At 69.8% G+C, this 55465-nt stretch carries 50 protein-coding genes (2 of these 50 cut by a window edge); 23 read left to right on the top strand and 27 right to left on the bottom strand.

Going from position 1 to position 55465, the window contains the following annotated elements:
- On the top strand, positions 1-668 hold the 3' portion of the coding sequence (gene bla, locus DY262_RS08165; RefSeq protein ID WP_116958431.1) for a class A beta-lactamase. The gene continues 211 nt to the left of window position 1, outside the view; 668 of the gene's 879 nt are visible here — the last part of the coding sequence; the start codon falls outside the window, past its left edge; the stop codon is at positions 666-668.
- A gap of 9 nt (positions 669-677) precedes the next feature.
- On the opposite strand, the gene DY262_RS08160 is transcribed toward bla, so the two are convergent.
- The 14 genes from DY262_RS08160 to gspG all read right to left on the bottom strand — a co-directional run bounded on the left by DY262_RS08160 (position 678) and on the right by gspG (position 15228).
- A complete protein-coding gene (locus DY262_RS08160; protein WP_116958430.1) occupies positions 678-2456 on the bottom strand; it encodes an ABC transporter ATP-binding protein/permease in 1779 nt (592 codons plus the stop codon).
- Positions 2453-3361 carry a D-hexose-6-phosphate mutarotase gene (locus DY262_RS08155; protein ID WP_116958429.1) on the bottom strand — a complete coding sequence of 303 codons (909 nt, stop codon included), beginning with the start codon at positions 3359-3361 and terminating at the stop codon, positions 2453-2455. The genes DY262_RS08160 and DY262_RS08155 overlap by 4 nt, the downstream gene beginning before the upstream one ends.
- Before the next feature lie 11 nt (positions 3362-3372).
- The gene (locus DY262_RS08150; protein ID WP_070401022.1) at positions 3373-4269 is read right to left on the bottom strand and encodes a 5'-nucleotidase; all 897 of its coding nucleotides are present in this window, start codon (positions 4267-4269) and stop codon (positions 3373-3375) included.
- Between the two features lie 90 nt (positions 4270-4359).
- Positions 4360-5589 carry a type II secretion system inner membrane protein GspF gene (gene gspF, locus DY262_RS08145; protein WP_116958428.1) on the bottom strand — a complete coding sequence of 410 codons (1230 nt, stop codon included), beginning with the start codon at positions 5587-5589 and terminating at the stop codon, positions 4360-4362.
- Between the two features lie 10 nt (positions 5590-5599).
- Complete coding sequence (gene gspE, locus DY262_RS08140; protein ID WP_116958427.1) at positions 5600-7042, bottom strand: type II secretion system ATPase GspE; 1443 nt, start codon at positions 7040-7042, stop codon at positions 5600-5602.
- 10 nt (positions 7043-7052) lie between these two features.
- Positions 7053-9290: a type II secretion system secretin GspD gene (gene gspD / locus DY262_RS08135; protein WP_116958426.1), complete on the bottom strand. Its 2238-nt coding sequence runs from the start codon at positions 9288-9290 to the stop codon at positions 7053-7055.
- A gap of 23 nt (positions 9291-9313) precedes the next feature.
- Positions 9314-10108 carry a type II secretion system protein N gene (gspN, locus tag DY262_RS08130; RefSeq protein ID WP_116958425.1) on the bottom strand — a complete coding sequence of 265 codons (795 nt, stop codon included), beginning with the start codon at positions 10106-10108 and terminating at the stop codon, positions 9314-9316.
- Between the two features lie 63 nt (positions 10109-10171).
- A complete protein-coding gene (gspM, locus tag DY262_RS08125) occupies positions 10172-10702 on the bottom strand; it encodes a type II secretion system protein GspM (protein ID WP_116958424.1) in 531 nt (176 codons plus the stop codon).
- A 1-nt stretch (position 10703) separates the two neighbouring features.
- On the bottom strand, positions 10704-12002 hold the full coding sequence (gene gspL / locus DY262_RS08120) for a type II secretion system protein GspL (protein ID WP_116958423.1): 1299 nt from the start codon (positions 12000-12002) through the stop codon (positions 10704-10706).
- 135 nt (positions 12003-12137) lie between these two features.
- Positions 12138-13121 (bottom strand): type II secretion system minor pseudopilin GspK, encoded by a 984-nt coding sequence (gene gspK / locus DY262_RS08115; RefSeq protein WP_245980873.1) that lies wholly within the window; start codon positions 13119-13121, stop codon positions 12138-12140.
- A 61-nt stretch (positions 13122-13182) separates the two neighbouring features.
- A complete protein-coding gene (locus DY262_RS08110) occupies positions 13183-13902 on the bottom strand; it encodes a PulJ/GspJ family protein (protein ID WP_181936447.1) in 720 nt (239 codons plus the stop codon).
- On the bottom strand, positions 13902-14270 hold the full coding sequence (gspI, locus tag DY262_RS08105; RefSeq protein WP_116958421.1) for a type II secretion system minor pseudopilin GspI: 369 nt from the start codon (positions 14268-14270) through the stop codon (positions 13902-13904). The genes DY262_RS08110 and gspI overlap by 1 nt, the downstream gene beginning before the upstream one ends.
- A gap of 8 nt (positions 14271-14278) precedes the next feature.
- Positions 14279-14743, bottom strand: coding sequence for a prepilin-type N-terminal cleavage/methylation domain-containing protein (locus tag DY262_RS08100; RefSeq protein WP_116958420.1), 465 nt, complete (start codon positions 14741-14743; stop codon positions 14279-14281).
- Positions 14744-14775: 32 nt separating this feature from the next.
- The gene (gene gspG, locus DY262_RS08095) at positions 14776-15228 is read right to left on the bottom strand and encodes a type II secretion system major pseudopilin GspG (protein WP_116958419.1); all 453 of its coding nucleotides are present in this window, start codon (positions 15226-15228) and stop codon (positions 14776-14778) included.
- 63 nt (positions 15229-15291) lie between these two features.
- On the opposite strand from gspG, the gene DY262_RS08090 reads away from it, so the two are divergent.
- Genes DY262_RS08090 through DY262_RS08080 form a run of 3 tightly spaced genes read left to right on the top strand, consistent with a single transcriptional unit; the run spans position 15292 to position 18395 of the window.
- On the top strand, positions 15292-15807 hold the full coding sequence (locus tag DY262_RS08090) for a type II secretion system protein N (RefSeq protein WP_116958418.1): 516 nt from the start codon (positions 15292-15294) through the stop codon (positions 15805-15807).
- 51 nt (positions 15808-15858) lie between these two features.
- A complete protein-coding gene (locus tag DY262_RS08085) occupies positions 15859-17748 on the top strand; it encodes a DUF294 nucleotidyltransferase-like domain-containing protein (RefSeq protein WP_245980871.1) in 1890 nt (629 codons plus the stop codon).
- Positions 17745-18395: a 3'-5' exonuclease gene (locus DY262_RS08080; protein ID WP_116958416.1), complete on the top strand. Its 651-nt coding sequence runs from the start codon at positions 17745-17747 to the stop codon at positions 18393-18395. The genes DY262_RS08085 and DY262_RS08080 overlap by 4 nt, the downstream gene beginning before the upstream one ends.
- Positions 18396-18404: 9 nt before the next feature.
- Here DY262_RS08080 and DY262_RS08075 read toward each other — a convergent pair whose 3' ends face one another.
- Together DY262_RS08075 and ilvA are read right to left on the bottom strand one after the other, a co-directional pair.
- Complete coding sequence (locus tag DY262_RS08075) at positions 18405-19511, bottom strand: nicotinate-nucleotide--dimethylbenzimidazole phosphoribosyltransferase (protein ID WP_181936446.1); 1107 nt, start codon at positions 19509-19511, stop codon at positions 18405-18407.
- Between the two features lie 7 nt (positions 19512-19518).
- Positions 19519-21084 (bottom strand): threonine ammonia-lyase, biosynthetic, encoded by a 1566-nt coding sequence (gene ilvA, locus DY262_RS08070; protein WP_116958414.1) that lies wholly within the window; start codon positions 21082-21084, stop codon positions 19519-19521.
- Between the two features lie 211 nt (positions 21085-21295).
- On the opposite strand from ilvA, the gene DY262_RS08065 reads away from it, so the two are divergent.
- The gene (locus DY262_RS08065) at positions 21296-21745 is read left to right on the top strand and encodes an OsmC family protein (protein ID WP_116958413.1); all 450 of its coding nucleotides are present in this window, start codon (positions 21296-21298) and stop codon (positions 21743-21745) included.
- 23 nt (positions 21746-21768) lie between these two features.
- On the opposite strand, the gene coq7 is transcribed toward DY262_RS08065, so the two are convergent.
- Positions 21769-22431: a 2-polyprenyl-3-methyl-6-methoxy-1,4-benzoquinone monooxygenase gene (gene coq7 / locus DY262_RS08060; RefSeq protein WP_116958412.1), complete on the bottom strand. Its 663-nt coding sequence runs from the start codon at positions 22429-22431 to the stop codon at positions 21769-21771.
- A 245-nt stretch (positions 22432-22676) separates the two neighbouring features.
- On the opposite strand from coq7, the gene DY262_RS08055 reads away from it, so the two are divergent.
- Complete coding sequence (locus DY262_RS08055) at positions 22677-23675, top strand: porin (protein WP_181936445.1); 999 nt, start codon at positions 22677-22679, stop codon at positions 23673-23675.
- 269 nt (positions 23676-23944) lie between these two features.
- Positions 23945-24991 carry a porin gene (locus DY262_RS08050; protein WP_116958410.1) on the top strand — a complete coding sequence of 349 codons (1047 nt, stop codon included), beginning with the start codon at positions 23945-23947 and terminating at the stop codon, positions 24989-24991.
- Positions 24992-25071: 80 nt separating this feature from the next.
- Here DY262_RS08050 and DY262_RS08045 read toward each other — a convergent pair whose 3' ends face one another.
- Positions 25072-25374 carry a ComEA family DNA-binding protein gene (locus DY262_RS08045; protein WP_116958409.1) on the bottom strand — a complete coding sequence of 101 codons (303 nt, stop codon included), beginning with the start codon at positions 25372-25374 and terminating at the stop codon, positions 25072-25074.
- Positions 25375-25638: 264 nt separating this feature from the next.
- Here DY262_RS08045 and DY262_RS08040 point away from each other — a divergent pair, with 264 nt between their 5' ends.
- From DY262_RS08040 to DY262_RS08010, 7 genes are all read left to right on the top strand, one after another.
- Positions 25639-27228 (top strand): ABC transporter substrate-binding protein, encoded by a 1590-nt coding sequence (locus DY262_RS08040; protein WP_116958408.1) that lies wholly within the window; start codon positions 25639-25641, stop codon positions 27226-27228.
- Between the two features lie 63 nt (positions 27229-27291).
- Positions 27292-28272, top strand: coding sequence for an ABC transporter permease (locus DY262_RS08035; protein WP_116958407.1), 981 nt, complete (start codon positions 27292-27294; stop codon positions 28270-28272).
- Between the two features lie 90 nt (positions 28273-28362).
- A complete protein-coding gene (locus DY262_RS08030) occupies positions 28363-29652 on the top strand; it encodes a M20 aminoacylase family protein (RefSeq protein WP_116958406.1) in 1290 nt (429 codons plus the stop codon).
- Positions 29649-31223, top strand: a complete 1575-nt coding sequence (locus DY262_RS08025) for an ABC transporter substrate-binding protein (RefSeq protein WP_116958405.1) — start codon at positions 29649-29651, stop codon at positions 31221-31223. The genes DY262_RS08030 and DY262_RS08025 overlap by 4 nt, the downstream gene beginning before the upstream one ends.
- 119 nt (positions 31224-31342) lie before the next feature.
- Positions 31343-32254, top strand: coding sequence for an ABC transporter permease (locus tag DY262_RS08020; protein ID WP_116958404.1), 912 nt, complete (start codon positions 31343-31345; stop codon positions 32252-32254).
- 2 nt (positions 32255-32256) lie between these two features.
- Positions 32257-33228, top strand: a complete 972-nt coding sequence (locus DY262_RS08015; protein ID WP_116958403.1) for an ABC transporter ATP-binding protein — start codon at positions 32257-32259, stop codon at positions 33226-33228.
- Positions 33225-34244 carry an ABC transporter ATP-binding protein gene (locus tag DY262_RS08010; RefSeq protein WP_116958402.1) on the top strand — a complete coding sequence of 340 codons (1020 nt, stop codon included), beginning with the start codon at positions 33225-33227 and terminating at the stop codon, positions 34242-34244. Before DY262_RS08015 ends, DY262_RS08010 begins: the two co-directional genes overlap by 4 nt.
- Before the next feature lie 3 nt (positions 34245-34247).
- On the opposite strand, the gene DY262_RS08005 is transcribed toward DY262_RS08010, so the two are convergent.
- On the bottom strand, positions 34248-35096 hold the full coding sequence (locus DY262_RS08005; RefSeq protein ID WP_070399183.1) for a MurR/RpiR family transcriptional regulator: 849 nt from the start codon (positions 35094-35096) through the stop codon (positions 34248-34250).
- 63 nt (positions 35097-35159) lie between these two features.
- Here DY262_RS08005 and tal point away from each other — a divergent pair, with 63 nt between their 5' ends.
- The gene (gene tal / locus DY262_RS08000) at positions 35160-36101 is read left to right on the top strand and encodes a transaldolase (protein WP_116958401.1); all 942 of its coding nucleotides are present in this window, start codon (positions 35160-35162) and stop codon (positions 36099-36101) included.
- 194 nt (positions 36102-36295) lie between these two features.
- Here tal and groL read toward each other — a convergent pair whose 3' ends face one another.
- The 3 genes from groL to DY262_RS07985 all read right to left on the bottom strand — a co-directional run bounded on the left by groL (position 36296) and on the right by DY262_RS07985 (position 39988).
- Positions 36296-37942, bottom strand: a complete 1647-nt coding sequence (gene groL / locus DY262_RS07995) for a chaperonin GroEL (RefSeq protein WP_070399181.1) — start codon at positions 37940-37942, stop codon at positions 36296-36298.
- Between the two features lie 37 nt (positions 37943-37979).
- Complete coding sequence (gene groES, locus DY262_RS07990) at positions 37980-38270, bottom strand: co-chaperone GroES (protein WP_070399180.1); 291 nt, start codon at positions 38268-38270, stop codon at positions 37980-37982.
- Between the two features lie 170 nt (positions 38271-38440).
- Positions 38441-39988 (bottom strand): sensor histidine kinase, encoded by a 1548-nt coding sequence (locus DY262_RS07985; RefSeq protein WP_181936444.1) that lies wholly within the window; start codon positions 39986-39988, stop codon positions 38441-38443.
- 215 nt (positions 39989-40203) lie between these two features.
- On the opposite strand from DY262_RS07985, the gene DY262_RS07980 reads away from it, so the two are divergent.
- Positions 40204-40938, top strand: coding sequence for a Crp/Fnr family transcriptional regulator (locus DY262_RS07980; protein WP_147326192.1), 735 nt, complete (start codon positions 40204-40206; stop codon positions 40936-40938).
- On the opposite strand, the gene DY262_RS07975 is transcribed toward DY262_RS07980, so the two are convergent.
- From DY262_RS07975 to metK, 4 genes are all read right to left on the bottom strand, one after another.
- Positions 40935-42479 (bottom strand): methyl-accepting chemotaxis protein, encoded by a 1545-nt coding sequence (locus DY262_RS07975; RefSeq protein ID WP_116958398.1) that lies wholly within the window; start codon positions 42477-42479, stop codon positions 40935-40937. The two genes, DY262_RS07980 and DY262_RS07975, sit on opposite strands and share 4 nt — an antisense overlap.
- A 150-nt stretch (positions 42480-42629) precedes the next feature.
- A complete protein-coding gene (locus tag DY262_RS07970; RefSeq protein ID WP_116958397.1) occupies positions 42630-43394 on the bottom strand; it encodes an SDR family oxidoreductase in 765 nt (254 codons plus the stop codon).
- Positions 43395-43435: 41 nt separating this feature from the next.
- Entirely contained in the window at positions 43436-45457 is a 2022-nt protein-coding gene (locus DY262_RS07965) for a PAS domain-containing sensor histidine kinase (RefSeq protein WP_116958396.1), read from the bottom strand.
- 221 nt (positions 45458-45678) lie between these two features.
- Positions 45679-46863 (bottom strand): methionine adenosyltransferase, encoded by a 1185-nt coding sequence (gene metK / locus DY262_RS07960; RefSeq protein ID WP_116958395.1) that lies wholly within the window; start codon positions 46861-46863, stop codon positions 45679-45681.
- Positions 46864-47024: 161 nt separating this feature from the next.
- Here metK and DY262_RS07955 point away from each other — a divergent pair, with 161 nt between their 5' ends.
- Positions 47025-47843 carry a lysophospholipid acyltransferase family protein gene (locus DY262_RS07955; protein ID WP_245980893.1) on the top strand — a complete coding sequence of 273 codons (819 nt, stop codon included), beginning with the start codon at positions 47025-47027 and terminating at the stop codon, positions 47841-47843.
- Complete coding sequence (locus DY262_RS07950; RefSeq protein WP_116958393.1) at positions 47843-48772, top strand: LpxL/LpxP family acyltransferase; 930 nt, start codon at positions 47843-47845, stop codon at positions 48770-48772. Before DY262_RS07955 ends, DY262_RS07950 begins: the two co-directional genes overlap by 1 nt.
- 93 nt (positions 48773-48865) lie before the next feature.
- On the opposite strand, the gene yihA is transcribed toward DY262_RS07950, so the two are convergent.
- Positions 48866-49543, bottom strand: a complete 678-nt coding sequence (yihA, locus tag DY262_RS07945) for a ribosome biogenesis GTP-binding protein YihA/YsxC (protein WP_116958392.1) — start codon at positions 49541-49543, stop codon at positions 48866-48868.
- Positions 49544-49653: 110 nt separating this feature from the next.
- Here yihA and DY262_RS07940 point away from each other — a divergent pair, with 110 nt between their 5' ends.
- The 5 genes from DY262_RS07940 to DY262_RS07920 all read left to right on the top strand — a co-directional run.
- Positions 49654-50268, top strand: a complete 615-nt coding sequence (locus DY262_RS07940; protein WP_070399172.1) for a c-type cytochrome — start codon at positions 49654-49656, stop codon at positions 50266-50268.
- 182 nt (positions 50269-50450) lie between these two features.
- A complete protein-coding gene (locus DY262_RS07935) occupies positions 50451-52625 on the top strand; it encodes a cytochrome c biogenesis protein ResB (protein WP_116958391.1) in 2175 nt (724 codons plus the stop codon).
- A 4-nt stretch (positions 52626-52629) separates the two neighbouring features.
- Positions 52630-53997, top strand: a complete 1368-nt coding sequence (gene ccsB / locus DY262_RS07930) for a c-type cytochrome biogenesis protein CcsB (RefSeq protein WP_070399170.1) — start codon at positions 52630-52632, stop codon at positions 53995-53997.
- A 92-nt stretch (positions 53998-54089) separates the two neighbouring features.
- Complete coding sequence (gene msrP / locus DY262_RS07925) at positions 54090-55079, top strand: protein-methionine-sulfoxide reductase catalytic subunit MsrP (protein WP_116958390.1); 990 nt, start codon at positions 54090-54092, stop codon at positions 55077-55079.
- Between the two features lie 4 nt (positions 55080-55083).
- Positions 55084-55465: the 5' portion of a protein-methionine-sulfoxide reductase heme-binding subunit MsrQ gene (locus tag DY262_RS07920; RefSeq protein WP_245980869.1), read on the top strand. It continues 317 nt past the right edge of the window; only the first 382 of its 699 coding nucleotides appear in the window; its start codon is at positions 55084-55086; its stop codon lies beyond the right edge, outside the window.

Raw genomic sequence — 55465 nt, 5'->3', positions numbered from 1 at the left:
TCCTCATGCTCAGCACGTTCAAGACCCTGGCGGCGGCGCTGGTGCTGCGGCGCGCCGACCAGGGCAAGGCGCCGCTGTCCAAGCGCGTGCGCTACCGCCAGCGCGATCTGGTGCAGTGGTCGCCGGTGACGGAGAAGCACGTGGGCGGCCGGGGCCTGAGCCTGGCCCAGCTGTGCGAGGCCACCATCACCACCAGCGACAACACCGCGGCCAACCTGATCCTGCGCGAGGTGGGCGGCCCGGCCGCCCTGACGGCGTTCCTGCGCGGCGTCGGCGACCCGGTGACGCGGCTGGACCGCATGGAACCCGAACTCAACGAGCCCTCGCCCGGGGAGGACCTGGACACCACCACGCCGCGCGCCATGGCGCGCACCCTGCGCACGCTGCTGCTGGGCGAGGCGCTGTCGCCGGCCTCGCGTGAGCAGCTGGCGGCCTGGCTCAAAGCCAACACCACGGGCGACCGCCGGCTGCGCGCGGGTGTGCCACCGAGCTGGGGCATCGGCGAGAAGACCGGCACCGCGGGCGAGAGCGCCAACGACGCCGGCATCGTCTGGCCGCCGGGGCGGGCGCCCTTGCTGGTGAGCGCCTACCTGGCCGACAGCCCGGCGGGCGCGGCGGCGCGCGAGCAGGCCCTGGCCGGCGTGGGCCGGCTGCTGGCGGCCTGGTGAGCTCGCGCTTCAGCCGGTGGCGACGCGGTAGCGCGGACCGTCCGCGGCGCCGGGCTCGAGCACCCAGCGCCGCGCGTGCCAGCCCGCCACGCCGGGCCGGTGCGCGATCGACACCAGGGCACCGTTCTGCGCGCGCACCAGGGCCTGCAGGCGCTCGTAGACCGTGGCCTCGGCGGCCTCGTCGAGCGCGCTGGTGGCTTCGTCGACGAACAGCCAGCGCGGCTTCTTGAGCAGGGCGCGCGCGATGGCCAGGCGCTGCTGCTCGCCGCCCGAGAGCTTCTGGTCCCAGGCGTCGGGGTCGTCGAGCCGCGCCACCAGGTCGGGCAGCAGGGCCTCGCGCAGCGCGGCCTGCAGCTCCTCGTCGCCGTAGCGCGCGGCGGGCTCGGGGTAGGCCAGGGCGTCGCGCAGGCGGCCGTTGGGGAAGTAGGGCCGCTGCGGCAGGAACATGGCGCGCGCGTCGAAGTCGGCCGGCAGGCGCAGGCGGCGTTTCGCCCAGGGCCAGATGCCCGCCAGGCCCCGGAACAGCGTGGACTTGCCGCTGCCCGAGGGCCCCTGGACCAGCACCGAATCGCCGGGCGCGATGCGTGCGCCTTGCACCGCCAGCAGCGCCGCGCCGCCGGGCAGGGCGAGGTCCATGGCGTCGAGCGCGATCGCGTCCTCGGCGTTGGTCTCGCTGGCGGTGGCGGGGTCGCCGGCCTGCAGCGCGGCGAAGCTTTCATCGAAGCTGGTGATGCGGTCGGTGGTGGCGCGCCAGGCGGCGATCTGGTCGTAGTTGTCGACGAACCAGGACAGCGCGCCCTGCACGCGGTCGAAGGCCGAGGCGATCTGCATCAGTTCGCCGAGCTGGATGGCACCGCTGAAGAAACGCGGCGCCGCCACGATGAAGGGGAACACCGTGGCGGCCTGGCCGAAGCCGTTGGTGAACCAGACCAGGCGCTTTTGCGTTCGGATGAGCCGCAGGTAGTTGCCCAGCACGTCGGCGAAGCGCAGGCCGAGCTGGCGGCGCTCCACGCCCTCGCCCTTGTCCAGCGCGATCGACTCGCTGTATTCGCGCACGCGCACCAGGTGGTGGCGGAAGTCGGCCTCGAAGCGCTGCTGTTTGAAGTTGAGCGCGATCTGCGGGCGGCCGATGTAGTGGGCGAGCACGCTGCCGACGACGCAGTAGAGCACCGCCATCCAGACCATGAAACCCGGGATGTCGACGTGCCGGCCCTGGAACGTGAAGCCGAAGCTGCCCGACAGCGTCCACAGGATGCCGATGAAGCTCAGCAGCGTGACCACCGCGTTGAGCAGGCCCATGGACAGGCCCACGGTGTAGCTGGTGAAGAGGTTCATGTCTTCCGCGATGCGCTGGTCGGGGTTGTCGGGCGGCGCGTTGCCCTCGCGCGAGTAGCGCGCCAGCTCCATTTGGTAGAAGCGGTGGTTGGCGAGCCAGCGGTCCATGTAGTGCTTGGTCATCCACTCGCGCCAGCGCATCTGCAGCAACTGCGTGAGGTAGAAGCGGTAGACCGCGATGACGATGAAGCTGAAGGCCAGGTAGGTGAAGCGGCCCAGTTCGCGCCAGAACACCGCGGCGTCCTTGTTCTGCAGCGCGTCGTAGAACACGCGGTTCCACTCGTTGAGCAGCACCAGCATGTAGACCGCGCCCAGGTTGAGCAGCACGATGGCCAGCAGCAGGCCGCGCGCCTTCCATTTGTCCTCCGAATGGAGGTAGTAGGGCATGGACAGCCGCCAGGCCTTGGCGGCGAACTCGCGCAGGGCGCGCCACTTGCTGATCTTCTCGGTCATGGAAAAGCTCCGGCGGCCTGGGCCGCGATCTCGACGGTGAGGCGGTGCCGGCCACCGGGCGGCAGCGCGATGCGCTCGTCGCCCGCGTTGGCGGTTTCGACGCAGACGAAGTGCTGGTGTGCGCCCGGGCCCAGGTCGGCCATGCTGGCGGCCAGCTCGGCGCCCGGGTTCCACACCACGGCGGTGCGGCTGCCTTCGCTGCGCAGCGTCAGGCGCTGGCCACCGGCCGCGCCGAGCAGCTGCAGGCGATCGGGCACCCGCTGGTAGAGGCGGTCAAGCCGGCCGCTGAAGCGCAAGGCGTCCTCGGTGGGGCTGCCGGCCGGGCGCGCGCCGGGCACCTGGTCGATGAAAGCGCAGCCTTCCAGGCCCAGCACCCGCGCCGCGTCGACGCGGTCCACCGCGAAATAGCTGTGCAGGGCCTGGGTGAGGGTGAAGGCGGTGTCGCCGGTGTTGCGCGTGTCGAGGCTCAGGCGCAGTGTGGAACCGAGGTGCATCTCCAGGCGCAGCAGGAAGCGGTGCGGCCAGAGCGCGCGCGTGCGCCCGCTGTCCACCAGCTCGAACAGCAGGCGGGTGCTGCCATCGGCTTCGTCCATGGCGTGGCGCAGCGTCCAGGGGCTCTGCCGCGCGAAGCCGTGGGCGGGGCGGCCCAGGCCGTCGGGATCGGGCCCGAACCAGGGCCAGCACACTGGCACGCCGCCGCGGATGGCCTGACCCGCCTCGAAGCGCGCGCGTGGGCTCAGGAACAGCCAGTCGGGCTGGCCGTGCGGCTGGAAGGACAGGAGTTGCGCGCCCTGCAGCGAGACCGTGGCGCGCGCCAGCCGGTTGCGGACGTGCAGCTCGCTCAGGCCCCCGCGGCCCGCCACCACCTGAGTCGAAAGGGACAGCAGGGGCTGCGCGTGGGGCATGGCGGCTGGGCTCAGGGGTTCGAGATGCCCGAGGCCACGTGGCCCGCCGGCACGTGCTGGGCGGCGGACTCTATGTGGCCGGTCTGGTCGTCGAAGAAGAAGTCGGGTTCGAACTCGCGCAGGAACTCGCCCTTGGGCAGGCCGCCCAGGAACATGGCCTCGTCGACCTCGATGTTCCAGTTCATCAGCGTGCGGATGGCGCGCTCGTGCGCGGGCGCGCTGCGCGCGGTGACCAGCGCGGTGCGGATGCGCATGAGCGGCGTGCCTTCGCTCTGCAGGCGGTGCAGGGCCTCCAGCAGGGGCTTGAAGGGGCCCCCCTCCAGCGGCGTGCCGGCCTTGCTCGATTCGTGCGACTGGAAGGCCGAGAGGCCCTGCGACTGGTAGATGCGCTCGGCCTCGTCGGAGAACAGCACGGCGTCGCCGTCGAAGGCGATGCGCACCTCGGTCGGGTGGGCGTCGCTGGCGCGCACCGAGGTGGGGTAGACCTGCGCGGCGGGCACGCCGGCGTCCAGTGCGGCGCGCACGTCGGCCAGGTGGGCCGATAAGAAGAGGTTGGCGCGCAGCGGGCGCAGGTAGCGCCAGGGCGACTGGCCGCGCGTGAAGCTGCCGCGCTGGATGGGCAGGCCGTAGTGCTGGGCCGAGCGGAACACGCGCATGCCCGAGACGGGGTCGTTGCGCGAGAGGATCACCACCTCCACGCGCTGGGCGTGGGCGTCGTTGAAGGCGAGCAGCTTGTGCACCAGGGAGAAGGCCACGCCGGGCGCGGCGGGGGTGTCGAGCCGCTCCAGTTGCAGCCGCATGTAGGCCTTGTCGTCGCCCTGCTCGAACAGGCGGTTCTCTTCTTCGAAGTCGAACAGGGCGCGCGAGGAAATGGCGACGACGAGCTTGCCGTCGAGGGTGACTGCCATCAGACCACCCGCCGGGCCGCCCCCAGGGCGGTCTGCGCCCCCTTGGGGGACAGCGGATACACGAAGTGAGGCGCGTGGGGGCTCATGGTTTCAGGTGACGAGTTGGTTCAGTTGGATGATCGGCAGCAGCACCGCCAGCACGATGAGCATGACGACCAGGCCCATGCCCACGATGAGCAGGGGCTCCAGCACCGTGGCCAGGGACATGGCGCGGCGCTGCACCTCGGCGCCGAGCTGGTCGGCCGCGCGCTGCAGCATCTGCGGCAGCTGGCCGGTCTGTTCGCCCAGGCGCGCGAACATGCTCAGCAGTGGCGGAAAGCGCTTTTTGCTGGCCAGGGCCGACGCCAGGGGCGCGCCCTCGCGCACGCGCACCAGGGCGTCGAGCGCGTCTTCGCGCAGGGCGCGGTTGTTCAGGGTTTCGGCGGCGGTCTGTAGGGCGCGCAGGATGGGCACGCCCGCGCCCGCCAGCATGGCCAGCGTGCCGGCGAAGCGCGTGGCGTTGAAGCCGCGCGCCAGCCGGCCCAGCACGGGCAGGCGCAGCACGGCGGCGTCCATGCGCAGGCGCAGGCCCTCCTGCCGGTGCGCGAACACCAGCCCGATGAGACCGAGCACGAGCAACAGCAGCACGGCCCAGCCCCATGTGCGCACGAAGGCGCTGATGCCCATCATGATGACCGTGAGCGTGGGCAAGGCGCGCTTGCTGCCCTCGAACACGCCCGCCACCTGCGGCACCACGTAGCTGACCAGGAAAACGACGATGACGATGGCCACCAGGGTCACGATGGCCGGGTACAGGGCCGCGGCGATGAGCTTGTTGCGCAGCGCCTCGCGCGCTTCCAGGTCGTCGGCCAGGCGCTCCAGCACGGTGCCGAGCTGGCCGCTCTGTTCGCCGGCGGCCACCACGGCGCTGTAGCTGGCCGCGTATTCGCGCGGGTACTGCGACAGGGCGCGCGCGAAGGACGAGCCGGCGTTGACTTCGCTGCGCAGCGTGGCCACCAGGTTGCGCAGCTTGTCGTTCTCGGCTTCGTCGGCCAGCGCGCTGAGCGCGCGCTCCAGCGGCATGCCGGCGGCCACCAGGCCCGCGAGCTGGCGCGTCCACACGCCCAGCGCGGTGTTGCTGAACACGCGCCCGCCCCACAGCGTGACGTTGAGTCCCTGGCCGCCACCGGCTTGCGCCGACTGCGCGGCCGGCTCCACGGCCAGCGGCACCAGCGAGCGCGCGCGCAGCAGGCCGCGCGCGGCGCGCGCGGTGTCGGCGTCGATCACGCCCTTGTGCGTTTCGCCGTTGGCGTCAACGGCCTCGAAGGTGTAGGCGGGCATGCAGACGCCCCTATTCGCGGGTGACCGACATCACCTCTTCCACCGAGGTCACGCCCGTCTCGATCAGGCGCTGGCCGTCCTCGCGCATGGTGCGCATGCCGGCCTTCTCGGCGGCGGCGAACAGCCGGCTTTCGGCCGCGCGCTGGTGCACCAGCGCGCGGATCTGGTCGTCGGCCACCATGAGTTCGTAGATGCCGGTGCGGCCCTTGTAGCCACTTTGGCTGCAGTGCTCGCAGCCCACCGGGTGCCAGCGGCCCTGCGCGTCCTGGCGGCGGCAGTGCACGCAGAGCTTGCGCACCAGGCGCTGCGCCAGCACGCCCAGCAGCGAGCTGCTGAGCAGGAAGGGCTCGACACCCATGTCGGTGAGGCGGGTGACGGCGCTCGGCGCGTCGTTGGTGTGCAGCGTGGCCAGCACCAGGTGGCCGGTGAGGGAGGCCTGGATGGCGATCTGCGCGGTCTCGTGGTCGCGGATTTCGCCGATCATGATGACGTCCGGGTCCTGGCGCAGGATGGCGCGCAGGGCCTTGGCGAAACTGAGTTCGATCTTGGGGTTGACCTGGGTCTGGCCGATGCCGGGCAGCTCGTACTCGATCGGGTCCTCGACCGTCATGATGTTTTGGCGCCCGGCATCCAGCCGCTGCAGGCCGGCGTAGAGCGTGGTGGTCTTGCCCGAGCCCGTGGGTCCGGTGACCAGGATGATGCCGTGCGGCTGCTGGATGAGGCGCAGGAAGCGCGCCAGCACGTCGCCCTGCATGCCCACGGATTCGAGGTCGAGCTTGCTCTCGCTCTTGTCGAGCAGGCGCAGCACGGCGCGCTCGCCGTGCGCGCTGGGCAGGGTGGAGACGCGCACGTCCACCGCGCGGGTGCCGATGCGCAGGCTGATGCGGCCGTCCTGGGGCAGGCGTTTTTCGGAGATGTCGAGCTCGGCCATGATCTTCAGGCGCGAGATCAGGGCCGCGTGCAGGGCGCGGTTGGGTTGCACCACCTCGCGCAGCGTGCCGTCGACGCGAAAGCGCACGCTGGAGTGGCGCTCGAAGGGCTCGATGTGGATGTCGCTGGCGCCATCGCGCGCGGCCTGCGTGAGCAGGGCATTGAGCATGCGGATGATGGGCGCGTCGTCGGCGGTTTCCAGCAGGTCCTCGATGGCCGGCAGCTCCTGCATCATGCGGCTGAGGTCGGCATCGCTCTGCACCTCGCTCACCACGGCGGCGGCGCTGGATTCGCCCTGCGAATAGGCCGAGCTGATGCGCTGGCGCAGGCCCTCGGCGTCTTCCCACTGCAGGTCCAGCAGCGGGTGCAGGCGCAGGATCTCGGACAGGGCCGACAGGCGCCTGGACTGGGCCTGCGGATCGGCCGCGGGCGTGCGGCTGCCCACCAGGGTGAGCCGGCCCGCGTCTTCCTCGAGCAGCCACTGGTGCTCACGCGCGAAGGCGTAGGGCAGCGGGTACTTCATGGGCGCGGCCTCACTGCTGGGGGGCAGGGGCGGGGGCGGGCGCCGGGGTGCCCGCCGGCGGCGTGGGCGCGGGGACGGCGTTGGGCGAACCTTCGGGCGCGCCCAGTGGCGTGGGCCGCGGCGCCAGGCGCTCGTAGGGCAGGGCCTGCGGACCCAGCACGGGCGACTCGTTGATCTTGAGCACGCTGCTGCGCTCGGGCTGCAGCCCGCGCTGGATGCTGCGCATCTGCTCGTAGCGGTCGAGCGCGAGGTTGGCGGTGTCGCGCTCGTCGCGCATCACCACGGGGCGCAGGAACACCATCAGGTTGGTTTTCTTGCGGCTGCGGGTTTCGCTGCGGAACAGGCCGCCGAGCACGGGCACGTCGCCCAGGCCGGGCACCTTGTCCTGGTTCTGCGCGTACTCGTCCTGCAGCAGGCCGCCCAGCACCACGATGGCGCCGTCGTTGACGAGCACGGTGCTTTCGATGCTGCGCAGGTTGGTGATGAGGCCGGTGCTGGAATTCACCGAGGACGGCGCCACGCTGGACACCTCCTGGTAGATGGTCAGCTTGATGGTGCCGTTCTCGCTGATCTGGGGCTTCACGCGCAGGGTGATGCCCACGTCCTTGCGTTCGATGGTCTGGAAGGGGTTGACCGAGCCGTTGTTGCCGCCGCCGGTGTTGGTGAACTGCCCGGTGACGAAGGGCACGTTCTGGCCGATGACGATCTTGGCCTCTTCGTTGTCCAGCGTGAGCAGGTTGGGTGTGGACAGGATGTTGCCGGCGCCGTTTTCCTGCAGGAAGCGCGCCAGGAAGCCCAGCACGTAGACGCCGCCGGTGCGGCGCGCCAGGCCGATGTTCAGGCCGGCGGCGGGCGCCGTCTCGCCTTGCGCGAGGTTGAAGATGTTGCGCCCGCCTTCGCCGAAATTGGTGCCGAGCAGGCCGATCACGCGGTCACCCGACTGGCCGGAGGCGCCCTGCCACTGGATGCCGAACTCGGCGGCCTTGTCGTCGTTCACCTCGGCGATCAGGCTTTCCACATACACCTGGGCGCGGCGCGAGTCGAGCTGGTCGATGACCGCGCGCAGCTGGCGGTACAGCGGCTCGGGCGCGGTGATGATGAGCGAGTTGGTCGCCGGGTCGGCCTGGATCATGCCGCCGGTAGAGGGCTGGGCACTGGCCGCCACCGGCGTGCTGGCGGCGCTGTTGGCCCCCATGCCGCTGCTGGCGCCGCCGCCCAGGTTGAGGCCGCCGGTGCTGGCGCGCGACAGGCCGCCGCTGGACGCGCCGCCGCTGCTGCCGCCGCCGAGGGCGCCGCCGCTGCCGCCGCCGTCACCCGCCGCGATGGCCGCGCGCAGCGTGGTGGCCAGGGCCACCGCGTCGGCGTTCTTGAGGTAGACCACGTGGATGTTGCCGCTGGCCACGCTGGCCGAGGGCTGGTCGAGCCGCACCACGAGCGACTTGACCAGGGCCAGGCGCGCCGGGTTGGCCGCGCGCAGCACCAGCGCGTTGCTGCGCGGCTCGGCCACGATGGTGGTGCGGAAGGAGGCATCGCCGGCGGCGGCGGCGCCGGCCGTGGTGCCGCTGGCGGCGGGGTCGATCAGGCGCTGGATCAGCGGCACGATGTCGGCCGCCACCGCGTGCTGCAGCGGAATGATCTCGACGTCGCTCGCGCCGGGCACGTCCAGCGCGGCGACGATGCGGCCGATGCGCTGCAGGTTCTCGGCGTAGTCGGTGATGATCAGGGAGTTGTTGCCCGGGTTGACGTTGATGGTGTTGTTGGGCGGGATCAGCGGGCGCAGCACCGGCACCAGGTTGTTCGCGTTCTCGTGGTTGAGCCGGAAGATCTGTGTGACCACGGTGTTGGACGCCGGCAGCGCCGACGCGGCCCCCGCGTTCACCACGTTGCCCTGCAGCTTGGCGTCGGCCTCGGGCACGATCTTGTAGAGCCCGCCGGTGTCCACCAGCGCGAAGCCCTGCAGGCGCAGCGCGGCGGCGAATTGGTTCAGCGCGGCGGCCGGCGGCACGGGGCGGTCGGTGGAGAGGTTGATGGTGCCGCGCACGCGCGGGTCGACGACGACGCTGCGGCCGGTGATGGTGGCCATGGTGCGGGCCACGGCCTCGATTTCGGCACCCACGAAGTTCAGCGTGACGGGCTCGGTCGGCCGGGTTTGCGCGGTGGCCGTCGGCGCGCCGGGCAGGCTCAGCGCCAGTGCGCAGGCCAGCGCGAGTGCGCTGCGGCGTCCGGCCAGGGGGGGGAGGGCAAACATGATGGCGATCCTACGTCTAAGGTTCACCCGATGGTGATGACCGAACGGGCGCCTTGGCGGCGGCCCACGATGTTGAGCAGGTTGGTCAGGGCCTCTTCGCTGCCGGGCGCGGCCTGGGCGTCGCCCGCGAAGCGCAGGCGCCCGCCCACCCATTGGCCCTGGCCTTGCAGCAGCAGGGCGCCGTTGAGGGTGCTCAGGTCCAGGCGGGCGGTGTCGCCCTCGGCCCCCGCGCGCAGCGTGGCGCGGTAGCTGCCCAGGGGCCGGATGCTGGACAGGCGCGAGGCCATGTCGAGCGCGTCGATGTCCAGCCCGCCGTGCAGCCGCGCGCGGCCGCTGGCCAGGGTCAGCGTGAGGCCCTCGCTGCGCAGCGCCAGCACGCCCTGCAGGCGCAGGGTGTTCCAGGGGGTGCCCAGGCCGGCCAGCAGTTCGGCCGGCCAGCGGCTGTCGAAGCCGGCGACGCTGAGCGAGGTTTCGCTCAGGCCGGGGTGCAGGCGCAGCTGCAGCGGCTGTGGGGTGCAGCAGGGCGCCTGCAGCGCCAGCGCGAACGCCGGGCCGCCTTGCCAGGCGGGGCGCAGGCGCCAGCGCAAACCCCGGGGCAGGGCGCTGCTGGTGCGGCTGCCTTCGCCGCCGGTGAGCAGCAGATCGGCCTGGCCGCTCCAGACGCTGCCGCGCGCGTTGACGAGTTGCACCTGTCCGCCGCTGGCCCGGTCCAGCGCGCTGGCCAGCCAGCGCGCCGGGGCGAACAGCAGCAGCGCCAGCAGCAGGCCCAGCACGGCGGCGGCGAAGGCCAGGCGGCGCACGGTGGCAGAGGCGCTCATGGAAACACCTCCGCGCAGCGCGCTGCGGTGCGAACGCCTTCGGGCGGCCGGGCGGCGTTCATCTCAATTCCCTGCCAGCGGCGGGCCGCTCACCACCAGCGAGCCGCTCCAGGTGGTGCCCGGGCCGTCGCGGTTGAGTTGGGATTCGAGCGGCAGCAGCCGCGCGTTCACACGCACCTGCTGCAGCCAGCCGGCCAGGGCCAGGGCCTCGGCCTGGCGCAGGGTGAGGGTGGCGCGGTCGCCCAGCACGTTGATCTGGCCGGTGCCGCCCAGGGCGCCGGTGGCGGCCTCGAGGGCGCGCAGGGCCTCGTCGCGGCCCGGCGGCTGGCCGGTGGAGGCGGCGCGCAGGCCCTCGGCGGTCTGCGCAAGCTGCTGCATGCGCGCGAGCTGCGCGTCCAGTGCGGCGTGGCGCGCCGGCGCCTCGCGCAGGGTGCGCCAGGCGGGGTGGATGGCGAGCCACCACAGCAGGGCCAGGCCCACGATGAGCGCGGCGGCCAGCACCAGCCGGCGTTCGCGCGCGGCGAGGCCACCGTACCAGCCGGCCAGGGCGGCGCGGGCGTTCGCCGGGGAAGGGGTGTCGGGGTCGGCGGCCATGTCAGGGTTGCGGTGCCTGCAGCACCAGTTCGTTGCCGTCGAATTGCGCGCGCCAGCCGCCGTTCTGTAGGGCCTGCTGCAGTGCGCGCACCCGCTCCTCGCCGGAGCGCCAGCCCGACAGGCGCAGCGCGCCGTTGTCGTAGCCGATGCGGGTGGGCGACAGCGGTTCGCTGCCGGCGGCGCGGTCCACCGCGGCCAGCAGGCTTTCCAGGTCGCCGGCCGAGAGTTGGCCGCTGGCCTGCTGCAGCCGCGCCACCTCGCGCTGCATCTGCGCGGGGGCGTCGAGCACCAGGTTGACCTGGGGGAAGGCCGTGGTGAGGGTGGTGCGCACCGCGTCCTGCTTGTCCCGCAGGCTCTGGCGCTCTTGCCAGGCCGTCAGGTTCAGCCCGAAGAGCTGGGCCGCGACCAGCGCCGCGAGGCCCCAGCGCGCCGCGCGCCACTGCGGGCCGCTGCGGAACTGGCGCCAGGCGCGCCGCCAGCGCTGGCCGCGCCGGGCGCCCGAGGACAGGCTGAGGTCGAACTGGGCCAGGTTCCAGTCGCTCTGGCCGGCGCGCAGCAGCCACCGGGCCGGCGGCACCGGGTCGAAGGGGCGCTGCAAGGCGCGTTCGGCGAGTTCGGCCACCAGCGGGTCGGCCAGCCAGACGTCCAGCGCGTCGGTGGCGCGCAGGTCGTTGGCGTTGGCGCCGGGCAGCAGGGCGTCCAGGGGCAGGGGCTGGTCGCCGCGCAGGGGCACGCAGCTCACGCCCAGCAGGCTGGCGCTGGCCAGCCAGGCCTGGTCGCCGTCGATGTGCGCCCAGTGCAGCTGGCCGGGCGAGTCCATGGCGAAGCTGCGCGTGGCGCCGGTGGCACCGGGCGCGCGGGCGGGCACCAGGGGCCACATCAGCGGCGCGATGCGCGCCACCGGGCGGCCGGCGGATTCGAGCGCGCGCAGCCAGTCGCGCAGGCGGGCGCGGTCGGTGCAGGCCACCCACACGGTCTGGCCGGCGCGGCCGCCGGGCTCCAGGGCGTGGTGCAGGGCGCCCACGTCGCTGAGCACCTGGTCTTCGAGCAGGCCGTCGAGCGCGGCGCGCAGGCGCGGGCCGCTCACGCGCGGCAGGCTCAGGCGCGGCAGGCTCAGGCGGTGCCAGGACAGCGCGCGCGGCGGCAGCGCCAGCACCAGTTCCTCGTTGCGCGGCAGCAGCGACAGGGCCGATTCGCCGTCCTCGACCGGGTTCTGGCCGTCGGTGCTGCGCACCCAGCGCATCAGCGCGGCGGCGGCCGAGGGCGGTGCCAGGTAGTCGACGGGCGTGACGATGAGCACAGGCGGGATTTCAGAAGATGGGACCGGCCATTCTAGAGAGGGACCATGTCAAACCCTCATCCAGGTGCCCTAGGGCGTTGCGTGGCGGCTTCAGTCGCCATCCCCCCGGGGGGGTGACCGGCACCCTGGGGCGCCTCAGCGGCGCGTGAAGCGCTCGCGCCAGACGATGCGCGCGTCCAGGGCCTGGCGCATCACCAGGGAGCGCTCTTCGATGATGGTGTCGTCCAGCCGCAAGCGGCCGCGCACCTCGAAGAAGCTGCTGCGCACGCCGTGGTACTGGTCGCTGAGGACGGCCGGGCCCTGGGGCAGCAGGCGCTGTGCCTCGGCGATGCTGCGAAACGGCGTGCGTTCGCGCGCCGAGACGAGGCGGCGCGCCATGGCCAGATCCAGCCCCGGCAGGGAGGCGGCGATGGCCTCGGCGCTGGCGGTGTTCAGGTTGAGCGTGGTGCGCAGCGGCAGCACGGTGAGGTGGGGCTCCAGCCGCGCCAGGCTGCTGGGCGAGATGCCCAGCCAGGCGAGCTGTGAAAGCTTGGTCGGCAGCAGCGAGGCCGCGTCCGCGGGCAGGGGGTCGCTGAGGGACATCTGGGCGCTGGCCAGCAGCTCCTTGGCGGCGGCTTCGAGCTCGCCGCGGGGCAGGCCGAGCAGTTCGTACAGGCGGCGCAGGCTGTCTAGGTCGGGCTCGGAGAGTTCGTACTTGAGCGGCACGGCACCGTTCTGGACGGTGGTCAGGCGCGCCACGTTGTTGAAGTTCAGGCGCGACTGCAGGTCGGTGATTTCGCCCGAGAGGAAGGCTTCGAGCGTGCTGTCGGCGGTGTTGTCGCGGTCGGCGGCGAGGAAGCTGGACAGCCGGGCCTCCTCCAGGGGCAGCGCCCAGGGCTCGCCCAGGTGGTCGGGGTTGCCATTGGTCTGGTTGCCGCGCCCGTCCTCGCGCAGGATCAGGCGCGCCCAGTCGAGCGCACCGGTCAGGATCCAGGCGGCCTGGGCGCGCTGGCGCTCGGCGCGCTCGACCTCCAGCGCGCGCCATTGCTGCCACAGCGCGCTGGCGGCCAGCGCGGCCACCAGGGTGACGGTGAGCATGGCCAGCAGCAGCGCCGCGCCTCGCTGGTGGGTGCGTGTCACGGCACGGCCCTCCATGCCGCACCCGGCGGGGCGGAGTTCCCTGGGAGCGGCCCGGCCGCGCTCATGGCGAGGGCTCCAGCGTGGGGCGCACCCAGTCGCGCTGCAGCACGCCGTGCAGGGCGGTGCCGGCCGGGGGCAGTTCCAGCAGCAGGCGCACGCCATTGGGCATGTTGAGGTTGGGGCTGAAGGCCATGGTGCGCGGGGGCTGGGCGTCGTCGGCCGACTGGGGGTTGGTCCAGGCCTCGCCGCGGTGGTAGTACAGCTGCCAGCGCAAGGCCGGCACCAGCGCGATGGCGCTGTCGGCCGTGGGGGCGGTGAGCGCGTCGCCGGCGGTGTTGCCGGGCGCGTTCACACGGCCGGTGGCCCAGTCGGCCGCGCGCTGCCAGGCGTGGGCGAGCTCGTTGCGCTGGCGCAGCGGACCCGACTGCCAGCGCGACCAGCGCGGGCCCTCGGGGCCGTTGAGCAGGGCCCAGGCCACCACCCGGACGCCTCGGCTGTCCAGGCCGGACTCCATGGGGTCGCGCCGGGTGAGCCGAAGCACCTGGCCGTTGAAGGCGATGGGCGCGACTTCGCGCGTGTCGACCAGGGCGTCCAGGTCGGCCGTCCACTGGCCCAGGGCGGACTGCAGGCGGCGCAGCTCGTCGCCCCGCGACTGGGTGATGTTCTGCGTGCGCCCCATGCCGTCGATGGCGCGCCAGGCCAGCACGGCAATGATCGAGAGGATGGCCAGGGCCACCAGCAGCTCGATCAGGGTGAAGCCACGCGCGCGCCGCCGGCCCATCAGAAGCGTCCTTGCACGGTGGACAGCGTCAGCAGGCGCACCCCGGGGCCGTCGGCGCCGCGCAGCACGGTGGCGTCGATGCGGCGGAAGTTGGGGTTGGGCGTGGGCAGCACGGACACCCGCACGCGCAAGTCGTGGCCGGCCTGCTGGCAGGCGGATTCGCTGTTGCCTGTGCCGGGCAGCTGGCGCTGCAGGCGCAGGGTGGTGAGGGTGTTCTCGGCGCACAGGGTGGCCAGCCATTGTTCGGTCTGGCGCTCGGCCGTGCGCGTGAGCGCGTTGCTGGCCTGCAAGCCGGTGGTGAGGGCGAGCGCCACCACGCCCAGGGCCACCAGCACCTCGATCAGGGTGAAGCCGCGCGCGCTTTTCATCTCGGGGGTCAGGGCGCGTCCGGGGTGACGCGGAAAGGGCCCAGGCCGTCGGTGGCCAGCACCAGGCGGCGCTCGCCCAGGCCGAGGGCGATGCGCTGCGCCGGGATCAGCGGCTCGGGGCCGAGCACCAGCGAGGTGGCGCCGGGCGGCTGCAGCACCTGGGCGCCGGTGTCGGCGTTCAGCCATTGGTGCGCGCCTTCGGAGGGCGTGGGGCCGTCGCCGGCACGCGCACGTGGCAGTCCGATGAATTCAAAGCCATGGGGCCGCACGCGCCACACCACCGGCAGGCCGCTGGTGAGCGATTGCGCGCGCGCCGATTCGAGCATGGCCGACAGGCGCAGGGCCTCGCGCTCGAGCCGCGTGCCGCTGTCCTCGCGCAGCGCAAAGCTGACGGCCGCCGTGGCCATGGCGATGATGGCCACGACCACCATCAACTCGAGCAGGGTGAAGCCCCGTGGGCGGCCGTGCGGCATGGTGGGGGCGGGCCGTCGGCGGGCCGGCCGGTTTACTGCCAGCTGCCGATGTCGGCGTTGGCGCCTTCACCGCCGGCCTGGCCGTCGGCGCCCAGCGAGAGCACGTCGACTTCGCCGTGCACGCCGGGGTTGAGGTACTGGTACGGCCGTCCCCAGGGGTCGTTGGGCAGCTTGTCGAGGTAGCGGCGCCAGTTGGGCGGAATCGCCCCGACGGTGGGTTTGTTGACCAGCGCCCCCAGGCCTTGCTCGGCGCTGGGGTAGCGCTGGTTGTCCAGGCGGTAGAGCTTGAGCGCCTGCATGAGGTTGTGGGTGTCGGTGCGGGCGGCGGTCACGCGCGCGTCGTCCGTTCGGTCTAGCACGTTGGGCACGATGAGCGCGGCCAGCACGCCGATGATGACCAGCACCACCATCAGCTCGATGAGCGTGAAGCCGCGCCGCAGCGCGCGTCGGGTGGGTGCGTAAGAGGGGAAGAGGGGGCGTGTCAAGGGAGTCTCCGGCACCGGGTCGTCGGGCGCCCCGCGCGGGGGTCGGTCGATCATAATGCGCGCATGAGTCGGGCATCCACCTTCGGGCACTCGGTCTTCCTGGGCGAGGGCGCTGCGGCGCCAGGCGGCGCGCCGCGCCGCGCGCCGGGTGCGCTGGCCGTGCTGCTCTGGCTGGCCACGGGGCTCAGCGTGGGCTACTGGGTGCTGCAGGCCGTGGGCCGCTCGCCGCTCACGCCCGTGGCAGCGCCCGCGGTGGCGGCGCCCGCGCCCGACGCGGCCTCCGTGGCGCGCGTGCTGGGCGCGGTGCAGGCCGTTGCGGTGGACGCCCCGGCCAGCGCGCCCGCCCCGCTGTCCTCGCGCTTCCAGTTGCTGGGCGTCATCAATGCCGGTGGCGCCGATGGCGCCGCGCTGATCGCCATCGATGGGCAGCCACCCAAGCCCTACCGCGTGGGCGCCGAGCTCGACGGCGGCGTGGTGCTCCAGTCGGTGCAGCGCCGCTCGGCGCGGCTCGCACCGGCCGGCGGGGGCCAGCAGGGCTTCGAATTGAGCTTGCCCGCCCCGCCGGGCGACACGCCCTGAGGCCCCGGGCCGCCCGCCATGGCCCCGCGCGGCGGAACACCCACCGACCCCGTGTCCCTGCCGGACGCGCTGCGGCCCTCGGGCAGCCTGCTGGCCAACCTGAGCGACGAGCTGCGGCGTTACCCGCCTTTCGATGAGATGGAGGCGGCGCACGTGGCCGCCTTCGTGGCGGCCTCGCGCCAGGCCTACTACGCACCCGGTGAGCCGGTGGTGGACCCGCAGGACGGACCGGTGCGCGAGCTGTTCTTCATCCGCCGCGGCGCGGTCACCGGCAAGCGCGGGCTGTCCGAGGTCTCCGGCGGCGCCTTTCAGTACGAGGCGGGCGACCTGTTCCCCATCAGCGCCGTGCTGGCGCAGCGCGCGCCCACCACGCTGTACCACGCCACCGAAGACACCTTCGTGCTGGTCATCGGCGCCGAGGACATGCGCGCCCTGGCGGCGCAAAGCCCGCCGTTCGGCGACTTCCTCAACCGGCGCATCCTCAAGTTCCTGGAGCTGTCGCGCGCGGCGCTGCAGGTGGCCTACTCCTCGCAGGCGCTGGCCGAGCAGTCGCTGGAGACGCCCCTGAGCGAGCTGGGCCACAAGGCGCCGGTGAGTTGCGCGCCGCACACGCCGCTGCGCGAGGTGCTGGGCCAGATGCACGAGCGGCGCATCGGCTCCATGCTGGTGGTGGACAGCGCGGGCGCGCCGCTGGGCATCCTCACGCGTTCCGACGTGCTGGGCCGCGTGGTGCTGCCCGGGGTGCCGCTGGACGCGCCGGTGTCGTCGGTGATGGTGCGGCCCGTGCACAGCCTGCCGCACGACGCCAGCGCGCAGGACGCCGCGCTGGCCATGTCCACGCACGGCATCCGCCACGTGCCCATCACGCGCGCGGGGCGGCTGGCGGGCATCGTCTCCGAGCGCGACCTGTTCGCGTTGCAGCGCCTCAGCCTCAAGCAGGTCAGCTCCAGCATCCGCAACGCCACGGGCGTGGACACGCTGCGCGTGGTGGCGCACGACATCCGCCGTTTCGCGCGCACCCTGCTGGGCCAGGGCGTGCAGGCGCGCCAGCTCACGGCGCTGATCAGCCATTTGAACGATGTGCTGGGCGCGCGCTTGATCGAGCTGCTGGCGCAGCGCCATGGCATCGCCCTGGCCGACTGCTGCTGGCTGGCGCTGGGCTCCGAGGGCCGCGGCGAGCAAACCATCGCCACCGACCAGGACAACGCGCTGATCCGTCCCGATGGCAGCGAGGCCGCGCCCTACCTGGCCTTCGCGCGCGAGGTGAACCAGGCGCTGGACGATTGCGGCTACCCGCTGTGCAAGGGTGGCGTGATGGCCAGCAACCCCGAGCTGTGCCTGACGCTGACTCAGTGGCGCGAGCGTTTCGCGAACTGGATCGAGCATGGCTCGCCCCGGGACCTGCTGAACGCCAGCATCTTTTTCGACTTTCGCCCGCTCGCCGGCCACGAGGCCCTGGCCCGCGCGCTGCGCGACGAGGTGCTGGCGCACGCGCGCACCACGCCGCGCTTCCTGAAGCAGCTCGCGCTCAACGGCCTGGGGCGAACGGTGCCGCTGAACTGGCTGGGCAACATCGACACCGAGGCGGTGGAAGGCCACGACACGCTGGACCTCAAGCTGCAGGGCACGGCCATCTTCGTCGACGTGGCGCGCCTGTATGCCTTGGCGCACGGCGTGCCGGCCACCAATACCCGCGAGCGCCTGGAGGCGGTGGGCCCGCTGCTGGGCGTGCCGGCGCACGAGGCCCAGGCCTGGGTCGGCGGCTTTGACTACCTGCAGCTGCTGCGCCTGCACGCGCAGCTGGATGGCACCACGGTGGGCGACAACCCGAACCGCATCGCGGTGGACACGCTCAACGACATCGATCGCCGCATCCTGAAGGAAACGCTGCGCGTGCTGCGCGCCCTGCAGCAGCGGCTCACGCTGGACTACGACCGGTGAGCGCCTGGTGGTCGGCCTGGCTCGGTGGTGGCGACGCTGCGCCCGCGGCGCCCGAGCGCTGGGTGGTGCTGGACGTGGAAACCAGCGGCCTCGACGTGGCGCGCGACCGCCTGCTGGCCATCGCCGCCGTGGGCCTGCGCGTGGACTGGTCGCGCCGCCGCCTCGACGTGTGCCTGGGCGACAGCTTCGAGGTGGTGCTGCGCCAGGAGCGGGCCTCCAGCCGCGACAACATCCTGCTGCATGGCATCGGTGTGCAGAGCCAGCGCGACGGGTGGGATCCGGTCGAGGCGCTGCGGGCCTTCGAAGCCTTCGCCGGTGCGGCGCCGCTGCTGGCCTTCCACAGCGCTTTCGACGAGGCGCTGATCGGCCGGCACGCGCGCCAGCACCTGGGGCGGCGCCCGGCCAATCCCTGGGTGGACATCGAGCACCTCTGCGCCGTGACGCACCCCCAGGTGCGGGCCCGCTCGCTGGACGAGTGGATGGCCCATTTCGGCATCACCTGTCCCCGGCGCCACCAGGCGGCGGCCGACACCCTGGCCGAGTGCGAGCTGTTGCAGCGCATATGGCCGGCGGTGGCGGTCGAGTGCCGGAACTGGCGCGGCGTGAAGCGCCTGGCCGGCCAGCGGCGCTGGCTGGCGTCGGGCTAGCGGGGGCTCTCAGGTCTCCAGCAGCGCCTGCGTGGCCAGCAGCAGCGGCCAGGCCAGCAGCGCGCCGGTGCCCTGGTTGATGTGCAGATCGAGGTCGAGCAGCGGCATGGCCTGCAGGTGGATCAGCATGAGCCGGTGCGCGGTGGCCGGCGAGCGCTGGGCGTAGACCAGGTAGTCGGCCACCGCCGGGCTCAGGCCGCGCGCCACCAGGGCGGCGGCGCCGGCCACGAAGCCGTCGACCAGCACCACGCGCCGCTCGCTGGCCGCCTGCAGCATGGCGCCGGCCATCATGGCGATCTCGAAACCGCCGAAGGCCGCCAATGCGTGGATGGGGGAGATGGCCTGCGCGTGCCGCTGGGCTGCGGCGGTGAGCTTGTCCAGGCGCTGGAAATGCACGGTGTCGTCGAAGGCCGAGCCCGGGCCGTCGTCGCGCGGCAGGGCGTCCGCCATGGGCACGCCGCACAGGCGCGACAGCAGCAGCGCCGCGCTGGCCGGGTTGGCCACGCCCACCTCGCCCAGCGCCAGCACCGTGCCTGGCAGGTGGCGCACCACGTCCATGCCCGCGTGCAGCGCGGCCACGGTCTGGCTCAGCGACATGGCCGGGCCGAGCAGGCAGTTGCGTGTGCCGTAGGCGATCTTGCGCGCCTGCAGCGTGGCCGGCGGGCGGCCGCGCGCCGCCGGCGGCTGGGTGATGGGCGTGGCCATGCCGGCGTCGACCACGGTCAGCTCGAAGCCGTGCTGGCGCGCCAGGGTGTTGACCGGCGCGCGTCCCACGAGCAGTTGGTTGACCAACTCGGCGGTGGCGGACTGCGGCAGGTCGCTCATGCCCTCCACGGCCAGGCCGTGGTCGGCCGCGAACACCACCAGTTGCGGGGCGTCGAACACCAGCAGGTCGAACGGCAACGCGCTGCTGTGCTGGATGCGCGCGAGCTGCCCGGCCAGCCATTGCAGCTGGCCCAGGGCGTTGGCGGGCTGGCCGTCGGGCTGCAGGCGCCGGTGCAGGGCGTGCTCCAGCGTGGTGTCGGCCGTGCTGGCGATGGCGGGCAGCTTCAAGCCCTCGACGGGCGCGAACGGGCGCGGTGCATTGATCGGCGTGAGGGCGGGATCGCGCGCCATGGGGTGCTCAGCTGCGCAGGAACAGCCGGTAGGCGGGGTTGCGGGTTTCCTCGACATAGGGATAGCCCAAGGTGTCGAGGAACTTGGCGAAGGCCTTGTCGTCCTTGGCCGGCACCTGCAGGCCGACCAGGATGCGGCCGTAGTCGGCGCCCTGGTTGCGGTAGTGGAACAGGCTGATGTTCCACCCCGGTCGCATGAGGCTGAGGAACTTGAGCAGGGCGCCCGGGCGCTCCGGGAAGATGAAGCGCATCAGTCGTTCGTCCTGCGCCAGCGCGGAATGGCCGCCCACCAGGTGGCGCAGGTGTTCCTTGGCGAGTTCGTCGTGCGTGAGGTCCAGCGTCTCGAAGCCATGGCGCACCAGCTGCTGGGCGATCTTGGCGGACTCGCCCTTGCCCGCCGTGGTGAGTCCCACGAACACATGCGCCTGGGCGCTGTCGTGCATGCGGTAGTTGAATTCGGTGACATTGCGCGCCGCACCGGGCAGCGAGCCGATGACCTCGCAGAAGCGGCGGAAGCTGCCGCGCTCCTCGGGCATGGTCACGGCGAACAGGGCCTCGCGCTCCTCGCCCACCTCGGCGCGCTCGGCGACGAAACGCAGGCGGTCGAAGTTCATGTTGGCGCCGCACAGGATGGCCGCGTAGGTCTGACCCTTGGTCTTGTGGGTGGCCACGTACTGCTTGATGGCGGCCACCGCCATCGCGCCCGAGGGTTCGACGATGCTGCGGGTGTCGACGAAGATGTCCTTGATGGCGGCGCAGACGGCGTCGGTGTCCACCGCAATGAACTCGTCGACCAGTTCGCGCGCGACGCGGAAGGTTTCTTCGCCCACCAGCTTGACGGCGGTGCCGTCGGCGAACAGGCCGACGTCGGGCAGCGTCACGCGCTCCTTCTCGGCGACCGAGCGCATCATGGCGTCGGAGTCGGTCATCTGCACGCCGATGACCTTGATCTCGGGCCGCACGGCCTTGATGTAGTTGGCCACCCCGCTCACCAGGCCGCCGCCGCCGATGGCGACGAACACCGCGTCGAGCTGGTTCGAGCCCAGGCTCTGGAGCTGGCGCAGGATCTCCATGGCGATCGTGCCCTGGCCGGCAATCACGTCAGGATCGTCGAAGGGATGAACGAAAGTGAGTCCCTGCTTCTTTTGCAGGATGACGGCGTGGTTGTAGGCGTCGGTGTAGCTGTCGCCGTGCAGCACCACCTCGCCGCCGAGGCCGCGCACCGCATCGATCTTGAGCTGCGGCGTGGTCACCGGCATCACCACCACGGCCCGCACGCCCAGCTTGCGCGCGCCCAGCGCCACACCCTGCGCGTGGTTGCCCGCCGACGCGCAAATCACGCCCTTGGACAACTGCTCGGGGCTCAGGTGCGCGATCTTGTTGTAGGCCCCGCGCAGCTTGAAGCTGAAGACGGGCTGCTGGTCCTCGCGCTTGAGCAGCACGGTGTTGTGCAGCCGCCTGGACAGCGCGCGTGCCGGGTCCAGGTTCGACTCCACCGCGACGTCGTACACCCGGGCTGTGAGGATTTTCTTGAGGTAGTCGGCGGGCGTCAGGTGGGCGGCGGGCGTTTTCATCACCGAGCATTATCAGCGGGCGAAAAAAAACCCGGACCAACGTTGCTGGTCCGGGTTTGAATCCACCCGTGGAGGGTAGAGGAGACAACCGAAAATACAATGACGCAAGTATATCGCCGGATTGCTGCGTTGCAACAACCCGACTCAAGTTGCCCTCATTTTTAGAGCAAGGCCCTTAGAAAATGCGGGCTTTGTCACGGAGAACCTTCTCATGGAATGCACCGTCACCTGGACTGGCGCCAGCGGCACCCGATCGGCCATGGGCTTCGTTGCCGAAACCGGCAGCGGCCACGTGCTCGCCATGGACGGTGCCCCCGACGCCAACAAGCCCGAGAACGGCGGCGCCAATCTCGCGCCCCGTCCCATGGAGACGGTGCTGGCGGGGACCGGCGGCTGCACGGCCTACGACGTCGTGCTGATCCTCAAGCGCGGCCGCCACGATGTGCGCGGCTGCTCGGTCAAGCTCACCAGCGAGCGTGCGCCGGTCGACCCCAAGGTGTTCACCAAGATCCACATGCACTTCACCGTCACGGGCAAGGGCGTGCCCGCCAGCGCGGTGGAGCGCGCCATCGCCATGAGCCACGAGAAGTACTGCTCGGCCAGCATCATGCTGGCCAAGACGGCGGAAATCACCACCAGCTTCGATCTGGTCGACGCCTGAGCCTGCGCCCCTTTCGGGGGGCCTCAGATCCGGTGCGCCACGGTCGTCATGACCTTGGCCGCCATCCGCATCATCCCCTTCACGGGCGCCGGCAACTCGGCGGCTCCGGCTTGCTGGGCCTGGCGAGCGTGCCGGGCCTCGTCCAGTTTCATCTGCGCCACGATCGCCCGGGAGGCGTGGTCCTCGGCCGGCAGGCGGTCCAGGTGGCTGGCCAAGTGGGCTTCCACCTGGCGCTCGGTTTCCACCACGAAACCCAGGCTGGGGCCTTGCCCCAGGCGGCCCGCGAGCAGGCCGAGCCCGAAGGCGCCGGCGTACCAGAACGGGTTGAGCCGCGATGGCCGGCTGCCCAGCTCGTCGAGGCGGGCCTTGGTCCAGGCCAGGTGGTCGGTTTCCTCGCGGCCGGCCTCTTCCAGCTGCTGGGCCAGGGCCTCGTTCGACGCCCTGCCACCCGGTCCGGGCCAGCGCGCGGCGAAGGCTTGCGCGGTGTACAGCGCCTGGGCGCACACCTCCCCCACATGGTTGACCCGCATCAGGGCACCGGCGAGGCGCCGGTCCTCGGTGCTCAGCGCACCATCGTCGTGCCGCTCGGGCACGGTGGGGCAGGGCTGGCTGGCCCGCGGGACGGCGAACAGGGTGCGCAGGGCCGAATCGGCGGCAACCACCAGGGCATCGCTGAAAGTACTCATGAAACTCTCACGTTGAATCGGCAGTGGACTGGTGTGGGGAGTATGGCGCCCCGCCATCCGTCTAAGGGTTACCCCTCGGAATCGTGGCAAGGCTGCAACATCGGCACCACCCTGGGGCGGATCGAGGTCGGCAAACATGGCGGTGACCAGCTGTTTCTGATGCAATGCCCGCAGCTTCCTCAATGGAGGTCGGCTCGGGGGCAAAGACTTCCGGCCTCTTAACCCAAACCTTGGAGAATTCCTCGATGAAAAAGACCCTGATCGCTCTGGCTGCCGTCGCAGCCTCCAGCGCAGCACTGGCCCAGTCGTCGGTGACCCTGTTCGGCATCATGGACGTGAACGTCCGCCACACCTCGACCAAAATCGGCGGCGTCAAAACCTCGCTGAGCGAAATGGGTCAAGACGGTACCGCTTCGAGCCGCCTGGGCTTCCGCGGTGTCGAGGACCTCGGCGGTGGCATGAGCGCCAGCTTCTGGCTGGAAGGCGCCCTGAACCCCGACACCGGCACGCCCGCTGGCCTGCAATTCCAGCGCCGCAGCACCGTGAGCCTGTCGGGTGGCTTCGGTGAAGTCCGCCTGGGCCGTGACTATGTGCCGACCTTCTGGAACCACACCGTGTACGACCCGTTCGGCACCAACGGTCTGGGCAGCTCGGTGAACATGTATTCGCCCAACGCTGGTGTCTTCCAGGCGACGACCGTGCGTTCGAACAACATGGTTTCGTACTTCACGCCGAACATGGGCGGCTTCCAGGCCCAGCTCAGCTATGGCTTCAAGGAAGTGACCACCGGCACCAGCGCCAGCGACTACCAAGGCCTGCGCCTGACGTACGCCAACGGCCCGCTGTCGGTTGGCTTCGCCACCGCTTCGGAAGGCAACGTGGGCGCCGCCGATTCGCGCCGCACCAACGTGGGTGCTTCGTATGACTTCGGCTTCATCAAGCCGATGTTCAACTACACCACGTCGAAGGAAAAGACCGTCGACCTGAAGGTGAACAACCTGATGGTGGGCCTGACCGCCCCCGTGGGCCCTGGCCTGATCAAGGCTTCGTACACCCGTACCGAAGTGGAAGTTCCCGGCATCTCGGTTGATGGCAACCAGGTCGCTGTCGGTTACGAGTACGGCCTGAGCAAGCGCACCGCCCTGTACGGCAACTTCGCCCGCATCAGCGCCGACGCCGGTCTGCTGGCTGGTCCTGAGTACAAGCGCACCGGCTTCGAGCTGGGCATCCGCCACTCCTTCTGATGTCCTGCGGGCTTGGCCCGCTGGCGTCTGAAGCCAAAAGCCACCGCCTCGGCGGTGGCTTTTTTTTGCTTAGGGGAATTGGCCTGCTATTTGCTTAAGAGGTTTAAGAAAGTGGGATGACGTTGTTGCTTCATTGCCACGTTTTTCCCCTGTCTTGTGTAAAACCCCTAGGGGCAAACCCGTAACGTGCATGTCGATGGGTACCATCACTGCAGTTTCAGTCGTGTGAAACGTTTCCCAAACCGTTCCAAAGGAAAAGGAATCTCCCCATGAAGAAAAGTCTGATCGCTCTTGCCGTTCTGGGCACCTGCGGCGCCGCGATGGCTCAGTCGAGCGTGTCGCTTTACGGTATGGCCGATGTGTGGGTGGGCCGTGTCAAGACGGACATCACCGGTGTCGGCTCCGCCAGCGAGACCGTGCTGGAAAGCGGTGGCTTCAACACCAGCCGCCTGGGCTTCAAGGGCTCCGAGGATCTGGGTGGTGGTCTGAAGGCCAACTTCAACCTGGAAGGCGCGCTGGCCATGGACAACGGCACCGCCGGTGGCCTGAGCTTCAACCGCCAATCCTGGGTCGGTCTGTCGGGTGGCTTCGGTGAAATCCAGCTGGGCAAGCCCTGGACGCCGTACGACGACACCCGCTCGATGGCCAACGACACCTTCAACGCGAACTTCGCGTCGTCGTGGACCACCTGGCTCGGCTACGAAGACAACCCGAACAACACCATCCGCTACAACTCGCCCAACTTCGGCGGTTTCTCGGGTGCTTTCGCCTACTCGCTGGGTGAAGACCGCGCCAGCTCGCCGAACAACAAGGCCAGCAACCTGGTGTCGTTCAGCCTGAACTACGCCAACGGCCCGATCGTGGCTGGCTTCGCTCACCAGAGCCAGAAAGTCGAAGGCCTGAACGGCATCGACAGCACCGGTATCCTGACCGGCCTGGCCGCCACCGGCAAGACCACCTACAACCTGCTGAACGGCTCCTACGACTTCGGCGTCGTGAAGCTGGTCGGTGGCGTGAACCAGGCCAAAGTGCAGCCGGACGGCTTTGCTGACGTGAAGGCCAACGAGTTCAACATCGGCGTGGACGTGCCCCTGGGCGCCGGCTTCGACATCGGTGTTGGCGTGGCCCGTTCCAAGCTGGAGTCTGGCGGTACGGATCTGAGCAAGACCACCGGCTTCAGCATCGGCGCCAAGTACGCGCTGTCCAAGCGCACCTTCACGTACGCTGCCTTCAACCGCACCAAAGCCGAAATCATCGGTACCGGCGCGGAAGTCAAGAACACCCTGTTCGGCGTGGGCATCCAGCACAACTTCTGATCTTCAGAAGCGCTTCGCTCAAGCAAAAAACCGCCCGGCATGCCGGGCGGTTTTTTTTTGGCCGGGTGAGCGGACGGCGCTCACTGCTTGGGCTTGGCGCCCGCTGGCGCACTGGTCGCTTTGAAGGCCTCGCCATTGACCGTCAGGCCTTGGTGCGACAGCTTCGCGGCGCGTTTGTCTCCGATGCCGGGGACGCGCGCGATGAAGTCGTTCCAGTTCTTGAAGGGGGCGGCCTTGCGTTGTTCAAGGATCTTGCCCGTGGTGCTGGGGCCAATGCCTTTGATGCTGTCGAGGTCGGCTTGCGAGGCCTTGTTGACGTCGACGGCGGCGAAGCTGGCGGCGGCGCTCAGGGCGAGCAAGGCGGCGACGAGGAGTTTCTTCATGGGGGACCTTCCTGATGGTTTTGAGGGTTGAAATGCCTAAAGACATGGCCAATAGGCAGGGCAAATATAGCTATAAAGAATTATTTGAAATGATGGAGGCATCAAGCTTCGAGTGGTGTCCGGAAATGGCCTGTTCCGGTCGAGGCGCTGGGGGCCGCGCGATGCCGATTCGGGTGCCCGTACCCGGTACGGGTAAGTCCCGTCGCTGGTGCGGGAACGCTTGTTGCATAGTCCCGGCACCTTCATTTAATTCAGGTGTCAACGATGAAATCGTTCTCCGTGCCCATGCAGGCGGTCGTGCTGGGGGCAGCCTTGGCTGTCACGACCGGTGGTCTTCAAGCGAAGACCTTCAAGTGGACGAGTGCCAGCGACATCCCGACCTGGGACATCCATTCCCAGAACAACGCACTGGCCAACGGCATCCATGCCTCGGTCTATGAGTCGTTGGTGTACTACAACAGCCGCACCTTCAAGCCCGAGCCGCTGCTGGCCACTGGCTGGAACCAGGTCTCGCCCACTCAGCTGCGGCTGACGCTGCGCACCGGCGTGAAATTCCACGACGGGTCCGACTTCACCGCCGACGACGCGGTGTTCTCGCTGCAGCGCGCAATGGCGCCGACCTCGAACTTCACGCCCTATATCCAGGGCATCGACCGCATCGTCAAGGTCAACAACAACACCATCGACATCTTCACCAAGGGCCCCAACCCGGTGCTGGTGAACCAGCTCACCGAGCTGCGCATGATGAGCAAGGCCTGGGCGGAGAAGAACAACTCCACCGCGCCCAAGGACATCAAGACCCAGGACGAGAACTTCGCCCACCGCAACGCCATGGGCACGGGGCCCTTCGTTCTCAAGGAGTGGGCGCCCGATCAGAAGATGGTGCTCACGCGCAACCCCAACTGGTGGGGCAAGGGCGCCGAGACCAACGTCACCGAGATCGTCTACACGCCGGTGAAGGCCACGGCCACGCGCATGGCCGCGCTGCTCTCGGGCGAGGTGGATTTCGTGCTGGATCCGAGCCCGCAGGACCTGCCGCGCCTGCGCCAGGACGGCAACCTCAAGGTCATGGACGGGGTTGAGAACCGCACCATCTTCTTCGGCATGGACCAGCACCGCGACGAGCTCGTGGGCAGCAACGTCAAGGGCAAGAACCCGCTGAAGGACGTGCGTGTGCGCAAGGCGCTGTACCAGGCCATCGACATGAACGCGATCGCGCGCGTCACGCTGCGTGGCCTGGGCCAGCCCACGGGGGCGCTCATCGCGCCGCAGGTGACGGGCTGGACGGAGGGTGTGCACCAGCGCTACCCGTTCGACGTGGCCGCCGCGCAGAAGCTGCTCGCCGACGCCGGCTACAAGGACGGTTTCGAGGTCGACTTCGCCTGCCCGAACAACCGCTACATCAACGACGAGGCGATCTGCCAGGCCGTGACGGCCATGTGGGCGCGCATCGGCGTCAAGGCCAAGCTGCGCACGCTGCCGCTGGCCACCTACTTCCCGATGATTCAGCGTTACGAGGCCAGCATCTACATGCTGGGCTGGGGCGTGCCCACCTTCGACGCGATGTACAGCCTGCAGTCGCTGGTGCGCAGCGTGGGCCAGGGCGGTGACGGCAACTACAACGTGGGCCGCTACAGCAACCCCAAGATGGACCAGATCATCGATCGCGCCAAGACGGAGACCGACCTGCTGATCCGCAACCGCCTGCTGACCGAGGCGCTGGAGCTGTCGAACGCCGACGTGTCGCACCTGCCGCTGCACAACCAGGTCATTCCCTGGGCGATGAAGAAGAGCATCAACGTGGTTCACCGCGCCGACAACCGCCTGGATTGGCGGCTCATCACGGTAAACTGAATCGGGTATTGACCAAAGAGGGTCGCCTCCTTCCGGGCGCGACCCTCTCTTGCTTTTTCATCGATGTTCGCATTCATCCTCCGACGGCTCGCCCAGGCGGTGATCGTCATGGTCAGCGTGGCGCTGATCGCATTCATGCTGTTCCAGTACGTCGGAGACCCGGTGGTCTTCCTGCTCGGTCAGGACGCCACGCCGGAGCAGGTGCGCACCCTGCGCGCCGATCTGGGCCTGGACCAGCCCTTCTTCGTTCAGTTCTGGCACTTCCTGGTCAACGCCGCGCAGGGCGAGTTCGGCCTGAGCCTGCGCCAGGGCGCCAAGGTGTCGCGCCTCATCGCCGAGCGTTTCCCGGCCACGCTGGAGCTGTCCATGGTGGCGGCGGTGCTCGCGCTGCTGGTGGGCATTCCCATGGGCGTGTATGCGGCGCTCAAGCGCGGCACTTTCCTCAGCCAGGTCTTCATGACGATCTCGCTGCTCGGGGTGTCGCTGCCCACCTTCCTGATCGGCATCCTGCTGATCCTCGTGTTCGCGGTGCACCTGGGCTGGTTTCCCAGCTTCGGCCGCGGCGACGTGGTCGCGCTGGGCTGGTGGAGCACCGGCCTGCTGACGACCAAGGGATGGATCCACATCACGCTGCCCGCGATCACGCTGGCCATCTTCCAGCTCACCCTGATCATGCGGCTGGTGCGCGCCGAGATGCTGGAGGTGCTGCGCACCGATTACATCAAGTTCGCGCGCGCCCGCGGGCTCACCAATCGCGCGGTGCATTTCGGCCACGCGCTGAAGAACACGCTGGTGCCGGTGATGACCATCACCGGTCTGCAGCTCGGCGGCCTCATCGCCTTCGCCATCATCACCGAGACGGTGTTCCAGTGGCCGGGCATGGGCCTGCTGTTCATCCAGGCCGTGACCTTCGCCGATATCCCCGTGATGGCCGCCTACCTGTGCCTGATCGCGCTGATCTTCGTGGTGATCAACCTCATCGTCGATCTGTTGTACTTTGTGGTCGATCCGCGCCTGCGCGTGGAGAAGGCCGGAGGGCATTGATCATGAACGCCCACGCGCATCACTTCGTGTATTCGCTGCCCCCCAAGGGGGCGCAGGTCTCCCTTGCGGCGGCCCGGCGGGAGACCTGACATGAGCAAGTCCCGCTACAAGGTGCATGGGCCGGCGTTCGCGCACATCGCGGCCTTCCACCCCGAGCTCACGGCGCTGCGCCGCGACCTGCATGCCCACCCCGAACTCGGTTTCGAGGAGGTCTACACGGCCAAGCGCGTGGTGGAGTCGCTCAAAGTCTGCGGGGTGGACGAGGTCCACACCGGCATCGGCAAGACTGGCGTGGTGGCGGTCATCCGCGGTCGCCAGACCGGCAGCGGCCGCATGATCGGCCTGCGCGCCGACATGGACGCGCTGCCCATGACCGAGCACAACGACTTTGCCTGGAAGTCGGGCAGGCCCGGCATGATGCACGGCTGCGGCCACGACGGCCACACGGCCATGCTGGTGGGCGCGGCGCGCTACCTGGCCGAGACGCGGCAGTTCGACGGCACGGCCGTGCTCATCTTCCAGCCCGGCGAGGAAGGCTTCGCCGGCGCCAAGGCCATGATCGAGGACGGCCTGTTCGAGCGCTTTCCCGTGAACTCGGTGTTCGCGATGCACAACTGGCCGCAAATGCGCCCAGGCACGGTGGGCGTGAACCCCGGGCCCATGATGGCCTCGGCCGACCGCATCACCATCGAAGTCACCGGCAAGGGCGGCCATGGCGCGCACCCCTATGCCGCGGTCGACCCGGTGCTGGTGGCGGCCCACATCATCACGGCGGTGCAGAGCATTGTCTCGCGCAACGTGCGCGCGATCGACAGCGCCGTGATCAGCCTGTGCTCCATGCAGGCCGGAGACCCGGGCGCCTTCAGCGTGATCCCGGGCACGGCGCGCCTGATCGGTACCGTGCGCACCTTCAACCCCGAGGTGCAGGCCATGGTCGAGAAGCGCCTGCACGAGGTGTGCTCCGGCGTGGCCTTGGGCCTGGGTGCCTCGGCCCACCTGAACTACGAGCGCATCTACCCCGCCACCATCAATACGCGCGACGAGGCCCGCTTCGCGATGGAGGTGGCGCAAAGGCTGGTGGGCCACGAGCACGTGGACCGCAACATGGACCCGAGCATGGGCGCGGAGGACTTCTCCTTCATGCTGCAGGTCAAGCCCGGCGCCTACCTGCGCCTGGGGCAGGGCGCCGACAACGGGCAGGGCGCCTGCTTCCTGCACAACAGCCGCTACGACTTCAACGACGAGGTGTTGCCCTTGGGCGCCGCCTTGCACGCCAGCCTCATCGAACAAGGCATGCCACTGGCCAGCGAGGCCAGCGCGCCGCGCCAGGCCCTTTCCCAGTCCACCCCCTCACCCACCCCCGCAAGGAGCGACGCATGAATCTCAAAAAATCCTCGGCTGCCCTGCTCGTGGCCGCAGCCCTGGCGGCTGGCGCCGCCAGCGCCCAGACGGTGCGCATCGGTAACCAGGGTGATGCCCTGTCGATGGACCCGCACTCGCTCAACGAGTCGCTGCAGCTCACCGTGACGGGCAACGTCTACGAGCCGCTGGTGGCGCGCGACCGCAACCTCAAGCTGGTGCCCGGCCTGGCCACGAGCTGGAAGCAGACCTCGCCCACCGTCTGGCGCTTCGAGCTGCGCAAGGGCGTTGAATTCCACGATGGCACGCCCTTCACCGCCGACGACGTGCTGTTCACCTTCGCGCGCGCCGCGGGCGAAGGCTCGGACATGAAGAGCTACGTGAACGACGTGAAAGACGTGCGCAAGGTCAACTCGCACACGGTCGAGGTCGAAACCAAGGGCCCGTTCCCCATCCTGCCCGATGTGCTGTCGCTGCTGTACATCATGAGCAAGAAGTGGTGCGAGGACAACCAGGCCACGCGCCCGGTGGACCGCCGCAAGGGCATCGAAAACGCGGCCTCGTTCCGCGCCAATGGCACCGGCCCGTTCCGCCTGCGCGAGCGCCAACCCAACGTGAAGACCACCTTCCAGCGCAACGGCAACTACTGGGGCAAGATCGAAGGCAACGTCGTCAACGTCGAGTACACGCCCATCGGCAACGACGCCACGCGTGTGGCCGCGCTGCTGTCGGGCCAGGTGGACGTGATCGAGCCCGTGCCGCTGCAGGACGTGGCGCGCATCAACGCCAGCGGCAAGTCCAAGGTGATGCAGGGCCCCGAGCTGCGCACCATCTTCCTGGGCATGGACCAGAAGCGCGACGAGCTGCTGTACTCCAACGTGAAGGGCAAGAACCCCTTCAAGGACAAGCGCGTTCGCCAGGCCTTCTACCAGGCCATCGACATCCAGGGCATCCAGCGCACGGTGATGCGTGGTGCCTCCGCGCCCACGGCGTTGATGGTCGGCCCTGGCATCAATGGCTTCGACCCCGCCATGAACACCCGCCTGCCCTTCGACGCCGAGGCCTCGAAGAAGCTGCTGGCCGAGGCCGGTTACCCGAACGGCTTCGAGGTGACCCTGAACTGCCCGAACGACCGCTACGTCAACGACGGCAACATCTGCCAGGCGGTGGCCGCCAACCTGGCGCGCGTGGGCGTCAAGATCAACCTGCAGGCCGAGACCAAGGGCACCTACTTCCCGAAAATCCTGCGCCGCGACACCAGCTTCTACATGCTGGGCTGGACGCCGGGCACCTACGACTCGCACAACGCGCTCAACGCGCTCATGCGCTGCGTGGACGATTCCGGTTCGGGCCAGTTCAACCTGGGTTCCTATTGCAACCCCAAGGTGGATGAGCTGACCAAGCAGATCCAATCGGAGACCGACAAGGCCAAGCGCGACGCCATGATCCGCGAAGCCTTCAAGATCCATGCCGACGACGTCGGCCACCTGCCGCTGCACCAGCAGGCCCTGGCCTGGGGCGTGGCCAACAACGTCACGCTGGCCCAGCTCGCCGACAACTTCATGCCGTTCCGCTACATGTCGGTGAAATAAGGCCACCCCCGCGCCGCCTGCGGCGTCACCCCCCAAGGGGGGCGCCAGCAGCGGCCCGGCGGAGCCGGTTCCGCGCTGGCCCTGGCCTTCCGATCCGCCTCTTCTTTCGGGACATTGACTTGATCGCCACCATTCGCCGCGCGCTCGACAGCGACGTCGGGTACAGCTTTCGCACCTCGCCCACGGCCATCGTGGCCGCGCTGATCGCTGCCGTCTGCATCGTCTGCGCGCTCTTCGCCACCTGGATCGCCCCCCACAACCCCTTCGACCTGGCCTCGCTGGACCTGATGAACGCGCGCCTGCCGCCCGTGTGGCAGGAAGGCGGCAACCCACAGTTCGTGCTGGGCACCGACGACCAGGGCCGCGACATCCTCTCCGCGCTCATGTACGGCGCGCGCATCTCGCTTGTGGTGGGCCTGGCTTCGGTGGTGCTGTCGGTGCTCATCGGCGTGACCCTGGGCCTGTTGGCCGGCTTCGTGGGCGGCTGGCTTGACGGCTTCCTGATGCGCCTGTGCGACGTGATGCTGTCCTTCCCGCCCATCCTCATCGCGCTGCTGATCGCGGGCGTGGGCCGCGCGCTGTTCCCCAACGCGCACGAGACGCTGGCCTTCGGCGTGCTCATCATCTCCATCACCCTGGCCGGCTGGGTTCAGTACGCCCGCACGGTGCGCGGCTCCACGCTGGTGGAGCGCAGCAAGGAGTACGTGCAGGCCGCGCGCGTGACCGGCGTGGCGCCGCTGCGCATCATGGGCCGCCACGTGCTGCCCAACGTCATGGGCCCGGTGCTGGTGCTGGCCACCATCCAGGTCGCCACGGCCATCATCACCGAGGCCACGCTGTCCTTCCTGGGCGTGGGCGCGCCGCCCACCTCGCCCTCGCTGGGCACGCTCATTCGCGTGGGCAACGACTACCTGTTCTCGGGCGAGTGGTGGATCACCATCTTCCCCGGCCTCATGCTCATCCTCATCGCGCTCAGCGTGAACCTGCTGGGCGACTGGCTGCGCGACGCTCTCAACCCAAGGCTGCGCTGACCATGAGCCTGCTGCAAGTCAAGAACCTCGTCGTCGAGTTCCCCACGCGCCGCGGCACCCTGCGCGCGCTTGACGACATCTCCTTCGACATCGCGCCCGGCGAGATCCTGGGCGTGGTGGGCGAGTCCGGTGCGGGCAAGTCGCTCACCGGCGCGTCCATCATTGGCCTGCTGGAGCCGCCCGGGCGCATCGCCTCGGGACAGGTCCTGCTCGAAGGCCAGCGCATCGACAACCTGCCGAACGAAAAAATGCGGCGCATCCGCGGGCGCAAGATCGGCGCCATCTTCCAGGACCCGCTGACCTCGCTGAACCCGCTGTACTCGGTGGGCCGCCAGCTGATCGAAACCATCACCACGCACCTGCCGGTGAGCGCGGCCGAGGCGCGCGAGCGCGCGATCCAGCTGCTCCGGGACACCGGTATTCCGGCGGCCGAACAGCGCATCGACCACTACCCGCACCAGTTCAGCGGCGGCATGCGTCAGCGGGTGGTCATCGCGCTGGCGCTGGCGGCCGAGCCCCAACTCATCGTCGCCGACGAGCCCACGACCGCGCTGGACGTGTCCATCCAGGCGCAGATCATCACGCTGCTCAAGAGCATCTGCAAACAGCGCGGCGCAGCCGTCATGCTGATCACGCACGACATGGGCGTGATCGCCGAAACCTGCGACCGCGTGGCCGTGATGTACGCCGGGCGCGTCGCCGAGATCGGCCCCGTGCACGAGGTGATCAACCAGCCGGCCCACCCCTATACCCGTGGCCTGATGGCCTGCATCCCCGACATGAGCCAGGAACGCGAGCGGCTGCACCAGATCGACGGCGCCATGCCGCGCCTCAACGCCATTCCCAAGGGTTGCGCCTACAACCCGCGCTGCGAGCGCGTGTTCGATCGTTGCCATGTCGAGCGCCCCGACCTCATGGACGCGGGCGCCACGCGCGCGGCCTGCTGGCTGCAGGCCTCGGGAGCCGTGGCATGAGCAGCACCGCCGTGACCACCGACGCCACCGCGCTGGTGCGCGCCACCGACCTGGCGAAGACCTTCGACGTCTCGCCCCCCTGGCTCAACCGCGTGCTGGAGCGCAAGCCGCGCCAGCTGCTGCGCGCCGTCGACGGCGTGAGCTTCGACATCCCGCGCGGTCAGACGCTGGCGCTGGTGGGCGAATCCGGCTGCGGCAAGAGCACCGTGGCGCGCCTGCTGGTGGGCCTGTACGAGCCCACGCGCGGGGGCTTCCAGTTCGACAACCAGGACGCGCACGCCGCTTTCAAGACGCCCGCCGGGCGCGTGCTGCGCCGGCGCATCCAGATGATCTTCCAGGACCCGTACGCCAGCCTGAACCCGCGCTGGCGCGTGCAGGACATCATCGCCGAGCCCTTGCGCGAGCACCAGATCGAAACCGATCCGGCGAAACTGCGCGACCGCGTCGACGAGCTGCTGCGCTCGGTGGGCCTGAGCCCGCACGACAGCCTGAAGTACCCGCACCAGTTCAGCGGCGGCCAGCGCCAGCGCATTTCCATCGCGCGCGCCCTCGCCACGCAGCCGGACTTCCTGGTCTGCGACGAGCCCACCAGCGCGCTGGACGTGTCGGTGCAGGCGCAGGTGCTCAATATCATGAAGGACCTGCAGCGCGAGCGCGGGCTCACCTACCTGTTCATCAGCCACAACCTGGCCGTGGTGCGCCACGTGAGCGACCAGGTGGGCGTGATGTACCTGGGCCGCCTGGTGGAGCTGGCGCCCAAGCACACGCTGTTCGAGAGCCCGCGCCACCCCTACACGCGCATGCTGCTCGACGCCATCCCCAAGATGCACGACACCGGCAAGGCGCGCACGCCGGTGCAGGGCGAAGTGCCCAACCCGCTGAACCCCCCGAGCGGCTGCGCCTTCAACCCGCGCTGCCCGCACGCCAACGACCGCTGCCGCCACGAGCGCCCGGTGCTGAAGGACATCGGCGGCATCCGCATCGCCTGCCACGCGGTGGAGGAAGGCCGGCTTTGACGCTCAGGCGTAGCGCTTGTTGCGCAGGTTGTTCTTCATCTCGCGCAGCAGCGGCTGCAGCTTGGCGCCGCCGATGCGCAGCGCCAGGCAGGTGGCCATGATGTCGATCACCATCAGGTGCATCAGGCGCGAGGTCATGGGGCTGTAGCGGTCGTATCCCTCGGGGTGGTCGGCCGCCAGGTGGATATGCCCGGCTTGTGCCAGCGGCGAGCCGCTGGTGGTGATGGTGATCACCGTGGCGCCGTGGCGGCGCGCGATGTCGGCCGCGTCCATCAGGTCGCGTGTGCGGCCCGAGTTCGACACGATCACCAGGCAGTCGCCCGGCCCCAGCAGCGAGGCGCCCATCACCTGCATGTGGCCGTCGCTGTAGGCCACCGCATTGATGCCCAGGCGGAAGAACTTGTGCTGAGCGTCCTGCGCGACGATGCCCGAGTTGCCCGCGCCGTAGAACTCGATGCGCCCGCGCGCCTTGCCCGTGGCCACGAGCGCATCCACGGCGCGCTCGATCGCGTGGTGCGAGGCGTCGTTGCGGTACTTGAGAAAGGCCGCCACGGTGTTGTCGATGAGCTTGACCATCACGTCGCTGGTCTTGTCGTCGGCGTCCACGCTGCGGTGGATGAAGGGCACGCCTTCGCTCACGGTGCCCGCCAGCTTGAGCTTGAAATCCGACAGGCCGTCGTAGCCCATGCTGCGGCAGAAGCGCACCACCGTGGGTTTGCTCACGTGGGCGCGCTCGGCCAGCTCACTCACCGGCAGGCTGGCGAAACTGCGCGGGTCTTGCAGCACGAGCTTGGCCACGCGCTGTTCGGCCGGGGCGAGCGAGGGCATCGAGGCCTTGATGCGGTCGAGCATGGCGTGTTACCAGGTGGTCCGAATGGCTGAAATTTTATTACCTGGCGGCGCCATAATCCGCCCATGAACCAGCTCGACGCCCTCAAACAGTTCACCACCGTGGTCGCCGACACCGGCGACTTTCGGCAACTGGCGGTCTACGCCCCGCGCGACGCCACCACCAACCCCTCGCTCGTGCTGAAGGCGGTGCAGAAGCCCGAGTACGCGCCGCTGCTGGCCGAGGCCATCGCGCGCCATGGCGCGGCCGACAAGGTGGAGCTGATGAACCGGCTGCTGGTGCGCTTCGGCGTCGAAATCCTCCGGCTCATTCCCGGCCGTGTGTCCACCGAGGTCGACGCGCGCCTGAGTTTCGACACCGCCGCCATGCTCGAGCGCGCGCGCCGCCTGATCGCCCTGTACCGCGCCGAGGGGGTGGACAGCGAACGCGTGCTGATCAAGATCGCCGCCACCTGGGAGGGCATCCGCGCGGCCGAGCAACTGGAGCGCGAAGGCATCCACACCAACCTCACGCTGCTGTTCTCCTTCCCCCAGGCCGTGGCCTGCGGCCAGGCCGGCGTGCGTCTCATCTCGCCCTTCGTGGGCCGCATCTACGACTGGTACAAGAAGCAGGCCGGCGCCCAATGGGACGAGGCCGCCAACGCCGGCGCCAACGACCCCGGCGTGCGCTCGGTGCGCCGCATCTTCGAGTTCTACAAGCGCCACGGCGTGGCCACCGAAGTGATGGGCGCGAGCTTTCGCAACGTGGGCCAGATCACTGCGCTGGCGGGTTGCGACCTGCTCACCATCAGCCCCGAGCTGCTGGCCCAGCTCGCAGCCAGCGAAGCGCCGCTGTCGCGCGCGCTCGACGCCGACGCGGCGAAGCGCCTGGACATCGCGCCCGTGCGCTACGACGAGGCGGGCTTTCGCTACGCGCTCAACGAAGACGCGATGGCCACGGAAAAACTGGCGGAGGGCATCCGCGCCTTCGCTGCCGACACGGTCAAGCTCGAAGCGCTGATGGTCTGAGCAAGGCGCCAACCGGCGCCCCCCAAAGAAAAACCCCGCGAGCGATCGCGGGGTTTTTCTTTGGAGACGGGCAGAGCGCCAGGGCGCTCTTACGACGCCGCCAGAGGGTGCAGGGCAAGGCGCAGACGCGCTGACAGCGGCATCGCCACGGCAAGCGGCTGCAACGCCGCCATGCGCCCTCTGGCAAGGAGCACTTACATGCCCATGCCGCCCATGTCGCCCATACCACCCATGCCGCCACCGGGCATGGCCGGCGCGTCTTCCTTCGGCGCCTCGGCGACCATGCACTCGGTCGTGAGCATCAGCGAAGCGACGGACGCGGCGTTCTGCAGCGCGGTGCGGGTCACCTTGGTCGGGTCCAGGATGCCCATCTCGATCATGTCGCCGTAGGTGTCGTTGGCGGCGTTGAAGCCGTAGTTGCCCTTGCCACCCAGCACGGCATTGATCACCACGCTCGGCTCGCCACCGGCGTTGGCCACGATCTCGCGCAGCGGGGCTTCGATGGCCTTGAGGATCAGCTTGATGCCGGCGTCCTGGTCGGCGTTGTCGCCCTTGATGGCGCCAGCGGCCTGGCGGGCGCGCAGCAGCGCCACGCCGCCACCGGCCACGATGCCTTCTTCCACGGCGGCACGGGTGGCGTGCAGCGCGTCTTCCACGCGGGCCTTCTTCTCCTTCATCTCGACCTCGGTGGCAGCGCCGACCTTGATCACGGCCACGCCGCCGGCCAGCTTGGCCACGCGCTCTTGCAGCTTCTCGCGGTCGTAGTCGCTGGTGGCTTCTTCGATCTGGATGCGGATCTGCTTGACGCGGGCCTCGATGTCGGCCGCGGCGCCGGCGCCGTCGATGATGGTGGTGTTTTCCTTGCCCACTTCGATGCGCTTGGCCTGGCCCAGGTCGGCCAGGGTCACCTTCTCGAGCGTCAGGCCCACTTCTTCAGCGATGACCTTGCCGCCGGTGAGGATGGCGATGTCTTCCAGCATGGCCTTGCGGCGGTCGCCGAAGCCCGGCGCCTTGACGGCCACGACCTTCAGGATGCCGCGAATGGTGTTGACCACCAGGGTCGCCAGGGCTTCGCCTTCGACTTCCTCGGCGATGATCAGCAGCGGACGGCCGGCCTTGGCGACTTGCTCCAGCACGGGCAGCAGGTCGCGGATGTTGCTGATCTTCTTGTCGAAGAGCAGAACGAAGGGGTTGTCCAGCAGGGCGGCCTGCTTCTCGGGGTTGTTGATGAAGTAGGGCGACAGGTAGCCGCGGTCAAACTGCATGCCCTCGACGACGTCGAGCTCGTTGTCCAGCGACTTGCCGTCTTCCACGGTGATCACGCCTTCCTTGCCGACCTTGTCCATGGCGTCGGCAATGATCTTGCCGATGGACTCGTCGGAGTTGGCGGAGATGGCGCCGACCTGGGCGATTTCCTTGCTGGTGGTGGTGGCCTTGGAGGCCTTCTTCAGCTGCTCGGTCAGGGCCACGACGGCCTTGTCGATGCCGCGCTTGAGGTCCATGGGGTTCATGCCGGCGGCCACGTACTTCATGCCTTCGCGCACGATGGCCTGGGCCAGCACGGTGGCGGTGGTGGTGCCGTCACCGGCGTTGTCGCTGGTCTTGGAAGCCACTTCCTTGACCATCTGCGCGCCCATGTTCTGGAGCTTGTCCTTCAGTTCGATCTCTTTGGCGACCGAGACACCGTCCTTGGTGACGGTGGGGGCGCCGAACGAGCGCTCGAGCACCACGTTGCGGCCCTTGGGGCCCAGGGTCACTTTGACGGCGTTGGCCAGGATGTTCACACCCTCGACCATGCGCGCACGGGCGTCGCCGCCGAAAACCACGTCTTTTGCTGCCATGTTTGGCTCCTTCAGTACGAATCAGGGGGGAGGGGAATTACTTCACGACGACCGCGAACAGGTCGTCTTCCTTCATGACGAGCAGCTCGTCGCCGTCGACCTTGACGGTCTGGCCGCTGTACTTGCCGAACAGCACGCGGTCGCCCACCTTGACGGTCAGGGCGCGGACTTTGCCGTCGTCACCGGTCTTGCCCGGGCCCACGGCCAGGACTTCGCCCTGATCGGGCTTCTCGGCAGCGGCGTCGGGGATGACGATGCCCGAGGCGGTCTTGGTTTCGCTGTCGACGCGCTTGACGACCACGCGGTCGCCGAGAGGCTGAAGTTTCATTGCATCTCCTGAATGGAAAAGAGGGCTAGGGGAAAAAGGGGGCCCCGGCTTGGAACCGGGGCACGGGCGCGGATGTTAGCACTCGGCGCCAGCGAGTGCTAATGATAAGGGCGGGCGTGACGGTTTCAAGAACCGTCCGCGCCGCCCGGGCGGTGGCCCCGGGGCCCGGTTCAGGGCGCGGCGGGCTTGGGCAGCCAGACGTGGAAGGTCGCGCCCTCGCCCGGCGCGGACGCGCCCCACAGCCGCCCGCCGTGGCTGTCGACGATCTGCTGGGTGAGCGCCAGGCCGATGCCGTCGCCCGCGATCTCGGGGTCTTCGCAGGCGCGGCCGAACATCTGCAGGATGCGCTCGTGCTGGCTGGGGTCGAAGCCGCGCCCGTTGTCCTGGATCCAGACGTCCCAGCCCGCGGCCTCCTCGCGGCAGCCGAAGGCGATGCGCGCGGGATCGCGCTGGGCGGAGTACTTCACGGCGTTGTCGATCAGGTTGACCCAGACCTCGTGGATCAGCACCGGGTCGGCCATCACCACGGGCAGGCTGTCCAGGCCGCTGAACTCGATGCGCCGCCCGGGGTGCGTGGCCAGGGCCTCCGCCACCAGCGGCTCGATGGTCTGGCGCAGGGCCAGGGGCTGCTTGTCCACCGCGTGGCGGCCCAGGCGCGAGAAGCGCAGCAGCGCCTCCACCAGGGTCTGCAGGTGGCGGCCGGCGGCGCGCACCTTCTCGCCGTACAGCCGGGCCTGCTCCAGGTCGCCGGCGTCCAGCATGCTCTGCAGGATCTCGGCGAAGCTCACCATGTGGCGGATCGGCTTCTTCAAGTCGTGCGAGATGGCGTGCGAGAAGTCGGTGAGCGTGCGGTTGGCCTCCTCGAGCTGGCGCGTGCGCTCGCCGACCACGCGGTTGAGGGTTTCGTTGGTGCGCTGGCGCTCCTCCAGCAGCTCGTAGTAGACGGTCACGTCCTGCACCGTCCAGGTGGCCGGCAGGCGGTAGCCCTCGCCGGTGAAGTCCGGGATGCCGCGGCAGCGCACCCAGCGCCGCTGGCCCTGGGCGCTGAGCAGCGGGAACTCCTCGTCGAAGGCCTCGCCGGTGCGCAGCGATTGCGCGAGCTTGTGGCGCAGGCCCTCGCGCCGCTCGGGCGGTACGGCCTCCATCAGTTCGGCGAAGTCGTGCGGGGCCTCGTCGGGCGCGCGGTCCAGCAGCTCGAAGACCTCGTGAGACCAACGCGTGCGCGCGCTCTCGTGGTCGTACTCCACGCGGCCCAGGCGCGCGAGCTTCTGCGCCGCATCCAGGTGGCGCTGCAGGCTGGCGTTGGCCAGCTCCAGGCGCTTGCGCTCGCTGATGTCGGTCTGGATCGAGAAGAAGGCCGCCACGTTGCCATGCCCGTCGTGGATGGGCTCGATGTTGAGCAGCACGGTGTAGGCCTGGCCGTCCCTGCGGTAGTTCACCAGTTCGACGCCCGACACCGCGCGCCCGCCCGACAGCGCCGTCTTGAGCTGCGCGGTGGCGCGCTGGCTGGTCAGCGGGCCGTGCAGGAACTCGCTGGCGCGCTTGCCCTGCACCTCGTCGAGTGGCCAGCCGGTGACGGCCGAGTAGGCGCGGTTGACCCAGCGGATGCGCTGATCGCGGTCGGTGATGACGACCATGTTGGCGCTGTGTTCGACGATGCGCTGCAGCACCTGCAGCCACGAACCGAGATTCTCAAAGCCGATGTCTGTTGCAAGCATGGCACCGTCCCCGCCGGGACGCCAGGTGGGCCCTCGCGGGCGGAAAACCGGCCGCGCCGCTGGCGCCAGGCCGGGTCGGCACGACCTTCCCCGGACCATCATGGCGCCAGCGGCGGTTTTCATGGGGGCGATCCCGCTGCCTTAGTGATCGAACGCACACCGGGGTGCCACAAAAGTCGTAGCGCGCGCGCCGGGCCGAGTCAACAATCGCGGCCATGCCTGCCCACGCCATGACCAAGGCTGCCGCGTCCGCCGGTGGCCGCTGCGACCTGTGCTCGACGCGCCAGCGCTGCATCGTCTCCAGCCTGCCGGCCGAGCGCATCGCCGCCTTGCAAGGTCAGATCGTCGAGCGCGCCGTGCCCCTGGGCGGACAGATCGAGGAGCAGGGCTTGCGCTCGCTCAGCGTGAAAGTGGTCAAGCTGGGCCTGTTCCAGGGCCTGCGGCGCGCGGCGCGCGGCGAGAAGCGGCCGGTCTGCCTGCTGGGCAAGGGCCAGGTGGCCGGGCTCAACAACCTGTACCGCCAGCCCGCCGCGCTCACGTTGGTGGCCATCACGCCGGCGCGGGTCTGCGAGATCCCGGTGCGGCTGGTCGATGAGATCGCCATGGGCGACCGGGGCTTTCGCCGCTGCCTGTTCCAGGCCCTGGCGCGCTACGTCGACAACCTGGCCGACTGGTCGCGCGTGCCGCGTGGCGGCAGCGTCACGGCCCAGCTCGGCGAGGCGCTGCGCCTCATCGCGCACGAGGAAGGCCGCGCGGCGTTCCGCATCCCCAGCCACACCGAGCTGGCGCGCATGCTGGGCACGCGGCGCGAGACCATCGCGCGGCACATCGGCTTGCTGATCGAGGGCGGGCAGTTCGTGAAGATCGACCGCTGGCATGGCCGCCTGCTCGGGATGGGTGGCCCCGAGGGGGCCGACACCCAGGCCGGTACCCAGGCCGGCACGGCCTAGGCGAACACGCCCACGGCCGCGTCCAGGCGGCTGGCCTCGCCGCGCAGACTGTGCGCGGCGGCCAGCAGCTCTTCCACCAGGGCGGCGTTGCGCGCGGTCACCTGATCGAGTTCGGCCATGGCCTGGCCGACCTCGGCCACGCGGCTGGCCTGGTGTGTGGCAGCGGCGCCCATCTCGTCGATCAGCGCATGGGCGTCGCTCACGCGCCCGCTGGTGCGCGAGATGGTTTCGCCCGCGGCGTCGACCTTGCGCACGCCCGCCTCCACCGTGTCGATGGCCTGCGCGATCAGGGCGCGGATCTCGTGTGCTGCATCGGCGCTGCGCTGGGCCAGGCCGCGCACCTCGGCGGCCACCACGGCGAAGCCGCGGCCCTGCTCGCCGGCGCGCGCGGCTTCCACGGCGGCGTTGAGCGCCAGGATGTTGGTCTGGAAGGCGATGGCGTCGATCACGCCGATGATCTCGCCCATGCGCTGGCTCGAGCGGGCGATGCCGTCCATGGTGCCGACCACGTCCTTGACCGCATGGCCGCCCGCCAGGGCGACCTCGGAGGCTTCGCGCACGCGCGCGGCGGCGAGCTGCGCGGCCCGCGTGTTGCGCTGGATGCTGCCCGACAGCTCGTCCATGGAGGCCGCCGTCTGCCGCAGCGAGGCCGCGGCCTGGTCGGTGCGGTGGTTGAGGTCGTCGTTGCCGGTGGCGATCTGCTGGCTGGCCGCGGCCACGCGCGCGGCGCGGATGCCGACGTCGTCGACCAGGGCCTTCATGTTCTGCGCCGCCTGGTTCAGCGAGCGCTGCAGCCGGCCGATGGCGTCCAGGCGCCGCGCCGTGTGGGGCGGTGGCATCTGGCCGCAAGACAGGGCCTGGGCGTACTCGCCCAGCTCGCGCAGCGGGCGCCCGAACTGCGCGCGGTACCAGGCCAGGCCCAGCGCCAGCGCGCTGGCCTGTGCGGCCAGCAGGACCAGCGCGCCCGCGCCGGCCGGGACACCGGCCAGCAGTGGCGCCCAGCCCGCGGCGGCGCACAGCGCCAGCGGCAGCGCGGCGCGCGCGCCGGTGCTCAGCGTGCGTTCCCAGTCCAGCCAGGCCAGCGGGCCGGTGCGCACCAGCAGGCCCTGGCGAAAGCCGCGGCCCGCGGCCCGGCCTTCGCGAAAGCGCGCGTACCAGTGCTCGGCCTCGTCGATCTCGGCGCGCGAGGGCGTGGTGCGCACCGAGAGGTAGCCGCTGAGCCGGCCGTCGCGGTGCAGCGGCGTGACGTTGGCGCGCACCCAGTAGTGGTCGCCGTCCTTGCGGCGGTTCTTCACCAGCGCCGACCAGGCCTGGCCGCGCCGCAGCGTGAGCCACATGTCCTCGAAGGCCTGCACCGGCATGTCGGGATGGCGCACCAGGTTGTGCGGCTGGCCCAGCAGCTCGTCGCGCGAGAAGCCGCTGACGGTGACGAAGGCCTCGTTGACGTAGGTGATGCGGCTGTCGGTGTCGGTGGTGGACAGCAGCGTCATCCGTTCGGCGAGCGGGTACTCGCGCTGCGACACGGGGAGATTCACACGCATGGCGGCTCCTTGAAAAGAAGGGAACTGTGCTGCGGAGAATCGGCCGCCGTCGAAAGGGGTGAAGGCCGGAAACGGGGGGTGGATGGCGCCGCGCGACGCCTTGGTGATCGAACGCGCGGCGCGCGTGGCGGGGCCGCCACGCGGCGGCGCTCAGAAGTGCGCGAGGTAGCCGCCGTCCACCGCCACCACCTGGCCGGTGACGTAGCTGGCGGCGTCGGAAGCCAGGAACACCGCGGCGGCGGCGATCTCCTCGGGCCGGCCCCAGCGGCCCACGGAGGTTCGCCGACGCAGCCAGTCGGCCACCTGCGCGTCGTCCACCATGGCCGCATTGGTCTCGGTGGCGAAGTAACCCGGGGCGATGGCATTGGCCGTGACGCCGTGCGGCCCCAGCTCGGCGGCCAGCGCGCGCGTCATGGCCTCCAGGCCGCCTTTGCTGGTGGTGTAGGCCGCGTCGCCGGCGCGCGCCAGGGGGCCGGCGATGGAGGTGATGTTGATCAGCCGCCCATGGCCTTGTCGCCGCATGGGCTCGGCGGCCTCGCGGCACAGGTGCCAGGCGGCCACCAGGTTGGACTCGAGCATGTCGCGCAGGGCCTGGGCGGGCAGGGCCTGCAGCGGTTCGCGGCGGCGCTGGCCGACGGCGTTGACCACGATGTCCAGGCGGCCGGATTCGGCCAGCACGCGCGCCACGGCGGCGCTGGCGGCCGCGTGATCGGACACGTCGAAGGGCAGGGCGCGGGCGTTCGGGCCGATGGCCGTGGCCGCCGCGCGCAAGGCGGCGGCATCGCGCCCGCCGAGCCACACGCGTGCGCCGTGCGCGGCCAGGGCGTCGGCAATGGCGCGGCCCAGGCCACGCGCGGCGCCGGTGACGAGGGCCGTGCGCGCGCCCAGGTCGAACAGGGAGGGGGAAGCGGGCATGGCCGGGGATTATCCCGGCCGCTGCCCGCGGGGGCTGGCGCTCAGGCCGCCAGCGCGGCCATGGCCGAGACGGTGAACGCCGGGGCGGGCTCGGCGCCGTCGAAGGGCAGGGTGAAGTAGAAGGTGCAGCCGCGGCCCGGCGCGGTCTCGCACCAGATGCGGCCGTCGTGGCGCTCGATGATGCGCTGCGTCAATGCCAGTCCGGTGCCGTTGCCCTCGAAATCCATCGAGTGGTGCTGGCGCTGGAACATCACGAACAGGTTGTGCGCCTTCTCCAGGTCGAAGCCGGCGCCGTTGTCGCTGACGTAGAACATGTGCCCGCCCACCGGGTTGACCTTGCAGCCCACCTCGATGCGCGCCTTGGGGTGCTTGCGCGTGTACTTCACCGCGTTGTCCAGCAGGTTGCCCCAGGCCTGGGCCAGCAGCATGGCGTCGCCGCGCACCATGGGCAGATCGGGGTCGATGACCCACTCGATCTGGCGCTGCGCGTTCTCCTGGCGCAGGTGCGCCACCACGCCGTGCAGCAGCGGGCTCAGCGGCACAGGCTGCGATTCGATGGCGACGCGGCCCAGGCGGGCGTACTCCAGCAGGCCCTCGATCATCTGGCTCATGCGCTTGGTCGACTTGCCGATGGACTGCAGGCACTGCTGCACCATGGGCTCCTCGGATTCGCCGAGCTGCTCGTTGAGCAGGCTGGTGAAGCTGCTGATGTGGCGCAGCGGCGCGCGCAGGTCGTGCGAGACCATGTGCGAGAAGACGTCGAGGTCCTTGTTGGCGGCCACCAGCTGGCGCGTGCGCTCGGCCACGCGCTTTTCCAGCTCGCGGTTGAGGTCGTTCATCACGTCCTCGAGGTTCTTGGCCGCGGTCATGTCGCGCGTGATGCACGAGAGGCCGCGCAGCTCGCCCTGCTGGTTGCGCAGCGCGGTGACCACGGTGTGGGCCCAGAAGCGCGAGCCGTCCGAGCGCAGTCGCCAGCCGCGCGACTCCCATTGGCCGTGCGACTTGGCCAGGCGCAGCACCTGGCCCGCGTCGACCTCGTCCTCGCCCGCGTTGTCGCTGCTCATCAGCGTGTCGAAGCGCTGGCCCAGGATTTGCGGGCGCGGGTGGCCGTGCAGGCGCTGCGCGCTTTCGGTCCATTCGGTGATGCGGCCGGCGTCGTCGATGAAGTAGATGCAGTAGTCCTGCAGCGCGTCGACCATCAGGCGGTAGCGCTGCTCGCTTTCGTAGAGCTCGGTGGTGCGCTCGCGCACGCGGTCCTCGAGGTCGCGGTTGGCGTGGAGCACCAGCTCCTCGGTGCGGCGGCGCTCGCTGATGTCGTGCAGCTCGATCAGCAGGCCCTTGACCTCTTCGCCCTGCTGGTCAGGGATGTAGTGGATCTCGAAGTAGCAGCGCTGGCCGGCGGCATCCAGGCGCTCGGCCTCGAAGCTCTGGCGCTCGCCGCTGAGGGCGGCGGCCACGCGCGGCAGGATTTCGGGCAGCAGATCGGGGCGCACCACCTCGCTCAGGTGCGAGCCCACCATCTGCTCGGGCCGCTTGCCATAGCGCGCCGCGTGCGCCAGGTTGGCGAAGCGGCAGATCAGGTCCTTGTCGTAGTAGGCCAGGCGCGCGGGGACGCGATCGATGACGCCGCGCAACAGCGCCTCGGCGGGCGAGGCGGCGGCCGCGGGCGCCACGGGTTCGGGCACGGGCATCACCAGGCTGCTGCTGTGCAGGAAATGGCCATCGGCGTCGCGCACGGCCGAGGAGCTGAGGCGGGCGCGGAACACGCTGCCGTCGGCGCGGCGCAGGCTCACGTCCAGCGTCTGTGGCTCGCCCGTCTGGCGCAGCAGGTCCAGGTGCAGGCGCGCCTGCTGCTGGCTGCCGTGGTCGGCCGGTTCGAACAGCCCCGACAGGGCCTGCGCGGGCGCGTCGGCATGGCCGAGCCAGCGCAGCAGGGTGCCATTGGCGCGCAGGCACTGCAGCTCGGCGTCCAGCGCGACGAGGCCGCACGGCGCCTGGTCGAACAGGCACTGGGCGCTGGCGCTGTCGCCGGCGGGGCCGGTGAGGGGCAGGTCGATCTCCATGGAGGCTCCGGTACGGTTGGCTCGGAAAAAAGGGGTCCTTGCCGGTGGATATCGGACGCCGAACGGAAAAATTCAGCCAGCCCGCCGAGCAATAGCGGGGTGTTTCCAGCGCATTTCCGCACGAAAAAGCCCCGCGGGCTCTCGCCGGCGGGGCTTCATGTGAGGCGTTTCGGCTTACTTCGGGCCGACGCTGTGGGGTTCTCGCTGCGCGATCGCCGCGCTCACTTGAGGCCGGCCGCTGCGCGCAGCGTGGCGGCCTTGTCGGTCTTCTCCCAGCTGAACTCCGGCTCCTCGCGGCCGAAGTGGCCGTACGCGGCGGTCTTGCCGTAGATGGGGCGCAGCAGATCCAGCATCTGGATGATGCCCTTGGGACGCAGGTCGAAGTGCTCCTGCACCAACTGGGCGATCTGCTCGTCGGGGATGACGCCGGTGCCTTCGGTGTAGACGGTCACGTTCATGGGGCGCGCCACGCCGATGGCGTAGGCGACCTGGATCTGGCACTGCTTGGCCAGGCCCGCGGCGACGATGTTCTTGGCCACGTAGCGCGCGGCGTAGGCGGCCGAGCGGTCCACCTTGGACGGGTCCTTGCCCGAGAACGCGCCACCGCCGTGCGGGCAGGCGCCACCGTAGGTGTCGACGATGATCTTGCGGCCGGTCAGGCCGCAATCGCCCTGCGGGCCGCCGATGACGAAGCGGCCCGTGGGGTTGATCAGGTACTTGGTGTCCTTGAGCCACTCCTTGGGCAGCACCGGCTTGATGATCTCCTCGATGATGGCTTCGTTGAAGCTGGCCTTCATCTTGGTGGGCGTCTCGCTCTGGTCGGGCGAATGCTGGGTGGACAGCACCACGGTGTCGATGCTGTGCGGCTTGCCGTCCACGTAGCGCATGGTCACCTGGCTCTTGGCGTCCGGGCGCAGGAAGGGCAGGCGGCCGTCCTTGCGCAGCTGCGCCTGGCGCTCGACCAGGCGGTGCGCGTAGTAGATGGGCGCGGGCATGAGCTCGGGCGTCTCGTCGCAGGCGTAGCCGAACATCAGGCCTTGGTCGCCGGCACCGATGTTGAGGTGGTCGTCGGAGGCGTGGTCCACGCCCTGGGCGATGTCGTTGGACTGCTTGTCGTAGGCCACGAGCACCGCGCAGCCCTTGTAGTCGATGCCGTATTCGGTGTTGTCGTAGCCGATGCGCTTGATGGTGTCGCGCGCGACCTGGATGTAGTCGACGTGCGCGTTGGTGGTGATCTCGCCGGCCAGCACCACCAGACCGGTGTTGGTCAGGGTCTCCGCGGCCACGCGGCTGCGCGGGTCCTGTTCGAAGATCGCGTCGAGGATGGCGTCGGAGATCTGGTCCGCCACCTTGTCGGGGTGGCCTTCGGACACGGATTCGGACGTGAAGAGGAAGTCGCTCGCCATTTAAACTCCTGAGGTTGTCGGATCGGCGTTTGCCGGTCTGTCAGAAGTCGGCGAACGCTTTAGCGGTATTTGTGAATCGCCCCGCAATCAGTTCATCAACTCGGCGATCCGGCCATTCTAATTCAGCCGGCCCCGCTGGCGTCCCCCACTTGGTCACGCTGATCCGTCTTTTGTTTGTTTTGGGCAGCCGCCTGCCCCTGCCCCTGTTGCACGGCGCGGGGGTGATCCTGGGCTGGCTGAGCTTCCTGTTGTCGCCGCGCTACCGGCGCCGGCTGCTGGCCAATGCCCGCCAGGCGGGCATGCCGCCGGGCGTGGCCTGGCGCTCGGTGGCCGAGGCCGGCAAGCTGGTCGCCGAACTGCCCCGGCTGTGGCTGGGCGCGCCAGCGCCGGTGCGCTGGGATGGCGCCGAGCACATCGAAGCCGCGTCGGCCGCGGGGCGCGGCCTGCTGTTCCTGACCCCCCACCTGGGCTGCTTCGAGATCACCGCCCAGGCCTACGCCGCGCGCTTCGGCGCCAGCCGGCCCATGACCGTGCTGTTCCGTCCCGCGCGGCAACCCTGGCTGCGCGCGCTGGTGGACCACTCGCGCGAGCGCCCCGGCCTGCGCACGGCGCCCACCACCCTGTCGGGGGTGCGCCAGCTGGTGCAGGCGCTGAAGTCGGGCGAGGCCGTGGGCCTGCTGCCGGACCAGGTGCCACCCAAGGGCCTGGGCACCTGGGCGCCGTTTTTCGGGCGCGAGGCCTACACCATGACCCTGTCGGCCCGGCTGGCGCGCTCGGGCGACACCCAGGTGCTGCTGAGCTGGGGCGAGCGCCTGCCCTGGGGCCAGGGCTACGTGGTGCATGTGCGGCCCTTGGCCGAGCCGCTGCCGGCCGACCCGCAGGCCGCGGCCGCCGCCGTCAACGCGGCCATGGAATCCCTGGTGCGAGAATCGCCCGCCCAGTACCTGTGGTCCTACGACCGCTACAAGCCACCGCGCTGATGCCGACTTCCTCCCCGTCCCCTGCGCCTGCCCCCGACGCCGGACCGCCGGCGCGGCTGAGCAACCGGCTGGGCCTGGGCCTCATGCGCCTGATGGCGCGCCTGCCGCTGCCCTGGGTGCGTGCGCTGGGCTGGGCGCTGGGCAGCGTGCTGCACGTGGTGGCCACGCGGCGGCGGCGCATCGCACGCACCAACTGGGCCGCCTGCTTCCCCGACCATTCCGAGGCCGAGCGCGACGCCGCCATCCGGCGCCATTTCGTGTTCTTCGCCCAGGCCTGGCTGGACCGCGGCTGGCTGTGGGAAGCCCCGGCCCACGTGGTCAAGCGCCGCCTGCTGCTGCGCGGCGACCTCGAGGCCCTGGAGGGCCAGGCGCCCACGGTGATCTTCGCGCCCCATTTCGTCGGCATGGACGCCGGCTGGACGGCGCTGACCGCGCACCTGTCGCGCCGCTTCTGCGGCCTGTACGCCGAGCAGCTCAACGCCGACGTGGACCGCTGGATGGCCGAGGGCCGCCAGCGTTTCGGCAACCCGCACGTGGTGGGCAAGCGCCAGGGCCTGCGCGCCCTGGCCACGGCCCTGCGCGAGGGCCTGCCGCTGTACCTGCTGCCCGACATGGACCATGGCGAGCGCGACGCGGTCTTCGTGCCCTTCTTCGGCGTGCCGGCGGCCACGCTCACCTCGCTGCCGCGTCTGGCGCGTCTGGGCGGCGCGCAGGTGGTGCCGGTGACGGCGCGGCTGGTGCCCGACGGCTACGAAGTCACGGTGCATTCACCCTGGGCCGACTACCCCACGGGCGACGTGACCGCCGACACCGCCGAGATGAACCGCCGGCTCGAGGGCTTCATCGCCGAGGCGCCCGAGCAGTACTACTGGGTGCACAAGCGGTTCAAGACGCGCCCGCCGGGCGCGCCCGCCTTCTATCTGATGTGAATCACCCGCGCCGCGCTGCGCGCGGCCCCCTCCCGGGGGCGGCGCCTGCGGCCCGGCAAGGCCGGTTCCGCGGTGTCTGTGGGGCCGGCCGCTTCACTCGTCGCTGACGGCTGGGCCGGCCGCCTCATGCGTCCAGCGCCACAGCAGCATGGCCACTTCGTCCAGGCCCTGTTTCTTCAGCGCGGAGAACAGCCGCGCCTCGCCGCCGGCCGACTGCAGCTTGGCGATCGACAAGGCCTTGTTGGCCTCGGTGCGCGTGAGCTTGTCGGCCTTGGTGAGCAGCAGCAGGAACTTCAGGCCCTGTTCCACGCGCGGGCGGATGGCCTCCAGCAGGGCCTCATCGAGTTCGGTCAGGCCCAGGCGCGGGTCCACCAGCAGCACCACCGCCACCAGGTTGGGGCGGGTGAGCAGGTAGTTGGCCATCACGCGCTGCCAGCGGATCTTGGCCTCGCGCGGCACGGCGGCGTAGCCGTAGCCGGGCAGGTCGGCCAGCACGGCGTCGGTGGCACCCTGCTTGCCCAGGGAGAACAGGTTGATGCTCTGCGTGCGCCCGGGCGTCTTGGAGGCGAAGGCCAGGCGCTTTTGCTGGGTGAGCGTGTTGATGGCGGTGGACTTGCCCGCGTTCGAGCGGCCGACGAAGGCGATCTCCGGCACCTCGAGGGCCGGCAGATGCTCCAGTTGGGGGGCGGTGGTCAGGAAGCGGGCGGTGTGCAGCCAGCCGTTCGCCAGTCGTGGGTCGCGGCCGGGGTCCGCAGTGAGGTCGTGGGTCATTGGGAGCCAGTTTGGGAGCGCATTGTAAAATCCGCGGGTTTTGTCCAGCCGAGCGCCCCGAACGGGGTCCAGGCGCCCCACGTATTCGTCGACCGCACCGACAGCCCGACATGAAATTGCATGCCTCCCTCCTGGTCGCTGCCGCGGCCGCCGCCCTGTCCCTGAGCGCGCACGCGCAGTCGGCCAAGCCCGACCTGGCCAAGGGCTCCGCCTCTTATGGCGCCGTGTGCGTGGCCTGCCACGCGGCGGACGGCAATTCCACCACGCCGGCCAACCCCAAGCTCGCGCAGCAGCACCCCGAGTACCTCATCAAGCAGCTGCAGGAATACAAGTCCGGCAAGCGCAAGAACGCCATCATGCAGGGCATGGCGGCCTCGCTGTCCGACGACGACATGCGCAACATCGCCTATTGGCTGGCCTCGCAGAAAGCCAAGGAAGGCTTTGCCTCCGATGCCGAACTGGTGAAGCTGGGCGAGCGCATCTACCGCGGCGGCCTGGCCGACCGCGGCATCGCCGCCTGCGCGGGCTGCCACAGCCCGAACGGCGCGGGCATTCCCTCGCAGTTCCCGCACATCGCCGGCCAGCACGCCGAATACACCGAAACGCAGCTGCGCCATTTCCGCGACGGTTCGCGCGCCAACAACCCGCAAATGGCTGGCGTGGCCGCCAAGATGACCGACCGAGAGATCAAGGCGGTCTCCGACTACATCGCCGGTCTGCGCTGAAGCGCGTGGCGCGGCCGCGGCCGCGCCCCTTCGGCCCACCCGGGATATAAGCACTAAGTGATGTTTGGGCCCACAATGCGGCCCCGTCGCTCGATGAATTGAACCGCCGGCCATGAAAGCCATCTGATAGGGCGCTGTCCGCACGGGACGCGCCTTTTTTTCTGCCCCCACGTATCTCTCCCATGACCGTCTCCACCCAAGGCCTGGAATTGCGCTCCGCCCCGCGGCGCCTGAGCGACTGGGTCGAGCTGCTGTCGTCGATGCGCTTTGCCGTGTCGCTGCTGACGGTGATCTGCATCGCCTCGGTCATCGGCACGGTGGTCAAGCAGAACGAGCCCTACAACAACTACGTCAACCAGTTCGGCCCCTTCTGGGCCGACGTGTTCGCGGCGGCCAACCTCTACACCGTCTACAGCGCCTGGTGGTTCCTGCTGATCCTGGCCTTTCTGGTGGTCAGCACCAGCCTGTGCATCGCGCGCAACACGCCCAAGATCCTCGCCGACCTCAAGGCCTACAAGGAAAACATCCGCGAGCAAAGCCTCAAGGCCTTCCCGCACAAGGCGCAGGGCGAGCTGGCCGAAGCGCCCGAGGCCGCCGCCAACCGCATGGGCCAGGCCCTGCTGGGTTCGGGCTGGAAGGTCAGGTTGCAGTCGCGCGAGACGCCCCAGGGCACTGGCTGGATGCTGGCTGCCAAGGCCGGCGCCGCGAACAAGTGGGGCTACATCGCGGCGCACAGCGCCATCGTGATGGTGTGCATCGGCGGCCTGCTCGACGGCGACCTGATGGTGCGCGCCCAGACCTGGTTCAACGGCAAGCAGGTCTACCAGGGCGGCGGCCTGATCGCCGACGTGCCCGAGCAGTACCGGCTGTCCACCGCCAACCCGACCTTTCGCGGCAACCTGCTGGTGACCGAGGGCACCGCGTCCAGCACCGCCATCCTCACGCAGCCCGGTGGCGTGCTGTTGCAGGAGCTGCCGTTCTCGGTGGAGCTCAAGAAGTTCATCGTCGAGTACTACGACACCGGCATGCCACGGCTGTTCGCCAGCGAGATCGTGATCCACGACCGCGACACCGGTGAACAGAAGAACGCCCGCGTGGAGGTGAACCACCCGGCCTTCCACCGCGGCGTGGCGATTTACCAATCCAGCTTCGACGACGGTGGTTCTCGTGTGAAGCTCAAGGCCGTGCCCATCAATGGTCCGGGCAAACCCTTCGAGGTCGAAGGCACCATCGGTGGCTCCACCGAACTGAGCAACGGCGACCAGAAGCTCTCGCTGGAGTTCACCAGCCTGCGCGTCATCAACGTGGAGAACTTCGCCGCCACCGGCAGCGGGGCCGACGTGCGCAAGGTCGACCTGCGCGAGTCCATCGAAAGCCGCCTGGGCGCCGCGCACAAGACCGTGACCGAGAAGACCCTGCGCAACGTGGGCCCCAGCGTGACCTACAAGCTGCGCGACGCGGCGGGCCAGGCGGTCGAGTACCACAACTACATGCTGCCGATGGAGCTCGACGGCCAGCGCGTGTACCTGTTGGGCCTGCGCGAAACACCGCAGGACAGCTTCCGCTACCTGCGTGTACCCGCCGACGAGAACGACAGCCTGGATGGCTTCGTGCGGCTGCGCGCCGCGCTGAGCGACCCGGCGCTGCGCGCCGAGGCCGTGCGCCGCTATGCCGCGCAGTCGGTGGAGCCGGGCCGCGCGGACCTGGAGCAGGCCCTGGTGGCCTCGGCCTCGCGCGCGCTGGCGCTGTTTTCGGGCGCGGAACGCGTCACGCCGGTGGCGGACGCGGGGGCGACGAATGGCCTGAACCGCGCGAGCGCGATGAAGGGCGCCGACGGCAGCGCGCCCCGCGAGGCGAGCGGCGGCCTGCAGGCCGTGGCCGCGTTCCTGCAGGCCAACGTGCCCGAGGCCGAGCGCGAGCGCGCCAGCGACGTGCTGGTGCGCATTCTCAACGGCACCCTGTTCGAGTTGCTGCAGCTCAGCCGCGAGAAGGCCGGGCTGGCGCCGCTGGCGCGCGACGAACCCGCCCAGCGCTTCATGACCCAGGCGGTGATCAGCCTGTCCGATACCTTCTTCTACCCGGCGCCCATGGCCTTCGAGCTGACCGACTTCACCCATGTGCAGGCCAGCGTCTTCCAGGTGGCCCGCGCCCCGGGCAAGACGGTCGTCTACCTGGGCTGCCTGTTGCTCATCATCGGCGTCTTTGCCATGCTCTACGTCCGCGAGCGTCGCCTGTGGGTTTGGCTGACGCCGAGCGGGCAGGGGGCGCAGGCCAGCATGGCCCTGTCCACCAACCGCAAGACGCTGGACGCCGACCGCGAGTTCGACCAGCTCAAGACCCAATTGCTTTCCAGGTGACCGCATGAACACCACCACCGCCACGCAAACCATCACGCTCAAGAAGTCCTCGGGCGGCGCCGAACTGGCCCCTGGCTATTTCGCCCGCCGCAACCGCTGGGACTGGCTGTTCGCCGCGTTCGTGCTGGCCGGCGCCGTGCTGGCCTTCCTGCGCTACGGCGGCGCCATGGACATCTACGAGAAGTGGATCCTCGCCGGCACCGTGCCCAGCATGGTCGCCCTGGGCTGGTTCTGGCGCCCGCTGCAGAAGCTGGCGGCGGTGGTCGCGGCCTTTGCCCTGCTGGCCATCTGGCTGTACCAGGCCCCGGGCGGCGGCGCCGACCTGGCGCGCGGCGATCAGGTCTTCCTGCTCAAGTACTTCATTTCCAGCCAGTCGGCCATCCTGTGGATGAGCGTGCTGTTCTTCATGAGCACCGCCTTCTACTGGCTGGGCATGTTCACGCGCGCGGGCGATGCCCTTGAAGCGCTGGGCTCGCGCCTGGCCTGGGTGGCGGTGGGCCTGGCGCTCATCGGCTCGCTGGTGCGCTGGTACGAAAGCCACCAGATCGGCCCGGGCATCGGCCACATCCCGGTGAGCAACCTGTACGAGGTCTTCGTGCTGTTCTGCTGGATGACGGCGGCTTTCTACCTCTACTACGAGCAGCAGTACGGCACGCGCCGCATGGGCGCCTTCGCCATGCTGATCGTGAGCGCGGCCGTGGGCTTTCTGCTCTGGTACACGGTGGTGCGCGAGGCGCACGAGATCCAGCCCCTGGTGCCCGCGCTGCAGAGCTGGTGGATGAAACTGCACGTGCCGGCCAACTTCATCGGCTACGGCACCTTCGCGATCGCGGCCATGCTGGCTTTCGCCTACCTCATCAAGCAAAGCGCCGGCGAGACCCGCTGGTACAAGCTGGCGCCGCTGTGGGTGCTGGGCGTGGTGCTGTGCTTCGAGCCGCTGGTGTTCCGCCAGGGCGCCACCGACAAGGGCGGCGTCTATTGGTTCATCTACTTCGGCGTGTCGGCCTTCATCGTGGGCGGCATCCTGTCGGTGCGCGGCCGCATCGCCGAACGCCTGCCTTCGTTCGAGGTGCTGGACGACGTGATGTACAAGGCCATCGCGGTCGGCTTCGCCTTCTTCACCATCGCCACCGTGCTGGGCGCCCTGTGGGCCGCCGAGGCCTGGGGTGGCTACTGGAGCTGGGACCCGAAGGAGACCTGGGCGCTGATCGTCTGGCTCAACTACGCGGCCTGGCTGCACATGCGGCTGATGAAAGGCCTGCGCGGCACCGTGGCCGCCTGGTGGGCGCTGGTGGGCCTGGCCATCACCACCTTCGCTTTCATCGGCGTCAACATGTTCCTCTCGGGTTTGCACAGCTACGGCACCCTCTGAGTCCGGAACCGCGTAAGGTTCCGGCGGATCACACGACAGACGGGTGGCGGGCGCGGCATTCCTCGCGTCCGCGCGCCACTGAGGACACGGCCATGATCATCCGAACCGACCGCGACGGTTTCGTCCATCCGCGCAGCAGCGAAATCACCCCGCGCCACGCCTACCTGGGGCGCCGCCAATGGCTGGCCGGCCTGGCCGCCGCGGGGGTGGCCTGGGCTTCGCGCGATGCCTGGGCCCAGGCGTCGCCGACGCGCCCTGGCAAGCTGGCCGCCTTGCCGGGCAAGATGTCCACGGTGCCCGGGGCCACCACGGTGGAAAAACCCACCAGCTACGAGGACGCCACCAGCTACAACAACTTCTACGAGTTCGGCACCGACAAGAGCGATCCGCTGCAGTACGCGGGCACGCTCAAGACCCGTCCCTGGACGGTGGAGGTCGAAGGCCTGGTGAACAAGCCCGGGCGCTTCGACCTCGACGCCCTGCTCAAGCTGGCGCCCATGGAAGAGCGCCTCTACCGCCTGCGTTGCGTTGAGGGCTGGTCGATGGTGCTGCCCTGGCAAGGCTATTCGCTGGCCGAGCTGATCAAGCGCGTGGAGCCGCAAGGCAGCGCGAAGTACGTGGAGTTCGTGACGCTGGCCGACAGGCAGCAGATGCCCGGCCTGCGCGCCAACGTGCTGGAATGGCCGTATGTGGAAGGCTTGCGCCTGGACGAGGCGCAGCACCCGCTCACGCTGCTGGCTTTCGGCCTGTACGGCGAGGTGCTGCCCAACCAGAACGGCGCGCCGGTGCGCCTGGTGGTGCCCTGGAAGTACGGCTTCAAAAGCGGCAAGTCCCTGGTGAAGATCCGCTTCGTCGAGAAAGAGCCGCGCACCTCCTGGAATCTGGCAGCGCCGCAGGAGTACGGCTTCTTCTCCAACGTGAATCCGCAGGTGGCGCACCCGCGCTGGAGCCAGGCGACCGAGCGGCGCATTGGCGAGGGCGGTGGCCTGTTCGCCAAGCGGCGCCCGACGCTGATGTTCAACGGCTACGAAGCGCAGGTGGGCCAGCTCTACGCCGGCATGGACCTGCGCAAGTTCTACTGAGGCCATGGGCTCCGCCCGGCCGCCCGAAGGGGCCCACCCCGCGCCGCACGGAGGGCGTTCGCTGAGCCGCGCCGCGGTCCAGCGGGCGTTGCTGCACCCGCTGGCCAAACCCCTGGTGTTTGCCGTGTGGCTCCTGCCTTTCGCCTGGCTGTTCTGGGCCGCGGCGGCCGACCGCCTGGGCGCCAACCCCGCCGAGGCGCTGATCCGTTCCCTGGGCGACTGGACATTGCGCGCCCTGGTGCTGGTGCTGCTGGTGACGCCGCTGCGCGTCAGCCTGGGCTGGCCGGCACTGGCGCGCTTTCGGCGCATGCTGGGGCTGTTCGTGTTCTTCTACGCCACGCTGCACTGGTTGGCGTACGTCTGGTTCGATATGGGCTTCGACTGGG

It is taken from the genome of Hydrogenophaga borbori, assembly GCF_003417535.1.
GTDB classification, from domain to species: Bacteria; Pseudomonadota; Gammaproteobacteria; order Burkholderiales; family Burkholderiaceae_C; genus Hydrogenophaga; species Hydrogenophaga borbori.
This window is presented reverse-complemented; position numbering and strand designations above follow the sequence as displayed.

What these genes read in the sequence shown, in the direction of transcription:
- DY262_RS07935 (WP_116958391.1), top strand. Translation starts at nt 50,451, where the DNA reads ATGACCGTCTCCACCCAAGGCCTGGAATTGCGCTCCGCCCCGCGGCGC.
- DY262_RS08110 (WP_181936447.1), bottom strand. Translation starts at nt 13,902, where the DNA reads ATGGGCCGGCGGCGCGCGCGTGGCTTCACCCTGATCGAGCTGCTGGTG.
- DY262_RS07970 (WP_116958397.1), bottom strand. Translation starts at nt 43,394, where the DNA reads ATGCCCGCTTCCCCCTCCCTGTTCGACCTGGGCGCGCGCACGGCCCTC.
- gspI (WP_116958421.1), bottom strand. Translation starts at nt 14,270, where the DNA reads ATGAAAAGCGCGCGCGGCTTCACCCTGATCGAGGTGCTGGTGGCCCTG.
- DY262_RS07975 (WP_116958398.1), bottom strand. Translation starts at nt 42,479, where the DNA reads ATGCGTGTGAATCTCCCCGTGTCGCAGCGCGAGTACCCGCTCGCCGAA.
- msrP (WP_116958390.1), top strand. Translation starts at nt 54,090, where the DNA reads ATGATCATCCGAACCGACCGCGACGGTTTCGTCCATCCGCGCAGCAGC.
- coq7 (WP_116958412.1), bottom strand. Translation starts at nt 22,431, where the DNA reads ATGAGTACTTTCAGCGATGCCCTGGTGGTTGCCGCCGATTCGGCCCTG.
- DY262_RS08030 (WP_116958406.1), top strand. Translation starts at nt 28,363, where the DNA reads ATGAGCAAGTCCCGCTACAAGGTGCATGGGCCGGCGTTCGCGCACATC.
- DY262_RS08065 (WP_116958413.1), top strand. Translation starts at nt 21,296, where the DNA reads ATGGAATGCACCGTCACCTGGACTGGCGCCAGCGGCACCCGATCGGCC.
- DY262_RS08155 (WP_116958429.1), bottom strand. Translation starts at nt 3,361, where the DNA reads ATGCCCCACGCGCAGCCCCTGCTGTCCCTTTCGACTCAGGTGGTGGCG.
- DY262_RS08005 (WP_070399183.1), bottom strand. Translation starts at nt 35,096, where the DNA reads ATGCTCGACCGCATCAAGGCCTCGATGCCCTCGCTCGCCCCGGCCGAA.
- DY262_RS08040 (WP_116958408.1), top strand. Translation starts at nt 25,639, where the DNA reads ATGAAATCGTTCTCCGTGCCCATGCAGGCGGTCGTGCTGGGGGCAGCC.
- DY262_RS08150 (WP_070401022.1), bottom strand. Translation starts at nt 4,269, where the DNA reads ATGGCAGTCACCCTCGACGGCAAGCTCGTCGTCGCCATTTCCTCGCGC.
- metK (WP_116958395.1), bottom strand. Translation starts at nt 46,863, where the DNA reads ATGGCGAGCGACTTCCTCTTCACGTCCGAATCCGTGTCCGAAGGCCAC.
- gspM (WP_116958424.1), bottom strand. Translation starts at nt 10,702, where the DNA reads ATGGCCGCCGACCCCGACACCCCTTCCCCGGCGAACGCCCGCGCCGCC.
- DY262_RS08100 (WP_116958420.1), bottom strand. Translation starts at nt 14,743, where the DNA reads ATGCCGCACGGCCGCCCACGGGGCTTCACCCTGCTCGAGTTGATGGTG.
- DY262_RS08055 (WP_181936445.1), top strand. Translation starts at nt 22,677, where the DNA reads ATGAAAAAGACCCTGATCGCTCTGGCTGCCGTCGCAGCCTCCAGCGCA.
- gspD (WP_116958426.1), bottom strand. Translation starts at nt 9,290, where the DNA reads ATGTTTGCCCTCCCCCCCCTGGCCGGACGCCGCAGCGCACTCGCGCTG.
- groES (WP_070399180.1), bottom strand. Translation starts at nt 38,270, where the DNA reads ATGAAACTTCAGCCTCTCGGCGACCGCGTGGTCGTCAAGCGCGTCGAC.
- DY262_RS07940 (WP_070399172.1), top strand. Translation starts at nt 49,654, where the DNA reads ATGAAATTGCATGCCTCCCTCCTGGTCGCTGCCGCGGCCGCCGCCCTG.
- gspE (WP_116958427.1), bottom strand. Translation starts at nt 7,042, where the DNA reads ATGAAGTACCCGCTGCCCTACGCCTTCGCGCGTGAGCACCAGTGGCTG.
- DY262_RS08010 (WP_116958402.1), top strand. Translation starts at nt 33,225, where the DNA reads ATGAGCAGCACCGCCGTGACCACCGACGCCACCGCGCTGGTGCGCGCC.
- DY262_RS08025 (WP_116958405.1), top strand. Translation starts at nt 29,649, where the DNA reads ATGAATCTCAAAAAATCCTCGGCTGCCCTGCTCGTGGCCGCAGCCCTG.
- yihA (WP_116958392.1), bottom strand. Translation starts at nt 49,543, where the DNA reads ATGACCCACGACCTCACTGCGGACCCCGGCCGCGACCCACGACTGGCG.
- gspN (WP_116958425.1), bottom strand. Translation starts at nt 10,108, where the DNA reads ATGAGCGCCTCTGCCACCGTGCGCCGCCTGGCCTTCGCCGCCGCCGTG.
- tal (WP_116958401.1), top strand. Translation starts at nt 35,160, where the DNA reads ATGAACCAGCTCGACGCCCTCAAACAGTTCACCACCGTGGTCGCCGAC.
- DY262_RS08045 (WP_116958409.1), bottom strand. Translation starts at nt 25,374, where the DNA reads ATGAAGAAACTCCTCGTCGCCGCCTTGCTCGCCCTGAGCGCCGCCGCC.
- DY262_RS08160 (WP_116958430.1), bottom strand. Translation starts at nt 2,456, where the DNA reads ATGACCGAGAAGATCAGCAAGTGGCGCGCCCTGCGCGAGTTCGCCGCC.
- ilvA (WP_116958414.1), bottom strand. Translation starts at nt 21,084, where the DNA reads ATGAAAACGCCCGCCGCCCACCTGACGCCCGCCGACTACCTCAAGAAA.
- DY262_RS08050 (WP_116958410.1), top strand. Translation starts at nt 23,945, where the DNA reads ATGAAGAAAAGTCTGATCGCTCTTGCCGTTCTGGGCACCTGCGGCGCC.
- DY262_RS07980 (WP_147326192.1), top strand. Translation starts at nt 40,204, where the DNA reads ATGCCTGCCCACGCCATGACCAAGGCTGCCGCGTCCGCCGGTGGCCGC.
- DY262_RS08015 (WP_116958403.1), top strand. Translation starts at nt 32,257, where the DNA reads ATGAGCCTGCTGCAAGTCAAGAACCTCGTCGTCGAGTTCCCCACGCGC.
- ccsB (WP_070399170.1), top strand. Translation starts at nt 52,630, where the DNA reads ATGAACACCACCACCGCCACGCAAACCATCACGCTCAAGAAGTCCTCG.
- groL (WP_070399181.1), bottom strand. Translation starts at nt 37,942, where the DNA reads ATGGCAGCAAAAGACGTGGTTTTCGGCGGCGACGCCCGTGCGCGCATG.
- DY262_RS08035 (WP_116958407.1), top strand. Translation starts at nt 27,292, where the DNA reads ATGTTCGCATTCATCCTCCGACGGCTCGCCCAGGCGGTGATCGTCATG.
- DY262_RS08090 (WP_116958418.1), top strand. Translation starts at nt 15,292, where the DNA reads ATGAGTCGGGCATCCACCTTCGGGCACTCGGTCTTCCTGGGCGAGGGC.
- DY262_RS08075 (WP_181936446.1), bottom strand. Translation starts at nt 19,511, where the DNA reads ATGGCGCGCGATCCCGCCCTCACGCCGATCAATGCACCGCGCCCGTTC.
- DY262_RS07950 (WP_116958393.1), top strand. Translation starts at nt 47,843, where the DNA reads ATGCCGACTTCCTCCCCGTCCCCTGCGCCTGCCCCCGACGCCGGACCG.
- DY262_RS07985 (WP_181936444.1), bottom strand. Translation starts at nt 39,988, where the DNA reads ATGCTTGCAACAGACATCGGCTTTGAGAATCTCGGTTCGTGGCTGCAG.
- DY262_RS07965 (WP_116958396.1), bottom strand. Translation starts at nt 45,457, where the DNA reads ATGGAGATCGACCTGCCCCTCACCGGCCCCGCCGGCGACAGCGCCAGC.
- gspF (WP_116958428.1), bottom strand. Translation starts at nt 5,589, where the DNA reads ATGCCCGCCTACACCTTCGAGGCCGTTGACGCCAACGGCGAAACGCAC.